At 54.3% G+C, this 56867-nt stretch carries 53 protein-coding genes, 1 other RNA gene, 2 pseudogenes and 1 other annotated feature (2 of these 57 running past the window's edge); of the genes and pseudogenes, 21 read left to right on the plus strand and 35 right to left on the minus strand.

Going from position 1 to position 56867, the window contains the following annotated elements; all coding sequences use genetic code 11:
• Positions 1-297: the 3' portion of a Cys-tRNA(Pro)/Cys-tRNA(Cys) deacylase YbaK gene (gene ybaK, locus ABLV11_RS00605; protein WP_004099690.1), read on the plus strand. Its footprint begins 183 nt before the window's first position; 297 of the gene's 480 nt are visible here — the last part of the coding sequence; its start codon lies off the left edge, out of view; its stop codon occupies positions 295-297.
• A 125-nt stretch (positions 298-422) separates the two neighbouring features.
• Here ybaK and ushA read toward each other — a convergent pair whose 3' ends face one another.
• Positions 423-2075, minus strand: coding sequence for a bifunctional UDP-sugar hydrolase/5'-nucleotidase UshA (gene ushA / locus ABLV11_RS00610; protein WP_224329914.1), 1653 nt, complete (start codon positions 2073-2075; stop codon positions 423-425).
• Positions 2076-2239: 164 nt separating this feature from the next.
• Here ushA and ABLV11_RS00615 point away from each other — a divergent pair, with 164 nt between their 5' ends.
• Positions 2240-3460 carry an MFS transporter gene (locus ABLV11_RS00615; protein ID WP_348855114.1) on the plus strand — a complete coding sequence of 407 codons (1221 nt, stop codon included), beginning with the start codon at positions 2240-2242 and terminating at the stop codon, positions 3458-3460.
• A gap of 368 nt (positions 3461-3828) precedes the next feature.
• Positions 3829-5505, plus strand: coding sequence for a YbaL family putative K(+) efflux transporter (ybaL, locus tag ABLV11_RS00620; RefSeq protein WP_004099684.1), 1677 nt, complete (start codon positions 3829-3831; stop codon positions 5503-5505).
• 43 nt (positions 5506-5548) lie between these two features.
• On the opposite strand, the gene ABLV11_RS00625 is transcribed toward ybaL, so the two are convergent.
• From ABLV11_RS00625 to ABLV11_RS00665, 9 genes are all read right to left on the minus strand, one after another.
• On the minus strand, positions 5549-6853 hold the full coding sequence (locus ABLV11_RS00625) for an inosine/guanosine kinase (RefSeq protein ID WP_004111048.1): 1305 nt from the start codon (positions 6851-6853) through the stop codon (positions 5549-5551).
• Positions 6854-6916: 63 nt separating this feature from the next.
• Complete coding sequence (hemH, locus tag ABLV11_RS00630; RefSeq protein ID WP_004099681.1) at positions 6917-7879, minus strand: ferrochelatase; 963 nt, start codon at positions 7877-7879, stop codon at positions 6917-6919.
• A 127-nt stretch (positions 7880-8006) separates the two neighbouring features.
• Positions 8007-8651 carry an adenylate kinase gene (gene adk, locus ABLV11_RS00635; protein ID WP_004099679.1) on the minus strand — a complete coding sequence of 215 codons (645 nt, stop codon included), beginning with the start codon at positions 8649-8651 and terminating at the stop codon, positions 8007-8009.
• Between the two features lie 308 nt (positions 8652-8959).
• Complete coding sequence (gene htpG / locus ABLV11_RS00640; RefSeq protein ID WP_004099677.1) at positions 8960-10834, minus strand: molecular chaperone HtpG; 1875 nt, start codon at positions 10832-10834, stop codon at positions 8960-8962.
• Positions 10835-10945: 111 nt separating this feature from the next.
• The gene (gene recR / locus ABLV11_RS00645; RefSeq protein WP_004099675.1) at positions 10946-11551 is read right to left on the minus strand and encodes a recombination mediator RecR; all 606 of its coding nucleotides are present in this window, start codon (positions 11549-11551) and stop codon (positions 10946-10948) included.
• The gene (locus ABLV11_RS00650) at positions 11551-11883 is read right to left on the minus strand and encodes a YbaB/EbfC family nucleoid-associated protein (protein ID WP_004099673.1); all 333 of its coding nucleotides are present in this window, start codon (positions 11881-11883) and stop codon (positions 11551-11553) included. Before ABLV11_RS00650 ends, recR begins: the two co-directional genes overlap by 1 nt.
• 57 nt (positions 11884-11940) lie before the next feature.
• On the minus strand, positions 11941-13857 hold the full coding sequence (gene dnaX, locus ABLV11_RS00655; RefSeq protein ID WP_195438923.1) for a DNA polymerase III subunit gamma/tau: 1917 nt from the start codon (positions 13855-13857) through the stop codon (positions 11941-11943).
• Positions 12544-12608: a sequence feature (DnaX frameshifting element), on the minus strand. (Overlaps the previous gene by 65 nt.)
• A 92-nt stretch (positions 13858-13949) precedes the next feature.
• Positions 13950-14501 (minus strand): adenine phosphoribosyltransferase, encoded by a 552-nt coding sequence (gene apt, locus ABLV11_RS00660; RefSeq protein ID WP_004099669.1) that lies wholly within the window; start codon positions 14499-14501, stop codon positions 13950-13952.
• A gap of 150 nt (positions 14502-14651) precedes the next feature.
• Complete coding sequence (locus tag ABLV11_RS00665; RefSeq protein ID WP_004099668.1) at positions 14652-15029, minus strand: DUF454 family protein; 378 nt, start codon at positions 15027-15029, stop codon at positions 14652-14654.
• A 69-nt stretch (positions 15030-15098) separates the two neighbouring features.
• On the opposite strand from ABLV11_RS00665, the gene priC reads away from it, so the two are divergent.
• The 3 genes and pseudogenes from priC (at position 15099) to ABLV11_RS00680 (ending at position 16804) form a co-directional block, all read left to right on the plus strand.
• Entirely contained in the window at positions 15099-15626 is a 528-nt protein-coding gene (gene priC, locus ABLV11_RS00670; protein WP_023329380.1) for a primosomal replication protein N'', read from the plus strand.
• A 14-nt stretch (positions 15627-15640) separates the two neighbouring features.
• Complete coding sequence (rsmS, locus tag ABLV11_RS00675) at positions 15641-15814, plus strand: pleiotropic regulatory protein RsmS (RefSeq protein ID WP_073970796.1); 174 nt, start codon at positions 15641-15643, stop codon at positions 15812-15814.
• Positions 15815-15879: 65 nt separating this feature from the next.
• Positions 15880-16804 (plus strand): annotated as a pseudogene (locus ABLV11_RS00680) (Rpn family recombination-promoting nuclease/putative transposase).
• A gap of 35 nt (positions 16805-16839) precedes the next feature.
• Here ABLV11_RS00680 and mscK read toward each other — a convergent pair.
• Positions 16840-20181 (minus strand): mechanosensitive channel MscK, encoded by a 3342-nt coding sequence (mscK, locus tag ABLV11_RS00685; protein ID WP_126488648.1) that lies wholly within the window; start codon positions 20179-20181, stop codon positions 16840-16842.
• A gap of 130 nt (positions 20182-20311) precedes the next feature.
• Positions 20312-20962, minus strand: a complete 651-nt coding sequence (gene acrR, locus ABLV11_RS00690) for a multidrug efflux transporter transcriptional repressor AcrR (protein WP_004099655.1) — start codon at positions 20960-20962, stop codon at positions 20312-20314.
• Positions 20963-21104: 142 nt separating this feature from the next.
• Here acrR and acrA point away from each other — a divergent pair, with 142 nt between their 5' ends.
• From acrA to maa, 5 genes are all read left to right on the plus strand, one after another.
• Positions 21105-22298, plus strand: a complete 1194-nt coding sequence (acrA, locus tag ABLV11_RS00695) for a multidrug efflux RND transporter periplasmic adaptor subunit AcrA (RefSeq protein WP_004111040.1) — start codon at positions 21105-21107, stop codon at positions 22296-22298.
• Positions 22299-22320: 22 nt separating this feature from the next.
• Positions 22321-25467: a multidrug efflux RND transporter permease subunit AcrB gene (acrB, locus tag ABLV11_RS00700; RefSeq protein ID WP_004099650.1), complete on the plus strand. Its 3147-nt coding sequence runs from the start codon at positions 22321-22323 to the stop codon at positions 25465-25467.
• Positions 25468-25948: 481 nt separating this feature from the next.
• A complete protein-coding gene (tomB, locus tag ABLV11_RS00705; RefSeq protein WP_004099648.1) occupies positions 25949-26323 on the plus strand; it encodes an Hha toxicity modulator TomB in 375 nt (124 codons plus the stop codon).
• 26 nt (positions 26324-26349) lie between these two features.
• On the plus strand, positions 26350-26568 hold the full coding sequence (locus ABLV11_RS00710) for an HHA domain-containing protein (protein WP_004099646.1): 219 nt from the start codon (positions 26350-26352) through the stop codon (positions 26566-26568).
• 160 nt (positions 26569-26728) lie between these two features.
• Positions 26729-27295 carry a maltose O-acetyltransferase gene (maa, locus tag ABLV11_RS00715; RefSeq protein ID WP_023320460.1) on the plus strand — a complete coding sequence of 189 codons (567 nt, stop codon included), beginning with the start codon at positions 26729-26731 and terminating at the stop codon, positions 27293-27295.
• Here maa and ABLV11_RS00720 read toward each other — a convergent pair.
• On the minus strand, positions 27264-27401 hold the full coding sequence (locus ABLV11_RS00720; protein WP_224226357.1) for a hypothetical protein: 138 nt from the start codon (positions 27399-27401) through the stop codon (positions 27264-27266). The two genes, maa and ABLV11_RS00720, sit on opposite strands and share 32 nt — an antisense overlap.
• 30 nt (positions 27402-27431) lie before the next feature.
• On the opposite strand from ABLV11_RS00720, the gene ABLV11_RS00725 reads away from it, so the two are divergent.
• On the plus strand, positions 27432-27902 hold the full coding sequence (locus ABLV11_RS00725; protein WP_004099643.1) for a YlaC family protein: 471 nt from the start codon (positions 27432-27434) through the stop codon (positions 27900-27902).
• Here ABLV11_RS00725 and ABLV11_RS00730 read toward each other — a convergent pair.
• Entirely contained in the window at positions 27877-29331 is a 1455-nt protein-coding gene (locus ABLV11_RS00730; protein WP_126488646.1) for a PLP-dependent aminotransferase family protein, read from the minus strand. The two genes, ABLV11_RS00725 and ABLV11_RS00730, sit on opposite strands and share 26 nt — an antisense overlap.
• A gap of 102 nt (positions 29332-29433) precedes the next feature.
• On the opposite strand from ABLV11_RS00730, the gene ABLV11_RS00735 reads away from it, so the two are divergent.
• Complete coding sequence (locus tag ABLV11_RS00735) at positions 29434-30132, plus strand: GNAT family protein (RefSeq protein ID WP_004099639.1); 699 nt, start codon at positions 29434-29436, stop codon at positions 30130-30132.
• Here the strand turns inward: ABLV11_RS00735 and ykgO are convergent.
• The 3 genes from ykgO to ABLV11_RS00750 form a co-directional block, all read right to left on the minus strand.
• Entirely contained in the window at positions 30129-30269 is a 141-nt protein-coding gene (gene ykgO, locus ABLV11_RS00740) for a type B 50S ribosomal protein L36 (RefSeq protein ID WP_003859006.1), read from the minus strand. The two genes, ABLV11_RS00735 and ykgO, sit on opposite strands and share 4 nt — an antisense overlap.
• On the minus strand, positions 30269-30532 hold the full coding sequence (locus ABLV11_RS00745) for a type B 50S ribosomal protein L31 (protein ID WP_004099638.1): 264 nt from the start codon (positions 30530-30532) through the stop codon (positions 30269-30271). Before ABLV11_RS00745 ends, ykgO begins: the two co-directional genes overlap by 1 nt.
• Positions 30533-30643: 111 nt before the next feature.
• Positions 30644-31717, minus strand: a complete 1074-nt coding sequence (locus ABLV11_RS00750; protein ID WP_126488644.1) for a LacI family DNA-binding transcriptional regulator — start codon at positions 31715-31717, stop codon at positions 30644-30646.
• 269 nt (positions 31718-31986) lie between these two features.
• On the opposite strand from ABLV11_RS00750, the gene ABLV11_RS00755 reads away from it, so the two are divergent.
• Complete coding sequence (locus ABLV11_RS00755; RefSeq protein ID WP_004099631.1) at positions 31987-33258, plus strand: maltoporin; 1272 nt, start codon at positions 31987-31989, stop codon at positions 33256-33258.
• Positions 33259-33380: 122 nt separating this feature from the next.
• Here the strand turns inward: ABLV11_RS00755 and ABLV11_RS00760 are convergent, their stop codons facing one another.
• The 6 genes from ABLV11_RS00760 to ABLV11_RS00785 form a co-directional block, all read right to left on the minus strand.
• Entirely contained in the window at positions 33381-33695 is a 315-nt protein-coding gene (locus ABLV11_RS00760; protein WP_016808697.1) for a glucose PTS transporter subunit EIIB, read from the minus strand.
• A 65-nt stretch (positions 33696-33760) separates the two neighbouring features.
• Positions 33761-35818, minus strand: a complete 2058-nt coding sequence (locus ABLV11_RS00765; RefSeq protein ID WP_004111036.1) for a beta-galactosidase — start codon at positions 35816-35818, stop codon at positions 33761-33763.
• Between the two features lie 31 nt (positions 35819-35849).
• A complete protein-coding gene (locus ABLV11_RS00770; protein WP_004099623.1) occupies positions 35850-37052 on the minus strand; it encodes an arabinogalactan endo-beta-1,4-galactanase in 1203 nt (400 codons plus the stop codon).
• Between the two features lie 4 nt (positions 37053-37056).
• On the minus strand, positions 37057-37908 hold the full coding sequence (locus tag ABLV11_RS00775) for a sugar ABC transporter permease (protein WP_004099616.1): 852 nt from the start codon (positions 37906-37908) through the stop codon (positions 37057-37059).
• A 10-nt stretch (positions 37909-37918) separates the two neighbouring features.
• Complete coding sequence (locus tag ABLV11_RS00780) at positions 37919-39226, minus strand: sugar ABC transporter permease (RefSeq protein WP_004099614.1); 1308 nt, start codon at positions 39224-39226, stop codon at positions 37919-37921.
• A gap of 55 nt (positions 39227-39281) precedes the next feature.
• Positions 39282-40514 carry a maltodextrin ABC transporter substrate-binding protein gene (locus ABLV11_RS00785; RefSeq protein ID WP_126488642.1) on the minus strand — a complete coding sequence of 411 codons (1233 nt, stop codon included), beginning with the start codon at positions 40512-40514 and terminating at the stop codon, positions 39282-39284.
• Positions 40515-40867: 353 nt separating this feature from the next.
• Between ABLV11_RS00785 and ABLV11_RS00790 the strand changes: the two genes are divergently transcribed.
• Both ABLV11_RS00790 and ABLV11_RS00795 read left to right on the plus strand, forming a co-directional pair.
• Positions 40868-41977: an ABC transporter ATP-binding protein gene (locus ABLV11_RS00790; RefSeq protein WP_004099610.1), complete on the plus strand. Its 1110-nt coding sequence runs from the start codon at positions 40868-40870 to the stop codon at positions 41975-41977.
• 249 nt (positions 41978-42226) lie between these two features.
• A complete protein-coding gene (locus ABLV11_RS00795) occupies positions 42227-43813 on the plus strand; it encodes an EAL domain-containing protein (protein WP_105889817.1) in 1587 nt (528 codons plus the stop codon).
• Between the two features lie 2 nt (positions 43814-43815).
• On the opposite strand, the gene ABLV11_RS00800 is transcribed toward ABLV11_RS00795, so the two are convergent.
• On the minus strand, positions 43816-44088 hold the full coding sequence (locus tag ABLV11_RS00800) for a metal/formaldehyde-sensitive transcriptional repressor (RefSeq protein ID WP_004099606.1): 273 nt from the start codon (positions 44086-44088) through the stop codon (positions 43816-43818).
• A gap of 167 nt (positions 44089-44255) precedes the next feature.
• Between ABLV11_RS00800 and ABLV11_RS00805 the strand changes: the two genes are divergently transcribed.
• On the plus strand, positions 44256-45116 hold the full coding sequence (locus tag ABLV11_RS00805; protein ID WP_224330727.1) for a nickel/cobalt efflux protein RcnA: 861 nt from the start codon (positions 44256-44258) through the stop codon (positions 45114-45116).
• Between the two features lie 46 nt (positions 45117-45162).
• Here the strand turns inward: ABLV11_RS00805 and ABLV11_RS00810 are convergent, their stop codons facing one another.
• Positions 45163-45516, minus strand: coding sequence for a DUF1428 family protein (locus tag ABLV11_RS00810; RefSeq protein ID WP_049129115.1), 354 nt, complete (start codon positions 45514-45516; stop codon positions 45163-45165).
• A gap of 92 nt (positions 45517-45608) precedes the next feature.
• A complete protein-coding gene (locus ABLV11_RS00815; protein WP_017146486.1) occupies positions 45609-46223 on the minus strand; it encodes a membrane protein in 615 nt (204 codons plus the stop codon).
• Positions 46224-46310: 87 nt separating this feature from the next.
• On the opposite strand from ABLV11_RS00815, the gene ABLV11_RS00820 reads away from it, so the two are divergent.
• Complete coding sequence (locus tag ABLV11_RS00820) at positions 46311-47738, plus strand: PLP-dependent aminotransferase family protein (protein WP_126488638.1); 1428 nt, start codon at positions 46311-46313, stop codon at positions 47736-47738.
• Positions 47739-47871: 133 nt separating this feature from the next.
• On the opposite strand, the gene ABLV11_RS00825 is transcribed toward ABLV11_RS00820, so the two are convergent.
• The 3 genes from ABLV11_RS00825 to ffs form a co-directional block, all read right to left on the minus strand.
• Positions 47872-48087 carry a hypothetical protein gene (locus ABLV11_RS00825; RefSeq protein ID WP_004099598.1) on the minus strand — a complete coding sequence of 72 codons (216 nt, stop codon included), beginning with the start codon at positions 48085-48087 and terminating at the stop codon, positions 47872-47874.
• A complete protein-coding gene (locus tag ABLV11_RS00830; protein WP_004099591.1) occupies positions 48084-48341 on the minus strand; it encodes a hypothetical protein in 258 nt (85 codons plus the stop codon). The genes ABLV11_RS00825 and ABLV11_RS00830 overlap by 4 nt, the downstream gene beginning before the upstream one ends.
• 314 nt (positions 48342-48655) lie before the next feature.
• Positions 48656-48752, minus strand: an RNA gene (gene ffs / locus ABLV11_RS00835) — signal recognition particle sRNA small type.
• Positions 48753-49007: 255 nt separating this feature from the next.
• On the opposite strand from ffs, the pseudogene ABLV11_RS00840 reads away from it, so the two are divergent.
• Positions 49008-49395: pseudogene (locus ABLV11_RS00840) on the plus strand (dTDP-glucose pyrophosphorylase).
• A gap of 65 nt (positions 49396-49460) precedes the next feature.
• Positions 49461-49772: an MGMT family protein gene (locus tag ABLV11_RS00845; protein WP_004099584.1), complete on the plus strand. Its 312-nt coding sequence runs from the start codon at positions 49461-49463 to the stop codon at positions 49770-49772.
• Between the two features lie 39 nt (positions 49773-49811).
• Here ABLV11_RS00845 and ABLV11_RS00850 read toward each other — a convergent pair whose 3' ends face one another.
• Complete coding sequence (locus tag ABLV11_RS00850) at positions 49812-50321, minus strand: YbaY family lipoprotein (RefSeq protein WP_004099583.1); 510 nt, start codon at positions 50319-50321, stop codon at positions 49812-49814.
• A gap of 529 nt (positions 50322-50850) precedes the next feature.
• Between ABLV11_RS00850 and tesB the strand changes: the two genes are divergently transcribed.
• Positions 50851-51714 (plus strand): acyl-CoA thioesterase II, encoded by an 864-nt coding sequence (tesB, locus tag ABLV11_RS00855; RefSeq protein ID WP_004111029.1) that lies wholly within the window; start codon positions 50851-50853, stop codon positions 51712-51714.
• A gap of 56 nt (positions 51715-51770) precedes the next feature.
• Here tesB and amtB read toward each other — a convergent pair whose 3' ends face one another.
• The 5 genes in view from amtB to ABLV11_RS00880 are tightly spaced (at most 33 nt apart) and all read right to left on the minus strand, a layout consistent with a single transcriptional unit that may run on beyond the window.
• On the minus strand, positions 51771-53057 hold the full coding sequence (gene amtB / locus ABLV11_RS00860) for an ammonium transporter AmtB (protein ID WP_004099575.1): 1287 nt from the start codon (positions 53055-53057) through the stop codon (positions 51771-51773).
• A 33-nt stretch (positions 53058-53090) separates the two neighbouring features.
• Complete coding sequence (glnK, locus tag ABLV11_RS00865) at positions 53091-53429, minus strand: P-II family nitrogen regulator (RefSeq protein ID WP_126488636.1); 339 nt, start codon at positions 53427-53429, stop codon at positions 53091-53093.
• A 13-nt stretch (positions 53430-53442) separates the two neighbouring features.
• On the minus strand, positions 53443-53673 hold the full coding sequence (locus ABLV11_RS00870) for a hypothetical protein (RefSeq protein ID WP_017146490.1): 231 nt from the start codon (positions 53671-53673) through the stop codon (positions 53443-53445).
• Positions 53673-55451: a SmdB family multidrug efflux ABC transporter permease/ATP-binding protein gene (locus ABLV11_RS00875; protein WP_004099570.1), complete on the minus strand. Its 1779-nt coding sequence runs from the start codon at positions 55449-55451 to the stop codon at positions 53673-53675. The genes ABLV11_RS00870 and ABLV11_RS00875 overlap by 1 nt, the downstream gene beginning before the upstream one ends.
• On the minus strand, positions 55444-56867 hold the 3' portion of the coding sequence (locus ABLV11_RS00880; protein WP_017146492.1) for a SmdA family multidrug ABC transporter permease/ATP-binding protein. It continues 349 nt past the right edge of the window; only the last 1424 of its 1773 coding nucleotides appear in the window; its start codon lies off the right edge, out of view; its stop codon occupies positions 55444-55446. Before ABLV11_RS00880 ends, ABLV11_RS00875 begins: the two co-directional genes overlap by 8 nt.

The raw sequence follows: 56867 nt of genomic DNA on the forward strand, positions 1-56867 counted from the left end.
GCAGTGACCCCGGTTGCGGGTCAGTTGGATCTGAAAAAAGTGGCGAAGGCCTTAGGCGCAAAAAAAGTGGATATGGCAGACCCGATGGTCGCGCAGCGGGTTACCGGCTATCTGGTGGGGGGTATCAGCCCGCTCGGGCAAAAAAAACGTCTGCCGACGGTGATTGACGCACCGGCCCAGGCGTTTGCCACCATCTATATTTCCGGCGGCAAACGCGGGCTGGATATTGAGCTGGCGGCCAGCGATCTGGCGAAGATCCTTGAGGCAAAATTCGCCGATATCGCGCGGCGCGATTAATTGACGGTTTTGCGTCAGAGGATAATCCCGGAGGCGGCGCTGACGCGCCCTGTCCGGGCTACAAAATCCAAAACCGCTGAGACCTGTAGCCCCGGTAGCTACGCAACCGGGGTTTGGCTCAAACGTTACTGCCAGCTGACCTCGCCTTTCGGTTCATAAGCTGCCGCATCCAACGGTGAGTTTTTCTGGATATACTCTTTCAGCACTTCGGCATCGATAAAGCCGGTATTAACATAGCCGGGCTTCGTATCGATATGCGGATAGCCGTCGCCGCCAGTGGCGTTAAAGCTCAGGGTCGCCATACGATAGGTCTTTGCCGGATCGACCGGTTCGCCTTTGATGGTCAAATTATTGAGCTTGCCGTCTTTAGCCACAAAACCGACGTTGGCAAACTGCGGATAGGCGCCGGAATCGGGCTTCATCTGCGCCACGGCGGTCAGATACTCGGTCACTTCCTTACCGCTCATATCGACATAGACCAGCACGTTGCCGAAGGGTTGGACCTTCATCACATCTTTATAGGTGATATCACCCGCTTCAATCGAATCACGCACTCCGCCGCCGCTCATCACCGCGAAATCAGCATTGCTGCGCGCCATCTGCGCCGCCAGCAGCAAACGTCCCATATTGGTTTGCACGAAACGAACTTTGCTGCGATCGCCCTCCAGATGCGCGTTTACGCTACCGATTTTCACCTGTAGCTGCGCTTTGCCTTTATTCTGGAACGGCGTCAGCAGGGAGAGCATCTGCGGATTTTCGGGGATTTGCGGCGTATAGAGCACGCGCTCGCTCTCGCCGTTGTCCCAGGTGACCTTTTTCTTCAGGTTGACCGGGATCAGCTGATAGCGCACCAGCTTCATGTCGCCGTTGCGGAATTCAAAATCGGCGCGGCCAACATATTTACCCCACTCATGGGCCTGCACAATCCAGATACCGTTCTGCTTGTCCGGCGCGCACGGGCTACCCGGAACGTAATCCACCTGCTTCTTGTTCTCCGACGCCATGCATACCGGGTCCTGCGAGTGACCGCCGACGATCATCGCCAGCGCTCCCGCAGGCAGGCTGCGTGCCATCTCAACATCGCCCGGCGCGTTCGAACCGTGAGCGCCATTGTCATAATGGCCCATGTGGGTAGTAGCCAGAATCACGTCCGGCTTTTCATTCTGCTGCAGCTCCTGGATAACGAGTTTGGCCTCTTCCGCCGGTTTACGGAACTCGATATCGGTAAAGAACTCGGGATTACCAATTTTAGCCGTATCGTCGGTCGTCAGACCGATAACCGCAATATTCAGCCCGCCGCGTTTGAACAGCGCCCACGGCTTAAACAGACGCTCGCCGGTGCTTTTCTGATAAATATTCGCCGAAAGGAAAGGGAACTTCGCCCATTTTTCCTGCTGACGGAGTACGCTAAGCGGATTATCAAATTCATGATTACCCACCGCCATTGCATCGTAGCCAATCAGGTTCATCCCGCGGAAATCAGGTTCCGCGTCCTGTAAATCGGATTCCGGCACGCCGGTGTTGATATCGCCGCCGGATAACAGCAGCACGCTGCCGCCTTCTGCCGCCACCTCTTTGCGAATACCGTCAACCAGCGTTTTTTGTGCGGATAGCCCATATTCGCCGTAGTCGCTACGCCAGAAGTGGCCATGATGATCGTTAGTATGCAGGATGGCTATTTTGTAAGTTTTATCCTGCTCATAAGCCTGCGCTGACAGGCTCCCCAGCGATAGCGCCGTAAATAGCGCCAGCGCAACGCCTTGCTTCATAAAGTGCATATTTCTCTCCCTGACGAAGTAACAACTGCCGAAAGTATAGCGAGTTGGCCGATTAGACAAATATGTTTTCAGAATTGCGACTTCCTTCAAACCTTAGGGGCAGGTATGTTAGGCAGATAATAATTCCACCTGCATCCTCTATAAAAAAACACTTAAGTGAACCTATGGCAATGAATCAGACCGCACAACCCTTATCCGGCCCTGCTGCTGCGCCGCAAAAAGCACGCACCTCGTTTCGCATTCTCGGCGCCATCAGCCTCTCCCATTTGCTAAACGATATGATCCAATCGCTTATTCTGGCTATCTACCCGCTGCTGCAGGCCGAGTTTTCGCTGACCTTTGTGCAGATAGGTATGATTACCCTCACCTTCCAGCTGGCCTCATCGCTATTGCAGCCGGTCGTCGGCTATCTGACCGACAAACATCCGATGCCGTGGTCGCTGCCGATAGGCATGTGCTTTACCCTGAGCGGTCTGGTGCTGCTGGCGATCTCGGGGAGCTTTGGTATGGTTCTGCTGGCAGCCGCGCTGGTCGGCACCGGGTCTTCGGTCTTTCATCCGGAGTCTTCACGCGTGGCGCGTATGGCTTCCGGCGGTCGCCATGGCCTGGCGCAGTCGATATTTCAGGTCGGCGGCAACTTTGGCAGCTCGTTAGGCCCGCTGCTTGCGGCCCTGATTATCGCTCCTTACGGTAAAGGTAACGTTGGCTGGTTTGTCCTGGCAGCGCTGTTGGCGATCGTCGTGCTGGCGCAAATCAGCCGCTGGTATGCCGCTCAGCATCGGATGAATAAAGGTAAACCGAAGGCGCTGATTGTAAATCCGTTGCCAAAAAACAAAGTTATTCTGGCGGTCAGTATCCTGTTACTGCTGATTTTCTCGAAATACTTCTATATGGCGAGCATCAGCAGCTATTACACCTTTTATCTGATGCAAAAATTCGGATTGTCGGTGCAAAATGCCCAGTTTCATCTGTTTGCCTTTCTTTTTGCCGTCGCGGCAGGAACGGTGATTGGCGGGCCTGTCGGCGATAAGATTGGGCGCAAATATGTTATTTGGGGCTCTATCCTTGGCGTAGCGCCGTTCACCCTTGTTTTACCCTATGCATCCCTGGAATGGACCGGGATTTTAACGATGATAATTGGTTTTATCCTTGCCTCAGCCTTTTCCGCCATTCTGGTCTATGCCCAGGAGCTGTTACCGGGGCGGATCGGCATGGTTTCTGGTTTGTTCTTCGGTTTTGCTTTTGGCATGGGTGGCCTTGGCGCCGCGGTACTGGGGCTCTTAGCTGACCATACCAGCATCGAACTGGTCTATAAAATCTGCGCTTTCCTGCCTCTAATCGGCATCCTGACGATATTTCTACCTAACAACCATCAAAAGTCATGATTCTTCGGTAGCCAAAGTGTAACTTTGGCTACCACAATCCCTTACCCCACCAGCATTACCCCGCATAAGCTGCTGCCATTTTGCGCTCCGTGCTTTTTTGCACGTCAATTGCATTTTTCTGCAAAATTCAACGATTATTCATAAACAAAACCGCTGAAAGTGTCATAAACTATTATTCGGTTTTTTGGTTTTATACCCTAATTCATTCAAGTTGCAGGACAAGCCACTTGTGCCTTGAACAGCGCTGGCGCTGGCCCCCAAGGGCGAGGCTCATGGATGAGCTAAGTAATAAAGCCTACGCCCATGCAAATTGAAGCATGACGGGTATGTACCGAAAATGGATCAGCTCACCACTGCAAGGAGACGGAATGCACCACGCAACACCGCTAATCACCACCATTGTCGGCGGCCTTGTGCTCGCCTTTATTCTCGGCATGATTGCCAATAAGCTACGTATTTCTCCTCTGGTGGGATATCTATTAGCGGGCGTGCTGGCCGGACCTTTTACCCCAGGTTTTGTTGCTGATACCAAGCTGGCGCCGGAACTGGCCGAGCTCGGCGTGATCCTGCTGATGTTCGGCGTGGGTCTGCATTTCTCCTTAAAAGATCTGATGGCGGTTAAGGCCATCGCCATCCCGGGCGCTATCGCCCAGATAGCCGTAGCGACCCTGTTGGGTATGGCGCTCTCTGCCATGCTGGGCTGGTCGTTAATGACCGGTATCGTTTTTGGTCTGTGTCTTTCTACCGCCAGTACCGTGGTGCTGCTGCGCGCGCTGGAAGAACGGCAGCTTATTGATAGCCAGCGGGGGCAAATCGCCATCGGCTGGCTGATTGTTGAAGATCTGGTGATGGTTCTGACGCTGGTGCTGCTGCCGGCGGTTGCCGGCATGACCGAGAAAGGCGACGTGGGCCTGGCTTCTCTGGCCCTCGATATGAGTATTACCATCGGCAAAGTCGTCGCCTTCATCGCCATTATGATGCTCGTCGGCCGCCGCCTGGTGCCGTGGATTATGTCGCGCAGCGCGGCAACCGGTTCACGCGAGCTGTTTACGCTGTCGGTACTGGCGTTAGCGCTCGGCATCGCTTTCGGCGCCGTTGAGCTATTTGACGTCTCCTTCGCCCTCGGCGCCTTTTTCGCCGGTATGGTGCTCAATGAATCCGAGCTCAGCCATCGCGCGGCCCACGATACGCTGCCGCTGCGCGACGCCTTCGCCGTGCTGTTCTTTGTCTCCGTCGGAATGCTGTTCGACCCGATGATTCTGCTTGAGCAGCCGCTGGCGGTACTGGCGACGCTGGCTATCATCATTTTCGGTAAATCGGCTGCCGCCTTCTTCCTGGTGCGGATGTTCGGCCACTCGCCGCGCACTGCCCTGACCATTGCCGCCAGTCTGGCGCAAATCGGTGAATTCGCCTTTATTCTTGCTGGTCTGGGAATGGCGCTGGATCTGCTGCCGCAGGCCGGGCAGAACCTGGTGCTTGCCGGCGCCATTATCTCCATCATGCTCAACCCGGTCCTGTTTACCCTGCTGGAAAAATACCTCGATAAAACGGAGACGCTGGACGAACAGACGCTGGAAGAAGTGCTGGAAGATGAGAAACAGATCCCCGTTGATATCTGTAACCATGCGCTGCTGGTCGGTTTCGGTCGCGTCGGGAGCCTGCTTGGTGAAAAACTGATGGCTCAGGGGATACCGCTGGTAGTTATCGAAACGTCGCGCACCCGCGTTGACGAACTGCGCGCGCGGGGTATTCGCGCAGTTTTAGGTAACGCCGCCAATGAAGAGATTATGAATCTGGCGCATCTGGACTGCGCGCGCTGGCTACTGCTCACCATCCCTAACGGTTACGAGGCCGGAGAGATCGTGGCCTCAGCGCGCGAGAAGTGCCCGAATATCGAGATCATCGCGCGCGCGCATTACGACGATGAGGTGGAATATATTGTTGAACGCGGCGCCAACCAGGTAGTGATGGGCGAACGAGAAATCGCCCGCGCCATGCTTAAGCTCCTTGAAACGCCGCCAGCCGGCGAGCTTATTACCGGTTAATGCTTCCGGCCCCGACTCCCCGGGGCCGACTTTATTTACCGGCTTAACGATCCCAGTAGGCCTCTTCCAGACTATCTTCACGCTCCGGCAGGCCGCGGGTCAGACGCGGTGAATGCTGGTTCAGCACCTGATAGCTCACGCGGTTAGCGTATTTACACACCTGCGCCAGCGAGGAATAGGTCAGCCATTTGCATTTGTGCTTGCTGGAGTTCGGCACGTTATTGCGATGATAATTATTAGCGGTGATGTCGTGCAGCAGTGCCGCCAGCGCGCCGTCGCCGGCGCCGTTGGTGTTCATGATCTTCTCCGGCCCGCCCATATAGGGTGCGATATGCGAATAAATACGCAGCGGATTCTCGCAGTCCTGGTGGCGCATCGCGCGGCTGAATTCATACTGGTTAAACTCGGCAATCGCGCCAGGCAGCAGCGGATGCTGCGTTTTGCGCTTAGCCTCATCCTCGGTAAAACTGGCCATATACAGCCCGGCGGGCCCGGCGGTGCACAGTACCAGGTCAACCCACTCCAGCGCCTTGTCGGAAGCCAGCAGCGGATCGGATAGTCCGGTCAGCGCTTCCGCCTCTTCTTCGTTCATCGCCAGAATAGAAACGTGTTCTTTGAGGAACGCCTGCCACCACGCCGGATTATCAGCGATAACGTATTTAGTCCCCAGGGTCAGGACCACCGGTACATCGTGCTTTTTCGCATATTTGATGGCCTGCATCGTCGCGTCCGGCATCGTCTCACCCGGCTTGCAGCGGACGAGGTAGGAGGTCAGCACCAGCGCGGAAGCGCCGGCGATCACGCTTTCCGGAATGCTTTCCGGGCGGAGCTTATTCATATGGCCGGGGCTGATCGCAAAGGTGCGCTCGCCGGAGTCGCTAATAAGGGTAAAGCAGCGACCAATCGCGCCATCCACGCCTTGCAGGTAGTTCAGATCGGTACGGCTGGAGGTGTTGCACAGGTAGCGATAGGCGTAGCCGCCGATTTCAATATTGCTGCACATGACGCCAAGCAGAACCGAGCGGTCATCCGCCAGCACCGAGTAGTTGTGCATGGTGTTTCCGATGGTACCACCGGCAAACTGGTGGGTAATCAGATCGTTGCGGACCAGTTCCTGGTACAACGCTTCGGCGACATCATCCTCAATCACCAGCGAATGCCCAGCGCTCAGGCCGTAGCGTACGATAAACGCCTCATCCACTTTCGCTTCGATATCGACCAGGGTTTGATCGATGCCGACGACCCAGGCGACGTTAGACTCATTGTCCGGCTGAATTTGTTGCAGCAGCGGATCGCGAGCGTTGACGGGAAAATAGTGTTTGGATTTGCGTTTACCGGGAAATTTCATAGTGGCGATTTATTGACAGTGAACAAGCGGGGAATAGTAGCATACTCCCCGCCGCACGCGCGATCAGCGATATTTCGCCGTCAGGTTGACCATCATTTCAATATGCGCGGTGTCCGCATTAAGCGCCGGTATGTACTCATATTGCTGGCCGCCGGCTTCAAGGAAGATTTCCCGGTTTTGCACCGCGATCTCTTCCAGCGTCTCCAGGCAATCGGCAGCAAAGCCGGGGCAGATAACCTGAATATGCTTCACCCCTTTCTCACCGAGCATTTTCAGCGTTTCGTCAGTATAGGGCGTCAGCCACGGCTCACGACCAAAGCGCGACTGAAAAGTCATCATGACCCGGTCAGGCGACAGGCCAAGGGCTGAAACCAGCTCACGAGTGGTATCGCGACAGCGCTGAGGATAGGTATCCCCTTGCTGAGCGTAACGCTGTGGAATCCCATGATAGGAGAGCAGCAGTAAATCCGGCTCGCCGTGCACCGCAAACGAAGCGCGTACGCTGGCGGCCAGCGCGTGAATGTAGTCCACATCATCGGCATAGTCGCGAATAAAAGAGATGCCGGGAATCGCGCGCTTTCTGGCGAGGATACGCCCCAGCTCATCCCAGACCGCCGCCACGGTAGAGCAGGAGTATTGTGGATAGAGCGGTAGCACCACGATGTGGTCCACCCCCTGCGCCAGCAGTTCATCCACCGCGCTCTCCAGCGACGGCGAGCCGTAGCTCATCCCCAGCGCCACCGGCGTATCCGGAAGCCGCGCGGCCAGCGCCTGCCGCTGCTGCTGGCTATAGACCATCAGCGGCGAGCCGTCTTCCATCCAGATGGACTGATAGAGCTTAGCGACCCTGGGGGCGCGCAGGGGCAGTATCACGCCGCGCAGCAACGGCCACCACAGTAGACGGGAGGTATCCACCACGCGCCGATCGCTAAGAAACTGTCGTAGATAGCGCTTAACCGCGTCGGGCGTGGGCGCATCGGGAGTGCCTAAATTGGCTAATAAGATACCTGTTTTCGTCTGATGCATTACCGCCTCTTAACCATTTGAATCGCTGACAATTGTAGCTGAAATGGCGCTAAACGGAACCAATCATAGAAAAAGGTAAAATGAGAGGAGTTCTCACCCCGCCGCTGCGGGATGAGAACTAACGGAATTAACCGAGAATTTTTTCCAGTTCGGCGCGAACGTCCGCCACCGCTTTGGTGCCATCAACTTTCGCGTATTGGGTATTTCCCGCTTCAGCTTCTTTCTGATAGTAGCCGATCAGCGGAGCCGTCATCTGATGATATTCAACCAGACGCTTACGCACGGTCTCTTCCTGGTCGTCTTTACGGGTGGTCAGCTCTTCGCCGGTCACGTCGTCTTTGCCTTCGACTTTCGGCGGATTAAATTTGATGTGATAAACGCGGCCGGAAGCAGCGTGAACGCGACGACCGATGATGCGGTCAACGATCAGTTCATCAGGAACATCGAATTCCAGTACGTAATCTACGGCAATGCCCGCTTCTTTCATGGCGTCAGCCTGAGGAATGGTGCGCGGGAAGCCGTCCAGCAGGAATCCGTTGCGGCAATCTTCCTGAGTGATACGCTCTTTCACCAGGGCGATAACCAGTTCGTCGGTGACCAGCTTACCGGCGTCCATAATATCCTTCGCCTTTTTGCCCAACTCGGAGCCTGACTTCACCGCGGCACGCAGCATGTCGCCGGTGGAGATTTGCGGAATACCGTATTTCTCCATGATGAACTGAGCCTGAGTTCCTTTACCCGCGCCCGGAGCGCCAAGCAGAATAATACGCATTACGAAAATCCCCTCAAAAGTTGATTCAATATTTCAAAAAACGCTAAACCATACCACCAGAACGCGGATGGCTCAAGGAAGGCGGGGCGGCTGAAACGGTTAATGGTGAGATATTTTACGTAGAGTGCGTTTTGTTGCCCTCATTCCGCTCCTCTCCCGCAGGGCAAGGAAGAAAACACGCGCCGGAGCCAGCAGGGGAACAGGGAGAAGCAGGCTAAACGATGACAGCCTCCGCGCCAGCATGTCAATGCCGGGCAAGTCCCCTCTCCCTGACAGGGAGAGGGTGAGGATGAGGCTGAGGGGAAAGATTACGACGCCAGCAGCTGGTTCATGCGGCGAATAAACTGGTTCGGATCTTCCAGCGTACCGCGCTCGGCCAGCAGCGCCTGATCGAGAAGCAGCTCAACCCACTCGCCGAATTGCGCATCATCCTGAGTGTCCGCCGCGCGTTTTACCAGCGGATGCAGCGGGTTCAGTTCGAAGATGTACTTCACTTCCGGCGCGGCCTGGCCCGCAGCGGCAAACAGTTTCGCCATTTGGGTGCTCATTTCATCCGCGTCGGTGGTAACGATGGCCGGCGTATCGGTCAGACGATGGGTCAGGCGAACCTCTTTCACCCGGTCGCCGAGCAGCGTTTTGGCTCGCTCAACGAACGGCTCCAGCGCCTTCTCAGCTTCTTTTGTGGTTTCATCCACTTCGTCCGTCAGCTTATCCAGCGACTCATCGGCTTTCGCCACCGACTGGAACGGCTTACCGTCGAACTCGGTCAGATAGCTCATCATCCACTCGTCGATGCGATCGGAAAGCAGCAGCACTTCAATGCCTTTCTTACGCAGCAGTTCCAGATGCGGGCTGCTCTTCGCGGCGGCGTAGCTGTCGGCGGTAATGTAGTAAATCTTCTCCTGCCCTTCTTTCATGCGGGAGACGTACTCTTCCAGCGACACGGTCTGCGCGGCGGAATCGGTATGGGTACTGGCGAAACGCAGCAGTTTAGCAATGGTCTGCTGGTTAGCGTGGTCTTCCGCCGGGCCTTCTTTCAGCACCAGGCCAAACTGCTGCCAGAAGGTCTGATATTTTTCCGCGTCGTCTTTCGCCAGTTTTTCCAGCATCTGCAGGGCGCGCTTGCTCAGCGCAGTGCGCAGATTGCGGGTCACGCTGCTGTCCTGAAGGATTTCACGCGACACGTTCAGCGGCAGATCGTTGGAGTCGACCAGGCCGCGGACGAAGCGCAGGTAGTTCGGCATAAACTGCTCAGCGTCATCCATGATGAAAACGCGCTGTACGTACAGCTTCAGGCCGTGTTTATGGTCGCGATTCCACATATCCCATGGCGCCTGCGACGGGATATACAGCAGGCTGGTGTACTCCTGCTTGCCTTCAACGCGGTTGTGGCTCCAGGTCAGCGGATCGCTGTAGTCATGGGCAATATGCTTATAAAACTCGTTGTACTCGTCGTCTTTGATTTCCGACTTATTGCGCGTCCACAGCGCCTGGGCTTTGTTAATTTTCTCCCAGGTAATGACGGTTTCACCGTCCACTTCTTCGCGTTTTTCAATTTCCACCGGCAGCGCGATGTGATCGGAGTATTTGCTGATGATCGAACGCACGCGCCAGTCGTTGAGGAAATCATCCTCGCCTTCGCGCAGGTGCAGCGTGATCTCGGTACCGCGATCGGCTTTGTTAATGTCGGCAACGGTATATTCGCCTTCGCCAGCGGACTCCCAGAATACGCCATTTTCTGCGCTATCTCCCGCCGCGCGGGTACGTACGGTGACTTTATCGGCGACAATAAACGCTGAATAGAAGCCCACGCCGAACTGGCCAATCAGTTGGCTGTCTTTCGCCTGGTCAGAGCCCATGGACTCAAGGAATGCTTTGGTGCCGGACTTGGCGATGGTGCCGAGATGGTCAATCACTTCATCGCGGTTCATACCAATGCCGTTATCGGCAATGGTCAGGGTGCGGTTGTCTTTATCAAATGAAACACGCACGCGCAGTTCGCCGTCGCCTTCATACAGATCCGGCTGGGACAGGGCGCGGAAGCGCAGCTTGTCGGCCGCATCGGAGGCGTTGGAAATCAGCTCACGCAGGAAAATTTCTTTGTTGGAATAAAGAGAATGGATCATCAGGTGCAGAAGCTGCTTAACCTCTGACTGAAAACCACGAGTTTCTTGTCCTTTCATCTAAATCAACCTCAACAATGCCATTGTTAATGGTAAAAAAACCGTTGAGGGTGAGATGGGGACAAAGGAAGACGTTTTCAAGCGGAGGCCCCGAAAAGCGCCTCCGTTTGATTAAAAACGAATCTTATGCCGTCCGGCAAGAGAGTGTGACAGCGTTGTGCCGTCAACCATTTCCAGCTCGCCGCCGACCGGTACGCCATGAGCGATACGGCTCGCCTCTACGCCATACTGCGCGCAAAGCTCGGCGATATAGTTCGCGGTCGCCTCCCCTTCAACCGTTGGGTTGGTTGCGAGGATCACTTCCTGCATCGATTCGTCACGCAGACGCTGCTCCAGGCGATCGAGTCCAATGTCATCCGGCCCGATGCCGTCAAGCGGCGACAGATGGCCCATCAGCACAAAATAACGACCGGAAAACTGCCCGGTCTGCTCGATAGCGTAGATATCCGCTGGGCTCTCTACCACGCAGATCTGGCCGTTTTCCTTCCGCCGAGGGTTGCTGCAAATATTGCATACCTCCTGCTCGGTGAAGGTGCGGCAATCGGCGCAGTGGCCGATTTCCGACATCGCGCGCGTCAGCGCCTGCGCCAGGCGCATCCCGCCGCTGCGATCGCGCTGCAGCAGGGTAAACGCCATGCGCTGCGCCGACTTCGGGCCGACGCCCGGCAGGCAGCGCAGTGCTTCCATAAGCTGCGTTAACAGCGGACTGGTTTGCATCAGAACGGCATCTTAAAGCCTGGCGGCAGCTGCATACCTGCGGACACAGACGCCATTTTTTCTTTCTGCGTCTCTTCGATGCGGCGGGCGGCGTCGTTAAACGCGGCGGCCACCAGATCTTCCAGCATCTCTTTGTCGTCTTCCAGCAGGCTCGGGTCGATCTCAACGCGGCGGCAGTTATGCGCGCCGTTGATGGTGACTTTGACCAGGCCTGCGCCGGATTCACCGGTCACTTCCAGTCGAGCGACTTCTTCCTGCATCTGCTGCATTTTTTCTTGCATCTGCTGGGCCTGCTTCATCAGGTTACCCAGACCGCCTTTTCCACCAAACATAGGCTTCTCTCTCAGTAGGTCATCGTTAAGGATGCTGACCGCAAGTCAGACTTGCAATCAAATGGGGCGAATACTCTCTTCATCCAGGTCCGCATCGAAAAATCGACGCAGCGTCTGAATGTTATTATCCGCAATAATCGCTTCACGCGCCTGCGCGAGCTTTTCTTCATAAATTGCCTGCCGCCACTCAAGCGGCGTGCGCATCGCGGGATTATCATCTTCCACGATGGTCAATTCAACCGGCGTACCGTACAAAATACCGAGCGCTTCCGCCAGCTTTTGCTGCGCGCCCGCCGAATTCAGATGCCGCTGGCTCGGGCGAAGATGCAGGCAGACGCGGTTGCCCTCCTGCTCTTTCCAGGCATTGAGGGCGACCTGCTCCACCAGCTTTGGCACCGCAAGCCGGCTGACTTCCGCCGCCCAGCTATCGCGCTCGACCGCTTCAATAGCCAGTTTTGCCGCCAGTTCCGGCGTTTTTTCATGCTCCAGCGCTTTTTTGAGCGCCTTCGGCGTCGCCACTTCTTCTTTCACGGTTTCAACAACCGTCGTCGATTTCCAGCGATAAGCTTCTTTTTTCGCCGGCGCTTTTTCCAGCGCAGCAGCAGCCGGACGCGCCTGTACGCGTTCAGTAATCGAACTCAGTCGTTCCAGCGCAGCGTTATTCACCGGCCGCGCGCGGGAAGCGGCTGCCGGTTCACTCTTTTTTGGGGTGGGCGCTCCCTGGCTGCGCTGCAGTTGGCTACGTGCCGCCAGCACCTGGCTGGTGGTCTGCGGCAAATTCTGCGGCGGCGGCGGCGGCGGCGGCGGAGCGGATGCCGGGGCGGACTGCTGTGCAGGGGCGGCCTGAATAGCCTGCGCCGGCGGCGCCTCCGGTTCCGGCAGCGGCATACGCGGATGGAACGCCAGCGCACGCAGAAGCGTCATCTCAACGCCCATCCGGCGATCCGGCGCGTATGGAAGCTCTTTACGGCCAATTAATAACGTTTGATAGTACAGCTGAACATCGGTAGGCGGCACCGTCCGCGCCAGCTCGCGCATGCGTAGCTCTATCGCGGCCATATCCGCCCCCAGCGCCGACGGCGACAGCTGAACCATTGCAATGCGATGCAACAGGCTCTGCATTTCCACCAGCAAAGCCTCCCACTCCACGCCGCGAGCGGCAGCTTCATTGACGCCGGCCATGACGCGTTCGCCATCGGCGGCCACCAGCGCTTCAATCAGCGAGAGCGCCTGATCGTCGTCAAGCGTACCGAGCATGGTGCTAACGGATTCAGCCGTCAGACGGCCGTCGCCGCTGGCGATAGCCTGATCGGTCAGGCTTAATGCATCGCGCAGGCTGCCATCCGCCGCGCGCGACAGCAGCTGCAGCGCGCGCGGTTCGAAAGCGATCTGCTCGACGCCGAGGATATGCTCAAGCTGATGGCGAATCTGTTCGACATCCAGCGCCTTAAGATGGAACTGCAGGCAGCGGGAAAGAATGGTCACCGGCAGCTTCTGCGGATCGGTGGTCGCCAGCAGAAATTTTACGTGCGCCGGCGGCTCCTCCAGCGTTTTTAACAACGCGTTGAAGCTGTGGCGCGAAAGCATATGGACTTCATCGATCAGATAGACCTTGAAGCGACCACGGGCCGGCGCGTACTGAACGTTATCCAGCAGATCGCGGGTATCTTCGACTTTGGTACGCGAAGCGGCATCGATCTCTATCAGATCGACAAAGCGCCCCTGTTCTATTTCACGGCAGTTATCGCAGACGCCGCATGGCGTGGCGGTAATACCGGTTTCACAGTTTAATCCTTTTGCCAACAGACGTGCGATAGAGGTTTTACCCACGCCGCGGGTGCCGGAAAAGAGATAGGCATGATGAATGCGCCCTAACGACAAGCCGTTCGCCAGTGCGGTCAGCACATGTTCCTGGCCGACGACGTCAGCAAAGGTTTGTGGGCGCCATTTACGGGCTAAGACCTGATAACTCATGGGCTGGCTCTGAAACGCTGGAAGGTGAAATCACGAGGGGGTCATGCTATCACAGCCCCGCTCAATCAGCGAGGCTATGTGGAGGGATTTGCTTAGTGACCCGGGAAAGGGACCAGGCTATAGCAGTTAATTCCCAGTTTTTCCAGACGCTGCTCGCCGCCCAGATCGAACAGATTGATAATAAAAGCCGCATCGTGCACTTCACCGCCCAGGCGACGGATAAGCTTCACGGTGGCGTCGATGGTGCCGCCGGTTGCCAGCAGATCGTCAACCACCAGGACTTTATCGCCTTCTTTGATCGCATCGACATGGATTTCCAGCTGATCGGTGCCGTACTCAAGCTCGTAGCTTTCTGCGATGGTCTCACGCGGCAGCTTACGCGGCTTGCGTACCGGAACAAAGCCTACGCCCAGCGCCAGCGCAACCGGTGCGCCAAACAAGAAGCCACGCGCTTCGGTGCCCACCACTTTGGTAATACCCGCGTCTTTATAACGCTCGGCCAGCAGTTCAATGCTGAGCGCATAGGCCTTCGGGTCTTCCAGCAAGCTGGTGACATCACGGAAAAGGATGCCAGGTTTCGGATAGTCCTGGATGCTTTGGATGCTGTTCTTCAGATATTCAAGCTGCTGTGCTGTTGCGGTCATAAGTGTATGCCTGATTAAAACGGTATTACTCACGGGCATGCCAAATGGGCCAAAGAAACATTTGTTTAACCTTTGACCAAGCTTACCCGCGCTCGAAAACGCCAGAATTTACTGGCTGTCAGCGACAATTGCAACCATCATTATTGCGCATCAGTGCTTTTGTTGCTTTGCATCAACCACCGGAATGCGCCACATAAATATCAGCAGACAGGCCAGAATGATCAGCAGCAAGATGCGCACCCAGGTAAGATTAACCAGCCACAGGGAAATAGCAAAGGTCAGCAAAATCATCGCTATCGCGCGCGGCTTCGCTCCCGGCGGCATGGCGCGGTATTTCTGCCAGTGACGCAGGTAACCGCCAAACCATGAGCGGTACAAAAGCCAGTGGTGAAAACGCGGCGACGAGCGCGCAAAGCACCAGGCGGCAAGCAGGATAAAAGGCGTCGTCGGCAGTAGCGGTAAAAATACGCCCAGCGTTCCCAGCGCTACCGCCAGCCAGCCAATGATGATCAAAATAATACGTGGCATAATGCGAATCGTTATCAAGAAGATAACGCTAATGTAGCACAGTTGCTTATCAGGGGATGGAGGAGTTATTTGAAAACCACCCGGCTTTTACATTCGTTGGAAAATCAGCTTGCGGAGCTGGCCGTCCGGGTAGCGCCAATGGCGAATCACGCGACCCTCAGCCCGCGTTTCGATCGCCAGCTGTTTCGGACCCGCAGCACGCAGATGCAGGCTTATCTCAATGAGGCCAGCGATCGTTTAACGGAGTTAAAGCTGGCGGTCGAACGCCAGCAGCTCCCCCAGGTTGCCTGGCTGGCGGAACATCTTGTGGCCCAAATCGCCGCCATTAGCCGGGAAACGGCCACCTGGTCGTTACGCGCCTGGGATAGCGCTTCGCCGACGCTTAGCCGCTGGCAGCGCCGGCGTATCCAGCATCAGGAATATGAGCGGCGTCTGCTGGCCATGCGCAACGATCGCCAAAGACAGCTGGCGCAAGTCACATCTCTTGATGAACAGCAGCGGCTGGCAAAAGAAGTTGACGCCTACGCCGCACGCCTTGCCCGCTGTCGCGACGCGCTGGAAAAAATTGAAAACAGGCTGGCCCGATTAACACGTTAAGTGGAGGAAGAAAGATGTCGCTGGAAAATGCGCCTGACGAGGTCAAGCTGGCCGTCGATTTAATCATGCTGCTTGAGGAAAATAATGTCCCTGCGCAAACCGTGCTAGCTGCGCTGGAGATTATCCGTCGCGATTATGAAAACAAAGTAAAAAGTGCGGAAGAGGCCTCGCAAAAAGCGCCGGAGTAGCCTGTTGCCGGATCGTTGGGGGTGGCAGAGTCATCGCCTGCCCTTACCAAAACGGATAAATGCTCATGGAAAGATTCTCACGTACGCCGCACGATGCCATCTTTCGTCAAATGTTGAATCAGAAAGAGGTCGCCCGCGATTTTTTACAGCCTTACCTCCCGGCGCAGTTTTTAAGTATCTACGATCTTAGTACGCTGCAGCTGGCTTCAGGCAGTTTTATCGAAGAAGACCCTGCGCTCCAGCTACTCGGATATACTTTACTCTCTGCAAACGCGGCACGGCGCCGGATATATCTATGCGCTGATTGAACATCAAAGCTCTCCGGACAAGCTCATGGCTTTTCGCCTGATGCGCTATACGCTCGCAGCCATGCAGCGTCACCTTGATGCTGGCCACGATACGTTGCCCCTTGTGGTCCCCATTCTGTTTTATCACGGCGCCGTCAGTCCCTGGCCGCATACGCTCAACTGGCATCATCTCTTTGACCATCCTGAGCTTGCCAGCGCGCTGTACGGCGGTGATTTTCCACTGGTGGACCTGACCGTTATGCCAGGTAATCAATTCATCCTCCACCAGCGAATGGCGATGCTGGAACTGTTGCAGAAGCATATCCGCCAGCGCGATCTGGCCGAATTGCAACCGATACTGGTTGCGCTGCTGGCGCAAGGATATCTCATGGAAACCCAGATCAATACCCTAATCAGCTATATGCTGCAGGCGGGTATAACGGAAAAGCCCGGACCCCTTATTCGCGAACTGGCGAAGCAGTCGCCCAGGCACAGGGAGCTACTGATGACGATTGCCGAATGGCTGGAAGAGAAAGGTCGTAAAAAAGGGAGAAGAGAAGGCAGACTGGAGAGTCGACAGAAAGGCCGTAAAGAAATCTCGCACAGCATTGCGCTGAAAATGCTCGCCAGCGGGCTGGATCCTAAGATGGTGATGGAGCTGACGGGTCTGAGCCAGGAAGAACTCTCCTCGCTCAGCCATTAAAATCTGCGGGGCGGGTATTTACCGCCCCGCCATGCTTAGCTCATCGCCGGAGTGGTATCGTCGCCTTTATCCCGCTTCACCTCGGTGACTTCATCGCCCTTCTCATTGCGAAGATGAACCTCCAGCTGGTTAAAGGCGATATCAATATTGTTCTCACGACACAAACGATCGATCGCCCGGTTAAGCTCATCCACCGCATAGCTGCGATCGCGAAGTTCGCGCACGTATAGTCGTAGTTCATGATCGAGCGTACTGGCGCCGAAAGTGGTAAAGAAAACCGATGGCGCGGGCTCTTGCATCACTTTCGGATGCTCGTGCGCGGCCTTAAGCAGCACTTCTTTAACCTTATCCAGGTCAGAACCGTACGCTACGCCAAGGCGGATGACAACGCGGGTGACGGTATCGGAGAGCGACCAGTTAATCAGACGCTCAGTCACGAAGGCCTTATTGGGGATAATCACCTCTTTACGGTCAAAATCGGTGATGGTCGTGGCGCGAATGCGGATTTTGCTGACGGTGCCGGAGAAGGTGCCAATGGTCACCGTATCGCCAATGCGCACCGGGCGCTCAAAGAGAATAATCAGACCGGAAACAAAGTTACCGAATATTTCCTGTAAGCCGAAACCTAAACCAACCGACAGCGCCGCTGCCAGCCACTGTAGTTTATCCCACGAGACGCCCAGAGCGCCAAATACCGTCATCGCGCCAATAACAATAATGGCGTAATTAAGGATTGTCGTAATGGCATAAGACGCACCCTGGCGCATATTTAGTCGGGACAGCACCAGCACTTCCAGCAGTCCCGGCAGGTTGCGAATTAACGCCCAGGCAACCATCGAAGCGACAATCGCGAACAGCAGGCTCCCCATGGTAACGCTTTTCACGGCGCTAACCCCGGCTTCGGTACCGTTGTAATGCCACAGCGTAATACTATCGAGATAGGCGAAGACGGTGATGAGATCCGACCAAATCGCCCAGAACAGGACCGCAAACAGCGCGATCATCACCAGCATCGTAATACGCAGCGTTTGCTGGTTAACCTGCTCCAGAGCAATTGTCGGTTCTTCCTGCGGCTCAGCCCCTTCAGCCCCCTCTTTAACCAGATGCTGACGACGCGCCAGCGCGCGGCGCCAGGCAATACGCCGCGCGGCCACGCTCAGGCCGCGCAGCACGGTCTGATACAACAGGTTCCACAGCATCACCAGATAAACGGTTTCAATCCAGCGGCCAGCCAGACGCAGCGTCGTATAGAAATAGCCGGTTGCCGTCAGCACCATCAGGGCGATGGGAACGATCGATAGCACGGTAACGGTGATAAGGCGCAGGCTATGAGATTCTTTATCACGCCAGCTTTCGCGGCACATCGGCAAGACAAGCACCGCGATCAGCAACAGGTTGAGGAAAATAACGAACTGCCCGAGAACGTCATCCATCAGGTGCAGCGGCGACAGTTCCGACATCACCGACCAGAAGTTGAGCGGCAGCAGCGCAAGGCTCACGCGAACAATCTGCCGCCGCCAGTGGCTGGTTAGCTGTGACGGCATATTAAAGTGGCTCACCGCCACGCCGTCTTTTTCCAGCACTTTCCAGCACAGGCCAAACACCAGCCAGAATAGCGCCAGCTTCTTGCTATAGGCCCACAGAAGGTCGCTAATATTCAGCTGCATCGTCAGCAGAATCAGACCGACGGCGAGTATGACCAGCACCACAGGCAGCGCCCGAATCAGATCGATAAGAATCGCTTTCGGCGTGTGGAGCTGCGTATCGTTGCGCAGTTGCCCCACCTGCGACGCCAGCTTAGCCTGATACGCTTTCAGCCAGTTCAGCCGCCAGCGAATCAGACCGGCAATCAGCAGCAGCGGCAGGCCGGCCAGAAAAGCGATAAATACCGCAGGCCAGGCCTTTTCCCAGTTTACGGTGATTTTCATCGCCTTAAACTGTCCTTTCAGCGCCTCCGGGAAGGCTTTAAACCACTCCCAGTCCATCGGGCGGTTGCTATTTACCCAGAAAATCTGCTGCGTCAGGATGGCTTTCAGGTTGGTTGACACGCTCATTAGCTGCTGCTGATTGATTTGCAGGTTAATCGCCATCATCAGCTGGTTGCCGAGCTGTTTATTAAACTGATCGAGCAGTTCCCGGCGCATATCAACAATCTCAAGAAGCGCATCATGCACTTCGGGATTCACCTCGCTGCTATGCCCCTCCTCCAGCTTCGCGACATACGCATCGCTCTGGAATAGCGCATCGCGCTGCTGGTTGACCTCGAACTGCTCAAGGCGCAGGTCGGCGATGCGGTTGGTCATGTCGCTCAGCTCCTCCGCAGAGGGCAGCGTTTGCTGTTGCTGATAAAGGATTCGCGACAGCAGCAGGCTGCCTTTCAGCACGGAAATCTGCTCTTTAATATCGCGCTCGGATTGCAAAGCACGATCGAGCCAGGTCTTCACTTTGATGTTGCGCTGAACCAGCTGATTACCCGTTTCCGTTGCCGAAATGAGCCTTTCGCTCAGTTGGTGATTAATGTCCAGCTCCTGCTTGACCAGCGGGTTTGCCTGAATACGGGCCGTTTCGTCCGGAGAAACCGCTTCCTGAGCCGTCTTTTCCGTCAGCGTCAGGCGCTTGCTATTCACCGCTTCCTGCAACAACTGAAGCTGATGCTCCAGTCGATTACTGTAAGCGGTGATGTAGTCACGCTGCTTTTGCAGGGTATCCTGCAGCACCGTGTTGCCTTCCAGGCTTTTACGCTGTTGATCTATCTGTGCATTCAGCAAGGCCTGCTGCGCCAGCAGCAAATTCTGCTGGGTAGGACGTAGCGCCTCTTCGCCCGTAGTCGTGCCATTCAGACGATTACGGATCTGCTGCAGCTGCTGAGAGGCGGAATACATCGCATTCTGCACGCGTTCCGGCTGCGTCTGTAGCGAAACAAGCTGACTATTATAAGTCGCCAGATCGTTTTGCGCGTTTTGCAAATCGTCCAGAGTCTGAGAGACGCGCGATTCCAGCTGGCGCAGCGACAAGGTGCTCAGCGTTTTACGCGTCGCCTCGTCGTTGGGGACATCGCTTAGCGCGTTCAGGCTATCGATAGCCTGATTCATTTTCGCAGGCGCCTGAGCGACCTGCTGGCGCAGCTGCGTCGTTTCCGACTTTATGCGCTCAATTTTATCGAGCGTTTCCAGCGTCTGAGTCAGGTCCTGCTGAACCAGCTTGTCCTGGGGAGTCAAATCTTTTTGCTTGTTCAGGGTCGTGAGCTGGCTCTGGACCTCGGAGCGTTCAGGTAAATCAGCCGCCAGCGCCGAATTAACGCTAATACAGCCGATAAAAAGCATCAGGGTAAGAACTACAGCAGAGAGGGCATTTCGCCAACGGATAGTATGCAGCATAGTGTTAACATGAGTGATTGCAAAAGCCGGAGAATACCGGGGATCGTCGCAGCGCGAAGAATAGCACTTCTGTTATCACTAAAATAGCGGCGGACAGCAGGAATCATTCCTCTGGTGTCCGCTAGCCGGGTTAAGCGTCCAGTCCTTCAGAACTGCGCAGAGAGGGGCAAAATTGATACATTTCCAGCAGGACTTCGACATAATCCCGCGCTTCTTTTTGCAGATCAAAGGCGTTCGGCGCCAAAAGCCAGTTCTCCATCAGGCCGGAAAGATAGCTGCGCATTAGGATCGCCGCCCGGCGGGTTAATAAATTGGCGGGTAGCATCTTCGCGACAATGCACTCCTTTAATGTTTGTTCGATACGGTCGTAGCTCTCAAGGCAAAGAATGCGCTGCGCTTCTTGCAGCGTGACCATCTCACCGACGAATTCACATTTATGAAAGATGATTTCCATCATCAGCCGTCTGCGTTTTTCTGTCACAGTGGCTTCAAGGATATACACTAAGATCTCTCGCACAACTGACAGTGGATCGTTGGGGAATTTTGCCCGATACTCAACTTCGAGATCGTTAATATTGGCTTCTGACAGTACCCATATTTCATTAAATAAGTCCGATTTATTTTTGAAATGCCAATAGATAGCCCCCCTCGTCACACCGGCAGCTTTTGCAATTGCGGCCAGCGAGGTGGATGATACGCCTTGCTGCGAAAACAAACGCAGAGCAACATCCAGAATATGTTGCCGGGTCTCAAGCGCCTGTTGTTTGGTTTTTCGTGCCATAGGTCGATGAGTTTACAGAGGTTACGTTTACATACATTTGTGAATGTATGTACCATAGCATGACCATAATAGAAACACAGCAGTGGGTTTGTGGTCGATTGAGCCACTGAACAATTTGAAATTGGACACTCGAGGTTTACATATGAACAAAAACAGAGGGTTAACGCCTCTGGCGGTCGTTCTGATGCTCTCAGGCAGCTTAGCGCTAACAGGATGTGACGACAAACCGGCTCAGCAAGGAGCCCAGCAAATGCCGGAAGTCGGTATTGTGACGCTCAAATCCGCTCCTCTACAAATTACTACTGAACTGCCGGGCCGTACCAGCGCCTATCGCGTTGCGGAAGTTCGTCCTCAGGTCAGTGGCATTATTCTGAAACGTAACTTCACCGAAGGCAGCGATATCCAGGCTGGCGTGTCTCTTTATCAAATCGATCCGGCAACCTATCAAGCCACCTATGAAAGCGCGAAAGGCGATTTAGCCAAAGCGCAGGCTGCCGCCAATATGGATCAGCTGACGGTTAAACGTTACCAGAAACTGTTAGGCACTAAGTACATTAGCCAACAGGATTACGATACTGCCGTAGCCACGGCTCAGCAGAGCAACGCTGCCGTCGTCGCCGCTAAAGCCGCAGTTGAAACCGCGCGCATCAATCTGGCCTACACTAAGGTGACCTCCCCGATCAGCGGCCGCATTGGTAAATCCGCGGTCACGGAAGGCGCGCTGGTGCAGAACGGCCAGACTACTGCCCTGGCGACCGTGCAACAGCTTGATCCTATCTACGTGGATGTAACTCAATCGAGCAACGATTTTCTGCGTCTGAAACAAGAGCTGGCTAACGGCAAACTGCAGCAGGAAAACGGTAAAGCGAAGGTTGAACTGGTCACTAACGACGGTTTGAAATACCCGCAGAACGGTACGCTGGAGTTCTCCGACGTTACCGTTGATCAGACCACCGGTTCTATCACGCTGCGCGCGATTTTCCCGAACCCGGATCACACTCTGCTGCCCGGCATGTTCGTTCGCGCGCGCCTGGAAGAAGGCGTAAATCCTGATGCGATTCTGGTTCCGCAGCAGGGCGTAACCCGTACCCCGCGCGGCGATGCCAGCGCGATGGTTGTCGGCGAAGGCGATAAAGTCGAAGTTCGCCAGATTACCGCTACTCAGGCGATTGGCGATAAATGGCTGGTCACCGAAGGGCTGAAAACTGGCGATCGCGTCATTATTAGCGGTCTGCAGAAAGTCAAACCAGGCGTACAGGTAAAAGCGCAGGAAGTCGTTTCTGATGAAAAACAGCAAGCCGCAGGCAACGCTCAGTCAGAACAAACCAAGTCTTAACTTAAACAGGAGCCGTTAAGACATGCCTAATTTCTTTATCGATCGCCCCATATTTGCCTGGGTGATCGCCATCATCATTATGCTGGCTGGGGGGCTCTCGATCCTCAAGTTGCCAATAGCGCAATATCCGACGATTGCGCCGCCGGCAATTTCCATCACGGCCATGTACCCCGGTGCCGACGCAGAAACCGTGCAGAACACCGTGACTCAGGTTATCGAACAGAACATGAACGGTATCGATCACCTGATGTACATGTCTTCAAATGGCGACTCCACCGGTACAGCAACCATCACTCTGACCTTTGAATCCGGTACCGATCCGGATATTGCTCAGGTACAGGTTCAAAACAAACTGGCGCTGGCGACACCGCTGCTACCGCAGGAAGTACAGCAGCAGGGTATTAGCGTTGAAAAGGCATCCAGCAGCTTCCTGATGGTTGTCGGCGTTATTAATACTAACGGCACTATGAATCAGGATGACATTTCTGACTATGTTGCCGCCAACATGAAAGATGCGATTAGCCGTACCAGCGGCGTTGGTGACGTGCAGTTGTTTGGTTCCCAGTACGCTATGCGTATCTGGATGGACCCAAACAAACTTAATAACTTCCAGTTGACGCCGGTTGACGTTATCAGCGCCCTGAAAGCGCAGAACGCCCAGGTTGCAGCAGGACAGTTAGGCGGGACGCCCCCGGTGAAAGGCCAGCAGCTGAATGCCTCCATCGTGGCGCAGACTCGTCTGACCAATACTGAAGAGTTTGGCAACATTCTGCTGAAGGTTAACCAGGATGGCTCCCAGGTTCGTCTGCGCGATGTCGCGCGCATTGAGCTGGGTGGTGAAAACTATGACGTTATCGCGAAGTTTAACGGTCAGCCAGCTTCTGGTCTGGGTATTAAACTGGCGACCGGCGCGAACGCGCTGGATACCGCAAACGCCATTCGCGCCGAACTGAAGAAAATGGAGCCTTTCTTCCCTTCTGGCCTGAAGATTGTTTATCCGTATGACACCACTCCATTCGTGCAGATCTCCATTCACGAAGTGGTAAAAACGCTGGTTGAAGCCATCATCCTGGTGTTCCTGGTAATGTATCTGTTCCTGCAGAACTTCCGCGCCACCTTGATTCCGACGATTGCCGTGCCGGTCGTACTGCTGGGGACGTTCGCCATCCTCGCGCTGTTCGGTTTCTCGATAAACACGCTCACCATGTTTGGTATGGTGCTCGCCATAGGCTTGCTTGTGGATGACGCCATCGTGGTGGTGGAAAACGTCGAACGTGTAATGGCAGAGGAAGGGCTACCGCCGAAGGAAGCCACGCGTAAATCGATGGGCCAGATTCAGGGCGCACTGGTAGGTATCGCGATGGTGCTTTCTGCGGTGTTTATCCCGATGGCCTTCTTTGGTGGTTCCACCGGTGCGATTTACCGCCAGTTCTCGATCACCATCGTCTCCGCGATGGCGCTGTCGGTGCTGGTCGCTCTGATTCTCACCCCGGCGCTTTGCGCCACGATGCTGAAGCCAATTCAAAAAGGCAGCCATGGCGCAACCACTGGCTTCTTCGGTTGGTTTAACCGCATGTTTGATAAGAGCACGCATCACTATACCGACAGCGTAGGCAACATCCTGCGTAGTACCGGTCGCTATCTGGTGCTGTACCTGATCATCGTTGTGGGAATGGCCTGGCTGTTCGTTCGTCTGCCAAGTTCGTTCCTGCCAGACGAAGACCAGGGCGTATTCCTGAGCATGGCCCAGCTGCCTGCAGGCGCAACTCAGGAGCGTACCCAGAAAGTACTGGATGAGATGACCAATTACTATCTCACCAAAGAGAAAGATAACGTTGAATCGGTATTCGCCGTAAACGGTTTTGGTTTCGCGGGTCGTGGACAAAACACCGGTATCGCGTTCGTCTCTCTGAAGGACTGGAGCCAGCGTCCAGGCGAAGAGAACAAAGTTGAGGCGATTACCGGCCGCGCGATGGGCTATTTCTCGCAGATCAAAGATGCAATGGTCTTCGCCTTTAACCTGCCGGCAATTGTTGAACTCGGTACCGCAACGGGCTTTGACTTCCAGCTGATCGACCAGGCTGGCCTGGGCCATGAAAAACTGACCCAGGCACGTAACCAGCTTTTTGGAATGGTTGCGCAGCACCCTGACGTATTGAGCGGCGTTCGTCCAAACGGCCTGGAAGATACTCCGCAGTTCAAAGTGGATATCGATCAGGAAAAAGCGCAGGCGCTTGGCGTGTCTATCAGCGACATCAACACGACGCTTGGCGCGGCATGGGGTGGTAGCTACGTCAACGACTTCATTGACCGTGGCCGCGTGAAGAAAGTGTATATCATGTCCGAAGCGAAATACCGCATGCTGCCAGAAGACATTGGCAACTGGTACGTACGCGGTAGCGATGGACAGATGGTACCGTTCTCCGCCTTCTCAACCTCGCGCTGGGAATATGGCTCGCCGCGTCTGGAGCGCTACAACGGTCTGCCATCGATGGAAATCCTCGGCCAGGCGACACCAGGTAAGAGTACCGGTGAAGCGATGAACCTGATGGAAGAGCTGGCGGGTAAACTGCCTGCCGGTATCGGCTATGACTGGACGGGTATGTCATATCAGGAACGTTTGTCAGGTAACCAGGCGCCAGCGCTGTACGCTATCTCGCTGATCGTCGTCTTCCTGTGTCTGGCGGCGCTGTACGAGAGCTGGTCAATTCCATTCTCGGTCATGCTGGTCGTTCCGCTCGGTGTTGTGGGGGCGCTGCTGGCTGCCACCTTCCGAGGATTGACTAACGACGTTTACTTCCAGGTTGGTCTGTTGACCACTATCGGCCTGTCGGCGAAGAACGCGATACTGATCGTTGAATTCGCCAAAGACCTGATGGATAAAGAAGGCAAAGGCCTGATTGAGGCAACGCTTGAAGCCGTTCGTATGCGTCTGCGTCCGATTCTGATGACCTCCCTGGCGTTTATCCTCGGCGTAATGCCGCTGGTTATCAGCTCCGGCGCAGGCTCCGGCGCGCAGAATGCCGTAGGTACTGGCGTAATGGGCGGGATGATTACCGCGACGGTTCTGGCGATTTTCTTCGTGCCGGTATTCTTCGTGGTCGTGCGTCGCCGCTTCAGTAGGAAAAATGAGGATATTGAGCACAGCCATCCGGTTGAGCATCATTAATCTCTCCATTAAGGGCCGCATTCGCGGCCCTTTCACTTTGTCTCACTTTAAAACGCACGGATTGTGATTGTTTATTTTATAACCTGAGATATAATATTTAATGATGATTACCGCTGCTTATCTATGATCTTTTTTCACTGACTTTACTCCCTCAACTTCACACTAAGAATATTCTCAATCACTGACATTATGTATGGTTGTATCACCGTGTCAGCTAAACGCACGGGCTAACCCGATGATATATAAGGTCAGTCTTCGATTTTTCCGTTGTAGTTAAAGGCACGATATAATAAAGACCGAGGCATTTAAGATAAATTGACCGCGTTAATTGTAATTTTTCGTAATAGCACGATGAAATCTTTTTAAGAGTGGATTATAGTTAAAGAGCAAGATTACAATGTATGTGTCAGGTCTGTTAGTCGTGTTCATCCCACAACGGTGTCGATAGTCGTCGTTAAACCACTAAAAAGGGGGATGCGTTATGGACGAATACTCGCCAAAAAGACATGATATTGCGCAGCTTAAATTTCTCTGCGAAACCCTGTATCATGACTGTCTTGCAAACCTGGAAGAGAGCAACCATGGCTGGGTTAATGACCCAACCTCTGCTGTCAATCTTCAGCTTAATGAATTGATCGAGCACATTGCCGCGTTCGCACTTAATTATAAAATTAAGTATGCTGAGGATAATAAGCTGGTGACTCAGCTTGACGAATATCTGGATGACACTTTCGTGTTGTTCAGCAACTACGGCATTAACACTGCAGATCTGCAGAAATGGCGTAAATCAGGCAACAGGTTATTCCGCTGCTTTGTGAACGCCAGTCGGGAAAACCCGGCCAGTCTTTCTTGTTAATATTATTACAATCAAAAGGTGAATTTATGTCTGATAAAACATTAACCAAAATAGACTATTTGATGCGCTTACGACGTTGTCAGACAATTGATACGCTGGAGCGCGTAATTGAAAAAAATAAATATGAACTTTCTGATAATGAACTGGCGGTATTTTACTCAGCAGCCGATCATCGTCTTGCTGAACTGACGATGAATAAACTGTATGACAAGATCCCGCCATCGGTCTGGAAATTCATCCGCTAATTATTTCAAATGAAAGCCCGAACTCTTGTGCCGAAAACGCCCTTCCCTCATGCTGCTAATAAATGCGACACCGGTCACAGAAGCTGTTTCCGTACCTGTATGAAACCGGTTTCTTTTTTATACTGTGGCGGCCTACAATGAGGAAATAAGGGAAGCCTCCATGAGTGAAGAAAAACAAAAAATGATTGCCGGTGAGCTGTATGTGTCAGGTGACGCTGAGCTAAAGGCCGACCGTCTACTGGCCAGACAACTGTTGCATCGTTACAATCATTCAGCGCCTGAAGAGCGTGAATTAAGAAAAGCATTACTGACGGAACTGCTAGGCCACGCAGGCGACGCTTATATCGAACCCACTTTTCGCTGCGATTACGGCTACAATATCTTCCTCGGGAAAAATTTCTACGCCAACTTTGATTGCGTGATGCTGGATGTGTGTCCGATACATATTGGCGAAAACTGCATGCTGGCGCCGGGTGTGCATATTTATACCGCAACGCATCCCCTTGACCCTGTTGAACGAAATAGCGGTAAAGAGTACGGAAAACCCGTCACTATTGGCCACAATGTGTGGATTGGCGGCCGGGCCGTAATTAATCCTGGCGTGACTATCGGCGACAATGCCATCGTGGCTTCCGGTTCCGTAGTGGTGAAAAATGTGCCAGCCAACGCCGTCGTCGGCGGAAACCCGGCTCAAATCATAAAAATGCTGGAGAGCGAAAAACGGTAACTGTTATGCTTTTCCGCAACCAATCTGTTACTTTTCCCACGGATTTACGCAACATAAAATAGCCTTCAGGCTGAGCCCAACGCGCATCTGTTCGTCGCGTCTGCATAGGGGCTCATGGCAGAATTTGGGGAATAAAATGACAGAAATACAGCGGCTGCTGAAAAGCACCATTGATGAGCTTAATGTACAAGAGAAGCGCGATAACCGTCCGCGCTTTAGCATAAGCTTTATTCGCAACCATCCATGGCTTTTTGTCGCGATGTATGCGGCTTTCCTGGCAACGCTCATCGTGATGCTGCGTTCTGAAACGCTGGTAGATTCAGTCTGGCTATTAATCGTACTATTTGTTCTGCTGAACGGCTTCTTTTTCTTTGACGTTTACCCGCGCTATCGCTATGAAGATATTGATGTTCTGGACTTCCGCGTTTGTTATAACGGGGAGTGGTACAACACTCGATTTGTTCCCGGTCAGCTCATCGAACGAATCCTTCAGTCGCCGCGCGTTGATGGCGAGCAGAAAGCTCAGCTGCAAAAAATGATCGCCACCAAAGGCGAACTCTCATTTTACGATGTCTTTTCCCTTACCCGCATCGGTGCTGCGCAATAAGGCGATCCAGCGTCCGTATCGCAGAAGGAAAGCGTGATGCGGACGTATTACCGTAGCCCAGAACAAAGCCGCTTCTCGCCTTTTTTTCATTCAGATAAAAACGGCTTAATGCGCCGGGCGCGAGCTGAAACCGCCGGGCCTGCTGCACAACAGCTTCATCATCAACGTCTTCGACGACGACAGTCAGGTGTAACCCCCCCTCGCCGCCTGATATTTCATAAGGGTGAGTAAGCTCTGCCGCCAGCGTTTCCCGCAGCTGCTGCTGGCGTTTGCGATACAAGCGGCGCATAGCGGCAAGATGACGCGCGTAGTGCCCCTCTTCGATAAACAGCGCCAGCGCCCGCTGTTCAGCACGATGACCGCCCCGTAACAGTGAACCAATCGCGCCTCTTGCGGCATCCGCCAGCCCCTCCGGCATCACCATAAAGCCAATACGCAGCGCGGGAAAAAGCGTTTTGCTGAATGTCCCCAGATAAACTACCGGCGCCTGCCTGACCATTCCCAGCATGGCGGGAATCGGTTCACCGCTATAACGAAATTCACTATCGTAATCATCCTCGATAAGCCAGGCGTCATGACGGCGGGCGTATTCCAGTAAAGCCAGTCGCCGCCCGGCGCTCATCACCGTACCGCAGGGGTATTGATGGGACGGTGAAGTAAAGATTAATCGCGGTGCTGCGCTATCATCATCGGTATCGAACCGCATACCCTCTCGATCGACGGGTATACCCTTGATGTGAAGCCCGGCTTTAAGAAACATGCTTTTTGCCCCTAAATAGCCGGGTTCTTCCACCCATGCCGTCTCCCTGGCAACGCTCAGCAGATGCGTACATAAATCAACGCCTTCCAGCGCTCCTTCCGTAATCACAATTTGCCCGGCTTTGCAGCGGATGCCCCGGGAGAGCGCCAGATGACGGGCAATCGCTTTGCGCAATACAAGTTCCCCCTGCGCATCGCCGTAGCCCAGCAATGCGCTTCCCTCCTCGCGCAATACCCGGTCAAGGAGTCGACGCCAGATAGCAAGAGGAAAGTAGTTAACCGCAGGCATTCCCGGCGTAAAGAGCAGCGTGGGCGAATCACGACGCGTGGCGGCGGGTAATCCCTGAAGGTACTCAGGGAGCACAATCACGCGCGCCGCAACCTCCTCTTCTCCCTGCGACTTCAAAAGCGCGGCGTATGTCCCCTGGCGGCTACGCAGCAGATACCCCTCCATCGCCAGCTGCTCCAGCGCGCCGTTGACGGTATTGCGCGATAGCTTCAGACGCTGCGCTATAGCCCGTGAACCTGGCAGGCGGCTACCGCCCGCCAGCGTACCTTGCAAAATGGCCGCTCGCAGACGGAGATAGAGCGTGCGCTGCAGGGTTTCACGCCCTCTGTCGCACAGCGCCTGCTCCAACAGAGTAAAAAAAGCATCATCAGGAATATTCATTTTGGCTCCTCGTGGTACTACGAAAATATACTCTGATGGCCCTTTTTTATGGAACCAATAAGCGCTTAATCTCACAGCATTCGTCCATAGAAGGAAATCCTGATGAGCCATCTTAATCAATACGATCAGCCCGTTGGCACCGCCCTGCCCGACTGGCAGCCCTGTCCACATCCTGAAAGGGTGAACCTGCAGGGCCGCTTTTGTCGGCTAGAGCCTTTGCGCTCCACGCATGCCGGCGCGCTGTTTGACGCCCACCGCTTAGCCCCGGATACCCGAAGCTGGACATGGCTGCTGCGCGAACCGGACAGCAGCGTAGAGGAGTACCGCGCATGGATTGAGAGCGTTTCCGGGCAGAACGACCCCATTCACTTTGCGGTGATCGATAAGCAAACAGACCAGCCCGTGGGCTCACTGGCGCTGATGAGAATTGACGCTAACAACGGCGTTGTTGAAGTCGGCCACGTTCACTTCTCGCCTTTACTGAGCCGGACCGCAATGGCCACCGAGGCCCACTGGCTGCTGATGGATTACGTCTTTGATACGCTCGGCTATCGGCGCTACGAGTGGAAATGTAACAGTCTCAACGAACCGTCACGCCGGGCGGCGCTGCGGTTGGGATTTCAGTATGAGGGGCAATTTCGTCAGGCGCTGGTGATAAAGGGCCACAACCGCGATACCGACTGGTTTTCCATTATTGATTCCGAGTGGCCACAGATAGACAGGGCAATGCAGCAATGGCTGGCCGCCGACAACTTCAGCGCCGACGGCCAGCAGTTACGTACGCTGGGGAGCTTTCGTTAACGTCTTTTCTTGCGTCCCTGCACGGCTTTAAAGCGGGGATTGCTTTTGCAAATCACGTATAGCCGCCCCTTGCGCTTCACGATCTGGCAATCCGGGTGGCGTTGTTTCGCGCTACGCAATGAGTTTAGCACCTGCATTATTTGTCCCTCTTCGCATCAATAAAGCCGCCAAAGCGCTGACGGAAACGCGCGGTACTACCTTCGTTGTTGAAGGCCTTCTGCTTACCGGTGTAATACGGATGCGATTTGGACGATACATCAAGCGTCACGTAGGGGTACGTCTCGCCCTCCAGTTCGATCTCACGCTCGGTTCTGATAGTAGAACCGACCTTAAAGTATTCGTTGGCGCTGGTATCGTGAAAAACCACCGTACGATAATGCGGATGAATATTGGGTTTCATAGCGACCTCAATCATTATGTTATAACATAACAATATCGTACACCGTGTAAAGACAAAGATCAACCCTGAGAATGAGAAGGATGAAAGGGCGGCGAGAGCGCCCTTTGCAGATTAAGGACTTAGCTGATGCGCCAGAGCCCGGAGCTGCTCAGCAATAGACTGCAGATTTTTGCCAGGCTCCGTTTTTGGCCCGGTAGAATGGCGTACAACCAGACGAGCCGGAAGGATAGAAGACGTATGTGATGTTTCGTTATCGCCGCTGTCAAGAATGCGCCGAACGGCCTCCTTCCCTTGCAGATCAAGATCCAGCGAAACCGTGGTTAGCGCCGGGTAGAAGAACGAACTCTCATAAGTGTCATCATAACCAATAACCGACTTTTCTCCCGGAATCGGTACCTGGTGCTGGTGAAATGCGCTCAGTACGCCCAATGCCATCTGATCGTTACCTACCAAAACGGCGGTAAAGTTTGGCGTCTCCCGCAGCATTTGCAGCGCGCCAGCGTAGCCGCTTTGCGCGTCCCAGTTGCCGCGAATCACCGTTACCGGCTCCAGCCCGTAACCCTCCAGGGTTTCTATCCAGCTTTTCAGACGCAGTTTGGCCGATACCGAACTTTCAGGGCCGGCCAGCAACGCGATTTCCCGATGGCCCATCTCATAGAGATACTTGACGCTGGCCCGTGTACCGTCCGCCGGATTAAACGAAACGTTAAACACCGAGCTGTAGGGGTCGACATCTAAAAAAAGACAGACGATGTCATCGTTATCAGCGGCTATTTTTTGGGCCTGTTCAGCCTCCAGCGGCACGTTGATGATGACCTTATCCACCAGTTGAGACTTCAGTTCATTAATAGAGTCCTGGATACTTTGGTTGACGCTCTCATCAATCATGGAGATGAGCACCTGATAACCTTCCACGTTCGCATAGCGTTTTACCGCCGCAGCCACCTGGGATGGGGCATGCAATGCAAGGGAAATTGTGACCAGGCCCACGGTACGACTTTGCTTACCTACCAGCTGTTGCGCCAGGCGGTTCGGGACATAGCGCAGCTCCTCAATGGATTTCTCCACCTTGCTGCGCGTGGCTTTGGATACATTAGCAGATTTGTTCAGTACCCTGGACACGGTCTGATAGGAGACGCCCGCATGGCGTGCAACGTCTTCTAAGGTCGCGCTTTTAGACTTCATGGTCCGGTTCCTTGTGTTGTTATCCCTGAATTGTAACAGGGGCAATGTGAAAAAACGCTCATTGCCGTATTCCTCCTCCAACCATAGCCATAAAAAGTATTACGCTCACAATACTACAAATTGTGAATGGACTCACTTTACGTAACAAAACCCGCCTTTTTATTTGCAGTTAATCACACTATGGCGATCATTCAATTGCCTGATTTCAGGTTTAGGCATTTTATGACATCGGTTATGTGAACGTAATACAAAAAAATAAGAGGATAGACATGAACACTACGCTGCGCACACTTTCCGTTGCGTTGGCCGCTGCGCTGATTTCACCATCCGTGTTTGCTGCTTCCGCAACCCTCCCGGGTATCGACTTTCATGGCTATATGCGCGCCGGGGTTGGGGTCTCCGGCGACGGTAGCCAGGCCGAATGGCAAAAAAATAAAATTGGCCGTCTGGGTAACGAATCTGATACCTACGGCGAGCTGGAGCTGGGATCGGAGGTCTACAAGAAGAATGACGTTAGCTTCTATCTCGATAGTATGGTCAGCATGGTATCTGACGGCTCAAACGATAATGAAACCACGCTTGATGACGATGCGCAGTTCGGCCTGCGGCAGCTAAACCTGCAAATTAAAGGTCTGATCCCCGGCGATCCAAATGCAGTCATCTGGGGCGGCAAACGCTACTATCAGCGCCACGATCTGCACATTATCGATACGAAATACTGGAATATTTCCGGATCCGGCGCCGGGATCGAAAACTATACGCTCGGTCCGGGCGCCGTTTCATTTGCCTGGATCCGCGGGGATGCCAATGACGTCGACTACCGCGTCGATGGCGACAGCAACGTCAATATTAACTATCTTGATTTGCGCTATGCGGGCTGGAAGCCGTGGGCCGGATCCTGGACCGAATTTGGTATCGACTACGCGATGCCGAATACCACTAAAAAGCAGGATACCTACGGCGGACTCTATGATGCTGAAAACGGCGTCATGCTAACCGGTGAAATCAGCCAGGATATGCTGGGCGGTTACAACAAAACGGTTCTGCAATACGCAAACAAAGGACTGGCGCAGAACATGGTGTCCCAGGGGGGCGGCTGGTATGACATGTGGAACTACGTCAATGACGCCACCGGCTACCGCGTTATCAATACCGGTTTAATTCCGATTACTGAAAAGTTCTCTATTAACCACGTCCTGACCTGGGGCTCCGCGGATAACATCACCGATTACACGGATAAAACACGCATGCTGTCGCTGGTGGCGCGCGGGCAGTATCAGTTCACCGAATATGTACGCCTGATTGGCGAAGTGGGCGGCTTCTACCAAAAAGATAGCTACAAAAATAATACCGATTACAAACAAGCCGGTGAGAAATACACCATTGCGCTGGGCCTGGCCGATGGACCTGACTTTATGTCGCGCCCGGAACTACGAATTTTCGCTTCATACCTGAATGATTCCGAAAATGGTAAGCCGTTCGAAGATCGGACCGCCAATAATACGTGGAACTTTGGTGTACAGGTCGAAGCCTGGTGGTAATAGCCGTTTAACTGTTTTATCGCCAACTGTAAAATTGTTAATTACCCTCCGGTAATGATTATTGCCATTGAATGCCTGTTATATTTTCGGGATAACTCATTATTGCGTTATCCCGTTTTATTTTATTTCCGGCTGGCAAAGTGCTCATCAAGTAATTGCCGTAAAGCATCCGACTGCTTACCGAAAATAGCATGCACCTGCTGCCCCAGGATAATAACCCCAAGCGCTCCCTGCTGCTGTAAGGCCTGAGAATCAACTAACGATAGATTATTGACCGTGACGCGTAAGCGGGTAATGCAGGCGTCAACGTTAATAATATTCCCTTCACCACCAAACGCCTGAATTAAATAATCAATCTGTTGTTGCTCCGCATGACTTAAAGGTACCGCCGCACGAGGCTGCGAGAAGTAATTCAGAAAGGATTTTAAACTCACCATACCAGACTCCTGATTAGCAGATAAAAAAACGCCTGCTCGCAGGAGCAGGCGCGGGGAGAGAAAAATTACGCGCGACGACTGAGGATACGGCAATCCCATGCATTTAAGACCAGCGGCGTATTCAGCGCCGTACCGGTGAGGCAGTCCAGATAGCCTTGCGGCAAAACCACGCTATGCTGCTGCGCGCTGTAGTTTTGCAGGAAAACGTAGGCGGTTTCACCATCCGTGCGTGCGGTCGCTACTACGCCCGGCGGGAAATCAGCCTCAACCGCGCGCGGCAGAGAGAGTTCTTTCATCAGGCTGCAGAAGAAGTCCCGCTGGAAGGCCAGATCGTTGCGCGACGCAACGTGCCATGCCTTGCCATTACCAAAGTGATTGACGGTGACCGCCGGTCTTCCTGCATAAAAATCATCGCGATAGGTAGCCAGCGGCTGCGCGCTTTCAGCATGAATCAGTTCACACAAATGGCGTACCTGGTACGGCCCCTGCAAGCCAGCTTCATTACCCGCCAGCCCCTGTACCAGATTGCGTTCGCCGTCGTTCAGGCAGTCAATTTCTTCCGCCCAAATGCCCAGCAGTTTACGCAGCGGGCCCGGGAAACCGCCGAGATGGCAGAGGTCGGACTCGTTCACTATCCCTGTCCAGTATGTTGTAACTAAATGACCGCCGTTAGCCACAAACGCTTCGGCGCGTTCGGCAAATCCCTCACGAACCATATACAGCATTGGCGCAATGACCAGTTGATAAGGACTCAGGTCAACGTCAGCATCGATAACATCAACCGCAATCCCCTGCTCCCAGAACGGACGGTAATGTTCGTTGACGGTATTTTCATACTCCATGCCGAGATTACGCGGCCCCTGAGCATCATCCAGCGCCCAGCGATTTTGCTGATCGAAGATAATCGCCACTTTCGCATCCGTCCGGCAGCCCACGACGCCAGGCAACTGGCTTAACATCTCGCCGAGCTTCGTCACTTCACGGCCCACGCGCGTATCCAGATGACCGACATGATCGATAATCGCGCCATGGAACTTCTCCACCGAACCGCGGCTTTTACGCCACTGAAAATACTGCACCGAATCCGCGCCGTGCGCCACCGCCTGCAAAGAGGAGAGAATATGCATTCCCGGCTTCTTAAGCTTACTGGTTGGCTGCCAGTTGGTCGCACTGGGAGTGGATTCCATTAATACAAACGGCTTACCGCCCTTCAGGCTGCGCATCATGTCGTGATACATCGCGGTGTAGCAGGCCAGTGTGGTTTCATCTCTATCGCGATGCCACATGGGGTAGCTGTCCCACGAGATAAAGTCCAGCGTCTGCGCCAGCTGCCAGTAGTCGTAATCGTAGAAATACTCCATGAAGTTGGTGGTCACCGGCAGTTCGGCATTCGCCGCTTTCAGCGGAGCAATCTCATGGCGGCAGAAGTCGGTCACCTGGGCGGTATTAAAGCGATGCCAGTCAAGGTTGAGACCATGAATTGAGACTTCTCCCTGCGGCGCCGGAGATTCGATCTGCGACCAGTCGCTATAGGTGTGGCTCCAGAAGGTACTCCACCAGGCGTGATTGAGATTATCCAGCGTTTCATAGCGCGCTTTCAGCCAGTCGCGGAAACGCTCCTGACACAGGCTACAGTGACACTCCCCGCCGTATTCGTTGGAGATATGCCAGCCCAGCACCGCCGGATGCTGCGCGTAACGTTCCGCCAGCAGGGTATTAATCTTCAGGGTTTTCTCACGATAGACCGGCGACGACATACAGTGGTTATGCCGTCCGCCGTGCAGGGCTGGCACCCGATCGCGACCAACGCGCAGCACCTGAGGATATTTCTGCGACATCCACGCCGGGCGCGCACCGCTTGGCGTAGCAAGAAAGACATGAATTCCGGCGGTATACAGTTTTTCCAGAATACTGTCCAACCAGCCAAACTCAAATACGCCCTCCTGAGGTTCAAGCTTCGCCCAGCTGAATATCCCTACCGACATCACATTGCATTTTGCCTGCTGCATCATGGCAATATCTTTGTCGATAATATCCGGATAATTCTCCCATTGCTCCGGGTTATAGTCGGCGCCATGCAATAGCGTATTAACCTTCGGACTCAAAGGCGCAAATTTTTTCATAATAAACATCCTGAAGTGTAAAACTGAATAATTAATTAAATACCTTCATCGACGGCAATGCTTTTCCCTGGCAATCAAACAGCGCCTGATTTTCCCGGGCATTTCCCTCTTTCCACTCATCGTGGATATATTTCATTCCGGCAGGCGTCGCCCAGGTATTTCCCGGAACGGCAATCCACGTCGGCTCCCAATAAAAAATACCTTTACCGCGATGCTGCGGAACATCGGCAACGGCCTGCATTAAGTCGTGAATATAATTATATTGTCCCTGGACGGTGGCGGGGTAACCACCATCTTTTTCTTCTTTCGCCTGGAAGCTATTTTCGGCATTGTCGCAGTTATCCAGGGTATAAGCGTAAGCGGCCTCCACCACTATCACGTCTTTGTTATAGCGTTGGCTGATATCGTCCATATTGGCTTTCAGCGCGCTAATCGGGCCATTCCAGTAGGTATACATCGACAAACCAATGATGTCGTAAGGGACGTTACGCTTGCTGATTTCATCAAACCACCAGCGGAAGGTGTCGTTTTTCGTGCCTTCGGCCAGATGAAGCATAATTTTAACCTGCTCACCGCCGGTGAGATTTTCCTTCAGTCCATCGATGGCGGCATTCAGCAGCCCAGCAAGACGATCGAACTCGCCGCCGCCCTGCCCCCAGCTTTTACCTTCCGGCCACAGCATACCGCCGTTGATTTCGTTGCCGATCTGCACCATATCCGGCAGCACGCCCTCCTGCTTAAAGCGGGCAATCGTGTCGCGGGTATAATCGTGGATCGTGGTTTTCAGCTGCGGATAGTCCAGCTTCTCCCAGGCTTTCGGCTTGAACTGCTTACCCGGATCGGTCCAGAAATCGCTGTAGTGGAAATCAAGCAGCAGCTTCATCCCCTGCGCTTTTGCCCGCTTCGCCAGCGCCAGCGTCGTCGCCAGATCGTTATCGCCGCCGCCGTAGCGCTGGCCTTTAGCATCTTTGGGATCCACCCACAGGCGCAGACGAACGTAGTTCACGCCATCGGCCTTGAGGATCGCGATCGGATCCTGCTGCTGATTGTTGTGATTAAAGAACTTCGCGCCGTGTTTTTCCGCATCCAGCAGCGTAGAGATATCCGCGCCTTTAATAAAATCAGCGGGCATATTGCTAAACGCCTGCGTTTGCAGCGCATCTGCCGCCAGCGTACCGGCGGAAAAACAGCATGCCAGAGAAACAGCAAGCCACGCGGGTGTTAATCTTTTCATGGGGTTATCCTTTTGTACTGCCTGAGGTGAGGCCGGAAACAAAGTACTTTTGTAGCGCCAGATAGAGAATCGCCACCGGGACGGCAATCAATACCGCTCCCGCCGCGTAGGTGGTGTAGCTGGCGCCCATCTTCTGTGCGACCAGGTTATACAGGCCAATCGGCAGCGTGTACTTATCCGGGGTACGCAATATGGTGCTGGAGAGAATGAAATCCCCCAGCGGACCGGTAAATGAAAACAGCGCCACCACCGCCAGAATAGGCTTCGACAACGGCATGATGATCTCGAAAAAGATACGGAAGCTGCTGGCGCCATCCATCCGCGCGGATTCATCCAGATCTTTGGGGATCGCGTCCAGATACCCCTTCATGAGCCAGGTATTCATCGGGATCATGCCGCCCACGTAGATCAGTACCAGCGCCAGATGACTGTTGATTAGCCCCAGCAGCTGAGAAAGGACAAAGATCGCAATCAGCGCCGAGAACTGCGGAATCATCTGCAACAGCAGGAACAGCATCAGTCCGTTCTGCCGCCCTTTGAAACGAAAGCGGGAGAACGCATAGGCGGTGAAGCTCACGCTGATTAGGGTCAGAAGCATGGTCATGAAGCTGATTTTCATCGAGTTCCAGTACCAGGTGAGATAATTCACATTGCCGTTGAACAAATCCGCGTAATGCTGGAACGACAGGTTTTCAGGAATAATCGACGTACTCAGCAGACTGTTCCCGGCGTTCAGCGACGCCCCTACCGTCCAGACCAGCGGGTAAATAATGATCGTCGAGACAAAGATGACCACCAGCCAGGTGAGTGACAGGCGAATCCACTTTTCGCGTTTAATACTCGGTGATTTAGCCATGTTGCTTCCCTTACGCCATATCGTCATTTTTAAAGGATTTTGTGGCGCGGAACTGCCACAACGCCAGGCCGACGACGAAAATCGATAGCAGGATCGTAATAGTGGCCGCGATAGCGTATTGCGAAGACGACATGGTGAGTTTGTAGATCCACGACACCAGAATATCCGTACCGCCGGCATTCGACCCCGCCACCGCAGGCCCGCCGTTGTTGAACAGATAGATGATATTGAAGTTATTAAAATTGAAGGTGTACTGAGTAATAATAATTGGCGCAATCGAGTACAGCACCAGCGGCAGAGTAATGGTCCGCAGCCGGGTAAACGCGCTGGCGCCATCCATCGTGGCCGCTTCATAGAGATCGTCCGGAATCGCCTGCAGTACGCCGGTGGTCATGGCGAAAACAAACGGGAAGCCCAGCCAGGTTTGCATCATGATCAGCGCCGTCTTAGTCCAGAACGGGTCCGTCAACCAGGCCTTCGGACTGATGCCGAAGAAGGACAAAATGGCGTTGTTAATGACCCCGAATGAATCATTGAACATCCCGGCAAAAACCAGAATCGTCACAAACCCCGGCACCGCCCACGGCAGAATAAAAATCGTGCGGATCATTGGCTTGAAACGCAAATCCTTCTGGTTAACCAGAATCGCCAGCAGCACACCAACGGTGCATTGCAGGGTTGTCGCCAGCAGCGTCCACACCACCGTCCACTGCAGGACATCAAAAAAGGTCGAGCGCCAGATGGATAATGTAAAGATGTTGATGAAGTTTTTGAACCCCACCCAATCGACCAGCTTCGCGGGCGGCGTGTGATAAAGGTTGTAGTTAGTAAAGGCGATCGCAAAGCCAAACAGAATCGGGAAGATGACCACAAACACCAGCAGAATAAAGCCCGGCGTAATCATCAAATAGGGAAAACCGTCGCTGAGCAGCATCTGATATTGCTTGCGTACGCTGTTCAGCGCCATACCCTCATCGCGCTTTTTACCGTTAATCCAGGCATCGCGCAGCGAGAGGAAATAGACTAACAAACCAAAAGCGATAATCAGCACGCTGATTATTCCTTCCGCCAGCAGGAAGATAGAGTTATCCCGCGGGACTTCTTCGCCTAAGGTGTATAACCCCCACAGGCCTTCGCTGAGAAAGTCATAGAAAATGCTCATAAAACTGCTCAGCAGCACCAGGAAGACAATCCCCTTCAACCACTGGCGGTGATAAAACTGACCAAAACCCGGCACGATAGCCAGCAGCAGGCCGCACCACGCGTGGCGTCCTGCGCCACGCGCTTCGGCAATATTTTCGCTGGGATTGATAATCACACACGACTCCTTCTGAAAACGGGAGGGCCTCCTCCCGTTCTGTTACTTCACCTGATTACTGATTGCTGGCCTGCATGGCTTCGATCTGCATCTTGATCTGCTTCTCGGCGTTATCCAGCGCTGCCTTCGGCTCCTGTTTACCGGTCAGGCTCAGCTCCAGGGCTGCGTTCGCCGGGCCCCATACCTCCCCCATTTCCGGTATTCCTGGCATTGCCGTCGCCCGTGCTGACTGCACCGCCACCGCGCTGGCCTTCTCGTCATTCTTAATCAGCGGATCGTCAATCATTGCCTTCAGCGGCGGGATTTCGCCGGTCGCCACATAGCGTGCTTTCACATACTGAGGCTGGTTAATAAACTCAATAAACTGCTGCGCCAGCGCTTTATCTTTACTCCACGTCGAAACCACGTAGCCTTTCACGCCGAGGAAGGAGCTCATCGGTTTGCCGTCCGGCAGCGTCGGCAGAGGCGCAACGCCATAATTAATGCCTGCCGCTTCGTATGGCTGGAAAGCCCACGGGCCGTTAATCACCGCCGCCGCTTTCTTCTCGGTGAACAGGGAATCGATGGCGTTCAACCCGTTGTCACCGAGGATCCCTGCCGGGAAAACCTTATCGGTATAGAATTTTTTCAGGAAAGTGACTGCTTCCACTGCGCCGGGTTTGTTGAGACCGACATCCTGCGGGTTGAAGCCCCCTTTATCGTTTTTGCCAAAGATATAGCCGCCCATTGGACCGATAGCGCCCCAGCTGTAATAAATCTGGTCGAACTTCGCCAGCAGACCGTATTTCCCCTCTTCGCGCTGCTTCTTCGAATAGTCGAACCACGCCTGCAGGCTATCCAGCGGCTGGTCGATCAGATCTTTGTTGTAAATCAGTACCAGGGTTTCCACCGCTTTAGGTACGCCGTAAAGCACGTTATCCATATGGAAAGCGCTGATTGACTCAGGCGTAAACGCCTCCTGCTTCTCCTGATCCAGAGTCAGTGGAGATAGCAATCCCTGGACAACCGCTCCGCCTAGCTGATCATTAGGGATCACCAGGACATCCGGGCCGATGCCCGCCGGACCATCAAGACGCAGCTTTTCCAGCTGTTGGGCGTACGGCATCTCCTGCACGTTCACCTTAACGTTGAACTGCTTTTCAAAATCACCGACTGCGGCTTTGATGCCAGCGGATTTTTTGATGTCTTCCCAAACGTTGAGCTGCCCGGCCGCGTACGCCTGCAGGCTCGTTAGCTGCCCGGCAGCCAGAGTGGTAAGGATCAGTGCAGCAAGAGTGTTCTTTTTCATTATCAACCTCATGTGAAGGTATAACAATTTAATGGTTTTTATTAAGTAATGTGACTTCAGCAAATCTCTTAGCAAGTTGATTAACGGCAGTTCATAAACAAAACATCCGTCATGTTTGATTTGTTATACGCTACGCTTTGAAGGCTGATAAAACTACTGGAAGCTACTCGTTGTGTGATCATCATTGCAGAAATGAAACATCGTTGTATGGCGCTAAAACCGTGGAAGTTATAGTCGCTGCATGATTTTAGTGTCGTTGAGCATCGTTCGGCTGAATTGTTACACGTTATACAAATTCCGCATCGCAGCCCAAATCCCAACGGCAAAAATAGCTAACAATCCGGGGAGTGTTGATGTCCAATATACGACTGAGGAATGTCACCAAACGGTTCGGCAGTACGGTGACGCTGCATCAGGTAAATCTTGATATTGAAGATGGTGAATTTGCGGTGTTCGTCGGCCCGTCCGGCTGCGGTAAATCGACGCTACTGAGGATGATTGCCGGTCTTGAAGAGGTCAGCGAAGGTGAAGTGCTAATTGGCGATGAGGTGATGAATGATGTCGTTCCTGCCCATCGCGGCGTCGCTATGGTATTCCAGTCCTATGCGCTCTATCCGCATATGACGGTGGCGGAAAATATGGGCTATGGCCTGAAAGTGAACAAAGTACCAAAAGATGAAATTCGCCGTCAGGTTGAAATGGTGGCGAAAACGCTGCAGCTCTCTCATCTGCTGGATCGTAAGCCTAAGCAACTTTCCGGCGGTCAACGTCAGCGCGTTGCCATCGGCCGCGCTATTGTACGTAATCCACGGGTGTTTATGTTTGATGAACCCCTTTCTAACCTCGATGCCGAACTGCGCGTTGAGATGCGCCTGCATATCGCCAAACTCCATCACGAGCTCAAAACGACCATGGTTTATGTTACTCATGACCAGGTTGAAGCGATGACTCTCGCCGATAAAATCGTGGTGATGAACTACGGCAAAGTTGAGCAGATGGGATCGCCGATGTCGCTGTATTACAACCCGGTGAATAAATTCGTCGCGGGATTTATCGGTTCGCCGAAAATGAACTTCCTTCCCGCGACGGTTACCGCATGGCAGCCGGGCCAGCTTAGCGTGAAGATGGCGCAAGATCATAATCTGACGCTCAATATCACCACCTCACCGCTGCAGCCCGGCGCTGCCGTCACCCTCGGTATTCGTCCTGAACATCTCTCTACCGATGTGAATATCGGTACCGTGGTTGAGTTTCAATGTGAAGTGGTCGAGAGACTGGGTAATAATACCTATCTATTTGGCCAGTGCTACGGCCACGATAACGTCAAAATTCTGCTGCCAGGCGACGTTCACTTTCGCCCCTGGCAGAAAATCAGCGTTGCCTTCGACGATCGCTACTGCATGGTGTTCGACGAAAACGACCTGCGGATTAGCGCCGACATCGCCGCGCCGGATGCCCACTAAACGCAACATCTGGCTGTCATGATTGCGCTTTAGAATATGAACCTGTGCTGGCGATGCTTATTGGCTGCCAGCATACCAGCCCTCGTTTTTCTCCGCGCCGTTTACAGCTTCGGGCGTCGCGGATCATCCACTGTTAGCCCGAATTCGCTGCTCTCTCGCGGTTCGGGCCTTTTTATCCCGTTTACCTAATCGTCCTTTTTATCTTTCGCGTATACTCATCGCACCCCTTAATAAATTTAGGAAATGCTCATGACGACCCGGCATCAGGTGAGCTTGGTTACAGGGGTACTGATACTGGCCATTATTTTGCCGGTGGCGCTGAGTATTTGGTTGGCAATGCAGCAGGCCAAAGCGCAGTTTTATACCGGACTGGACAACTTTTCCGTTCGGGTACTGGCTCGCGTTCAGCAGGTAGCCGATCAGGCAAGAGAGGCGCTGAACGAAGCGGATGCCGATACCGCCGCGACCTGCAGTCCGCAGCATCTGCTTAATATGCGGCGGATTGCCTACACCCACCGCTACGTGCAGGAAGTGTTGTGGTTACATGGAGGTATTCCGCAATGCTCTTCTCTTGAAGATCATCGGGTATCAGTAACGTTTCCTGCTCCCGACCATATTACTGCCGACGGCTATCGTACCTGGCTCACCTCGGTTAGCGATCTCGGGCTACAGCATAAAATGACGGCAATGGGCAGCGAACATCATGTGGTGATGATCGATCCGGTTTCATTTATTGATGTGATTCCGTCAGGCCAGGAAGAGATTCACACACTCTTGTTTGGCACGAAGCGCGATCAAATTATCATCAGCAGTAAACCGCTCGACGCCGCCGCCTGGGAGCACATCAAGCGTCTGGATGTCGAAACATTGACGCTTGATAGCACCGTTTATCGCCTCCGCCGCATCCCTGAACTAGGGCTGGCGATCGCGGCCTGGTCATCAACATTACCGCTCCAGCAAAAATTACATCAACAGCTAATGCTGTGGTTGCCGATTGGTTTATGCACCAGCCTTCTGGCCTCATTCCTGCTTCTTCGCCTGCTGCGAAGGCTGCGCTCTCCGCGTTACGGGATGCTGGACGCGCTGAACTCCAATGCTATACAGGTCTATTATCAGCCTATTATTTCGCTACAGACTGGCAAAATCGCCGGCGCGGAAGCACTTGCCCGCTGGAGGCAGCCTGACGGTAGTTATTTATCGCCGGATATTTTTATCCCGCTTGCCGAACAGACCCGGCTGATAACCCGGTTAACCGAAGATATCGTGCGGAAAATTTTCGCCGATCTCGGAACCTGGCTGCGCCAGCGCCCGGAAGTGCATATTTCGATCAATTTATCTGTCGATGATTTGCGTTCGCCAACGCTGCCGATACTCCTGCAGGAGCAGCTCCAGCACTGGGGTATCAGCGCTCAGCAGATCATCCTTGAAATTACCGAGCGCGGCTTCGTTGACCCGCAAACCACTCTGCCCGTCATCGCCGGCTATCGTCAGGCCGGACACCGTATATCAATTGATGACTTCGGCACCGGCTACTCCAGCCTGAGCTATTTACAAAAACTGGACGTCGACACCCTGAAAATCGATAAATCGTTTGTCGATACGCTGGAGTACAAACCGCTGACGCCGCATATTATTGAAATGGCGAAAGCGCTTAATCTGGCGACCGTCGCCGAAGGCGTCGAAACCGAAAGCCAGCGCGACTGGCTGCGCGTTCACGGCGTGCAGTACGCCCAGGGTTGGCTTTATAGCAAAGCGCTGCCAAAGGAGAAATTTATCCTGTGGGCTGAAAACAACCTGAAAGCGTATTCAACGCCGCCTGCGGAAAATACCTACTGAGCCTATTTCAGATAAGATTTAATCACCTGCATGACCACTTCAAGGTCAGCTTCACGCTGGCCTTCTTCCGGCTCTTTGACGACATGATCCGTTAAATGCCCCTGGATGACCTGCATCATCATGCCGTTTACCGCACCGCGAATGGCGGCCAGCTGCTGGAGAACCTCTGCGCATTCATGCTCGCGGTTGAGCATTTTTTCCAGCGCAGCGCTCTGCCCCTGAATTTTCTTCAGTCGGGTCAATAACATCTTCTTGTGACGAACAGTATGTGACATTACGCGCTCCACTCTTTGATGACTCGATCGTTTCCATTAACGACCCCCCGTATGTAACAAGGCCAGCATACCATGCTCTACTCCCCGGGAGTATTTTTCTACCAGGGGGTAGTATTTATATACTAGGGGGGAGTAGCATAAGATCACTTTTGGCAAGGGACCACGTTATGAACGATTTCACTTCACTGCTGCAACAGGGGAATGCCTGGCTATTCATTCCCAGCGCGATCCTGCTCGGCGCGCTGCACGGTCTGGAGCCCGGACACTCGAAAACCATGATGGCGGCATTTATTGTGGCAGTGCGCGGAACGTTGAAGCAGGCTGTACTACTGGGGCTAGCGGCGACGGTATCGCATACGGCCGTGGTCTGGCTGGTGGCGATGGCAGGCCTGTGGTTTGGCCGCGGTTGGGATGCGCAAACGTCAGAACCCTGGTTTCAGCTGATCTCAGGGATCCTTATTGTGCTGATTGCCTGCTGGATGCTGCGGCGTACCTGGCTCGAATCTCGTACACACCAACGCGATCGTGACCATAACCATAACCATAACCACGACCATAACCACGACCACGACCACGACCACGACCACCATCATGCACACCATCATCCGCATCAACACCATCCTCACGCGTATCCGCTGGTGGCCACCGCAGAGTGGCAGGACGCCCATCAGCGCGCGCATGCGGAGGAGATCAACCGCCGCTTTAACGGACAGCGGGTCACCACCGGACAGATCGTTTTGTTTGGGCTGACGGGCGGGCTAATCCCCTGCCCGGCGTCAATTACCGTATTGCTTATTTGCCTCCAGTTAAAAAAGGTTTCGCTGGGAGCCACGCTGGTGCTGAGTTTTAGCGTTGGGCTGGCGCTCACCTTAGTGGCTTCAGGCGCAATTGCCGCCCTGAGCCTCAAGCACGTCGCCAACCGCTGGCCGGGACTAAACGATCTCTCACGGAAAGCACCGTGGATTTCCGGTGCGCTGATTATTGTGGTGGGTTGCTATATGCTGCTGCACGGCTGGCGTAATCTGTAGGGCTTCTATCGCCATCCCCACCGACTATGGGGATGGCAAAGATGAATTACTCATCGAGGAGCGGGGAAAACCCGCCGTATATCATTCGTTTTCCATCAAATGGCATATTTTCGCCAAACTCTTTCATCCGCGGGTCAGCCATCATTTTAGCGTTGGCGGCATCGCGCGCCTCTTTAGAGGGGTATTCAATCCAGCTGAATACCACCTCTTCATTATCTTCAGCTTTTACCGCCAGACGAAAATCGGTCAGCTTGCCATCCGGGACATCATCCGCCCAGCACTCGACCACGCGTAGGGCGCCAAACTCTTTAAATAGCGGCAGCGCCTTTGCCGCCATCGCGCGGTATGCCTCCTTATTTTCCGCCGGTACGGCAACAACAAAACCATCAACGTACTTCATGAGTATGCTCTCCGAAGTGAACAGTACCGCCGGACAATCCGGCCGTATCTGCAGTGATAAGTTTAGTCTCCAGCGCGGATAGCAGCTTAATATCAGGAGATGGCCTCGCCCGGTTTCGCCAGCGCCTTACGTGCAGCCGACTGATGAAACCACGGCAGGCAGAGCTGAATCAACGGCCCAATGGTTATCGCATAGAGTACGGTTCCCACGCCAAATTTGCCGCCCATCATCCAGCCAATCAGCAGAACGGAAAGTTCAATCGCCGTGCGAATGCCGCGCAGCGACCATCCGGTACGTGCATGCAGTCCGGTCATCAGCCCATCGCGCGGACCGGGGCCGAAACCTGCGCCAATATACATTCCCGTCGCCAGCGCATTCAGTACGATAGCCCCGGCTAACAGCAGGCTACGCGCCACCAGCGATTCTAACGGCGGCAGGATAGCCAGAGTGGCGTTTGCCGCCAGGCCCAGCACAATCACATTGCTTACCGTGCCCAGCCCCGGCATTTGTCGTAGCGGGATCCACAGCAGCAGCACCGCCGCGCCCGTCAGAATCATCACCGTTCCGAAATCAAGATTGAACTGTTTGCCGATCCCCAGATGAAAAACATCCCACGGATCGGCCCCCAGATTGGCATGAACAAACAGCGCGGTCGACACGCCGTACAGGACCAGGCCAATATAAAGTTGCAGCAAGCGACGTACCATTTTCCACCTCAGGACAATTGCGATTCCCCTCATCATCAGTAAAAATGGATTGATAATTAATGGCCAGTTTTAAAAAAGTGGATTGCTATGTCATCTCGTCGCTTTGGTTCACAATCGCTGGTGCGCCTGCTCGGTCACTGGCAGGAATCCGGTTCCCGCATGCCGCTCTGGCGTCAGCTGGCGGAAGCGCTGCGCCTGCTGATTCTCGATGGCCGCCTTGCGCTGGAAACCCGTTTACCCGGCGAACGGGAACTGGCGGCGGCGCTGAATATCAGCCGTACTACGGTTGCCAGCGCGCTTGGACAGCTACGGGAAGAAGGCTATCTCTACAGCCGTCAGGGAAGCGGTTCGCGGATCGCTTTGCCGGAGCGGGCGGTGGAGATCAAGACCAATAAACCTGACTCGCCGTCGGTCAATCTGGCCGTCGCCGCGCTCAGCGCCGGGCCTGAAATTCATCAGGCTTTCAGTCAGGCCCTGAAAATCATGCCGCAGCATTTATCCAATACCGGTTACGATCAGCAGGGTCTGCCGCTTCTGCGTGAAGCGATCGCCCACCGCTATAGCGAACGCGGCCTGCCAACCCGAAGCGATGAAGTAATGATTGTTAACGGGGCACTTAGCGGCCTGGCATTGGTTTTGCGCTTATTTACCGGGCCCGGCGATCGGGTGGTGGTGGATGCGCCGACTTATCCTATGGCGATTAGCGCGATTCAGGGAGCATCATGCCGCCCGGTCAGCGTGGCGTTACCGCAGCAGGGATGGGACTGCGACGGTTTAGCGGCGACAATTGCCCAAACGGCGCCGCGGCTGGCATGGCTGATGCCGGACTTTCATAACCCTACCGGTCGTTGTATGGATAGCCCCACGCGCCAGCGGGTAGCAGACATCGCCGCGCAAACCCGCACCACGTTGGTAGTAGATGAAACGATGGTCGACCTATGGTACGACGCCCCGCCGCCGCCGCCTTTAGCATCGTATAATCCTGATGCTCCGGTGATAACCATCGGCTCTGCGGGAAAAAGCTTCTGGGGCGGTTTGCGCATAGGTTGGATCCGCGCATCCTCGCGCACCATTGCATCTCTGGTTCAGGCGCGGGAGTCCCTCGATCTCGGCTCCCCGCTGCTGGAGCAGCTGGCCTGCTGTTGGCTGCTGGAGAATGAGAAAATGCTGTTGCCGTCGCGGCGCGCCATGCTGGCAACCCGTCGGGATATGTGCGGCGCGCTGATGGCGGAGTATTTTCCCCACTGGCGCTTCACGCCGCCGGAAGGAGGACTCTCTTTTTGGGTTGAGTTACCCGGGATGCTGGCAACGCTGTTTTCCGTTCGCGCGGAAAGCCGGGGAATTCATATTGGAACAGGAACGCGATTTGGCCTGGCGGGCGCCTTTGACCGCTATTTACGCTTACCGTTTACGCTTGCGGATGATGAACTACGTCACGCTTTTAATATATTGCAGCCGTTATGGCATAGTCTTACGGAGCAGAAAGAGAGCTTCCGCCCACGGAAAATTATTTAATAAAATATCGACGGGCTGGAGCCAGCCCGTCAAAAGCCATCATCCGTGATGCATATGAGATGTTTTTATAAAATTGCGCTTCAAGTTTGTCTTCGTGTCGTGTCAGTCCGATGACAAAAATGAAATATTTTCATTAATGCTGTCGCGGAATCGGAAAACCTTTAAGGGAAATAATAAAACCGTCTTCATCTTTTTTAATTTTTGCGCCCGTGTCACACCAGTCGGAGGCAATGCGAAAGAACTCATCACTACCGATATTCCAGTTCAGGCGTACATGCTTCACATAGCCGGAACGCAGCATGGCGCACGCTTCGCTATAGTTGCTGGCTGTAGAGAGTTGTTGTTTCATTTTTTCTTCTTCAGGAGTTTACGTAATGCCTTGATTTCTTTAGGGGTTAATGGAGATGCTTCCTCTTCGGTGTGCTGGCTATCAATATCTTCTTCCGAAACCCCCGCCTCGTCTGCTGATTCCGCTACCTGGAAGGCCAGCAGCAGTAGTTTCTCCGTAGCTGTTCCTAAATTTTCGTTATTTTCTTCCGCATACTGACGCAGCTTTTCTTTTAACTCACTATCAATTTTGACGTTCAGAACCACAGTAGTCATAGTCACGCTTCCCGTGAAATATAATCATCATATAACTAATACACGAACTTAACATGCTGATCCAGAGATATATTTTTAGCTTATATCTAACAACAGTTTCCCACCAGTAATCTGCACCTGATATATGACATTAAGATGACAATAATATTTCACTTAAATTTCAAATTTATGACGCAGTGAATTTTTAGCATAAAAAAGTGGAGTTTTAGAAACGAAATAAATTCACACTTTAATTAAGGATATTAACCATGAAGGGGATATGAAGCAGCTGATTTGTGCGAATCGCGCCAGGGATACGCTGAAATGGGTGGGGGCCCTGCCAGCTACATCCCGGCACACACGTCGTCTGCTCTGGCTGCTTCCTTCCGGACCTGACCTGGTAAACAGAGTAGCGTTGCGGGAGAACCAACAGAGCCCCCATTGAGAGCGCTAGTTACCTAACGCGCTGGCGCATTATCCCTGCTGAATCCTTGAATTGCAAGCCACCGCCGATCGGGTGCTGGTTTATTGTGCAAAGTCGCGTCTCCACAGGCTTTTCACGGTAAATGATCCCGCGCCCCTCAAGAGATTGCGAGCACACTCTCAGCGAAAATCCTTTCCGGCAGCCATAATGTGGATTATTCACCGCCCCTTTTATCATCAAGGCACTATCTCAACGGAATATAAATGAGTGAATCACCGCGTTCATCACCACCCTGACAATGCCGCCAATTCCTGAAGTGTCTGTGCCCTTCCACGGTTTACATTTTTTGCGTCCGGGACTGCTCATTGATTTTGTCACGATTAGCGCTAATCAGCTGCTGGCCGTCCCCCCGGTTGCGCTGCTCTACTCAACTTCTGGCGTCCTTCAGCACGCTGAATTACGTAAACTTCCCATCGAAGCCAGCGGTCTCGTGGTGTATCCGATATCACCCCTTAAGCTCCCGGCCACGCGCGCCAAACTGATGATTAACGCCCAAAGTTTCTTGAAGCCTTGCTAACCAATACGCCGCATGAAAATGCCCATAGTATGCTAGGTCTGGCGCTGGAATTCACCGTAGTAAACCCGGCTTAATCCACCCGCTGTACAGCCCATGATGTAACGCTTATTCTGAACTTTTACCGGCAACAGGACCTTCCATGGATTCTCACGATACTTTTCCGCAGCGCGTCTGGCAAATTGTCGCCTCAATACCAGAAGGATGCGTGGCGACCTACGGCGACGTTGCTCAGCTGGCGGGTTCACCGCGCGCGGCGCGTCAGGTTGGTGGGGTATTAAAACGTCTGCCGGAAGGTTCCACTCTCCCCTGGCATAGGGTGGTCAACCGTCACGGCGATATCTCTCTCACCGGGCCGGACCTGCAGCGTCAACGCCAGGCGCTATTAGCGGAGGGAGTCCAGGTGTCAGGCAGTGGGCATATTGATCTACAGCACTACCGCTGGATTTATTGAAGACAAAAAAATGCCCCTGAGAAGGGGCATGATGTGGAGTTACTGCACGGGCGGAACGTTGTTGTTCGCCACCGGTACCGCCGTTTGTTGGACCGGCACCAGCACCAGATCGGCACGGTTGCCGCCCTGGTTAATCACCGTCTGTACGGTATCGGTAATGAACATCAGCTGACCGTTAACGGTAATCGCCGCGCTGAGAAGAATGCGGGCATTAGGCTGGATTTGCGCCTGGTTATAGGGCAGAACAAAATTAAACGGCGCCTGCTTCCCTTCGGTCCTGACCGCTTTTTGCGCCAGCACGTGCGCAGGCGCATCGGCCAGCGACGCATCCGACAGAGTTACGGTCAATACTGCGTCCGGCGGTAACGCCACGCGCTGGCGAATATTGATAGTCCCGGATACGTTAGGCTGCTGCTGCGAGGAGCTTAGTGAAGCAATGCCATAAGGATCGGGCGCCGCCTGGTTCGCTGCATTGCTGTTGTGATTATTCGCACAGGCAGACAACGTAGCCGCTACGGCTATAGCACTTAACATATAGGCAAATTTCATTCTTTTCTCCTTTCATCCCTTTGAGCATGTTCGACCGCAATGCAATGCGGCGAAACATTTTCACCATGAATAAGTGTGGCACAGTTCTCAATTTTCGCCCGGAAAAGCGCCATATTCAGATTATTACTGCCTGCAACGTCCCGGCAGCAAAAGTGATACGGTGAGCATAATGCCGCTTTCTGGGGATCCTCTGTCGGCCGGAAACAGGGGTTATTACCACCTGCCGGAAGCAGCTAAAAGCAAATGAATCATCTCGTCTGGCGCGTAGCCTCGGCTCACAAGAGTGAAGATGGCGCCTCTTCCCCGTTTACGGGTTGGCCGCCACGAAAGCTCGCGCGGGGTTCTGAAACCAACAGGCGATGAATAGTTGCAACCATCCATAACTAACAATCCCGCAGCCTGGGAGATTTACGTCGGAAAAAACGTCCCTATTCAGTTTATTGCACCCATCGGACCACTTACGATTCCAGGTTATACTTTGCCTCAATAACGCGCTGCGCAAGGCAGTCATCATTGATTGAGGGTAATTATGAGTCAGGCATTAACCAATCTGCTGGCATTGTTAAATCTGGAAAAAATCGAAGAGGGATTGTTCCGCGGGCAGAGCGAGGATCTGGGATTACGTCAGGTCTTTGGCGGCCAGGTGGTCGGTCAGGCACTATATGCGGCAAAGGAGACCGTCCCCGCAGAACGCCTGATCCATTCGTTTCACAGCTACTTCCTGCGTCCCGGCGACAGCCAGAAACCCATCATCTATGATGTTGAAGTCCTGCGTGACGGCAATAGCTTCAGCGCCCGCCGGGTGGCGGCGATTCAGAACGGGAAGCCGATTTTCTACATGACCGCCTCATTTCAGGCGCCAGAACCCGGCTACGAACATCAGAAAACCATGCCAGCAGCCCCCGCGCCGGATGCGCTGCCCTCTGAAACGGACATCGCCCGCAAGCTGGCCCATCTGCTGCCGCCGCAGGTCAAAGAGAAATTTCTTTGCGATAAGCCGCTGGAGATTCGCCCGGTTGAATTCCACAACCCGCTGAAAGGTCACGTTGCAGAACCGACGCGTCAGGTCTGGATCCGCGCCAACGGCGCTGTACCGGAAGATCTGCGCATCCATCAGTCTCTGCTGGGCTACGCTTCTGACTTCAATTTCCTTCCCGTTGCGCTGCAGCCGCACGGCGTCGGTTTTCTGGAACCGGGAATGCAGGTGGCCACCATCGATCACTCAATGTGGTTCCATCGCCCGTTCAACATCAACGACTGGTTGCTTTACAGCGTAGAAAGCACCTCCGCCTCCAGCGCGCGCGGTTTTGTCCGCGGCGAGTTCTATACGCAGGACGGTACGCTGGTAGCGTCGACAGTACAGGAAGGCGTCATGCGTAACCGCAACGCCTAAAAAAACAAAGCCTCCCGAGAGGGAGGCTTTGTCGCTTCAGGAGATGACCCAATTTATCATGCGTTGTAGGCGTTTTCGCCGTGGCTGTTGACGTCCAGACCTTCACGCTCTTGATCTTCCGGTACGCGCAGGCCAACGGTCATATCGGCGACTTTGTAACCAATAAAGGCGACCACGCCGGACCAGACGATGGTGATACCGATACTTTCCAGCTGTACCAGAACCTGGTGGCCCATGGTCACGCCTTCCGCATAACCGACGCCGCCCAGAGAAGTCGCGGCGAAGATACCGGTCAGGATGCATCCGACGATACCGCAGACACCGTGGACGCCAAACACATCGCACGGGTCATCAACGCGCAGCCAGCGCTTCAGTACGGTGACACCCCACAGACCCGCCAGACCCGCTGCAATTCCCACGATCAGAGACCCGCCGACGCCGATGTAACCACAGGCCGGAGTGATGCCGACCAGACCGGCAATCGCCCCTGAACAGGCGCCCAGCAGCGACGGCTTGCCGCGGGTTGCCCACTCGCCGAAGGTCCACGCCAGGATAGCCGCCGCTGTGGCAACCACGGTGTTAACGAAAGCCAGACCGGCAATTTCGTTCGCCGCGCTGGCTGAACCCGCGTTAAAGCCAAACCAGCCAACGTAGAGGATAGCGGTGCCGGTGAATACCATCGGCAGATTATGCGGTTTGAACGCTTCTTTACCAAAGCCCACGCGTTTACCCATCATATAAGCGCCCACCAGCCCGGCAACCGCGGCGTTAATGTGTACAACCGTTCCGCCGGCGAAATCAAGCGCGCCGTGGGTAGCCAGCAGACCACCGCCCCATACCATATGGGCGATCGGGATATAAGAAAGCGTCATCCACACCACAACAAAAATCAGTACCGCAGAGAAACGAATACGTTCCGCCAGCGCGCCGACGATCAGGCCGACGGTGATACAGGCAAACGAGCCCTGGAAGGCAACGTGGATGTATTGATAGAAGCTGCCCATCAGCGCTTTCAGCTCAATATTCTTCAGCAGCACCCAGTCGAAGTTGCCGAAGAAGCTGCCGCCGGTACCGAAAGCCAGCGTGTAGCCATAAACCACCCACAGCACGCAGACCAGTGCAAAGGTGACGATAACCTGCGTCAGCATGGAAAGAACGTTTTTACCGCGGATTAGCCCGCCGTAGAACAGCGCGATGCCCGGAATGGTCATAAACAGCACCAGCGCGGTGCAAATCATCATAAAGGCGTTGTCGGCTTTATCCGCTACCGCCGGTGCGGCCATCGCCAGCCCCGGAAGAAGAGCCAGCGCTCCCAGACCTGTCTTCATTGTTGCTATCTTCATTGTTTCGTTCCCCATCACTGTGTGGTCTGAAAGTTACAGTGCCGCTTCGTCAGATTCGCCGGTACGGATGCGAATGACGCGCTGCAGCTCGGCGACAAAAATTTTGCCGTCGCCAATCTTTCCGGTGTAAGCCGCTTTACTGATGACATCGACGACGTCATCCAGCTGATCGTCGGCAATCGCGACGTCAATCTTCACTTTCGGCAGAAAATTGACGCTATATTCGGCGCCGCGATAGAGCTCCGCGTGGCCTTTCTGACGGCCAAACCCTTTAACCTCAGTGACCGTCAGGCCCTGAATCCCCATTGAAGATAATGCTTCACGCACGTCTTCCAGTTTGAATGGTTTGATTACCACGGTAACCAGCTTCATAAGTCCCCTCCAGTCAGAATTCGGTAATGGCCGCAGCTAACACGAATCTAATAAAGCAAGGGCTATGCCAGAAATGAAAAAGGGCCGCCAGGCGGCCCTTTTTGAGGAGGAAAAAGAAGAATCTGGCGGAAACGAAGCGGCAAAACGCCGCTTTAGCCTTAAATTGCACCATTTCAGTGCGCGTACTGTGACGTTTTTGCACCACCGGAAACCGCAAAGCAGAAGCTGCCTGTTTATGGTGCATCAGGCGATAAGCGACTCTTCCTGCGAGCTGGCGGCTAGTTCTTCGCCCGCCAGCTGCAGCTGATACATCTGCCAGTAGCGGCCTTTGGCCGCCAGCAGCTGCTGATGATTGCCGCGCTCGACGGCCTGACCCCGATGCAGCACCAGGATCGTGTCAGCCTCAACGATAGTCGATAAGCGGTGCGCAATGACCACCAGCGTCGTATGCTCGCGCACCCGTACAAGCGCCTGCTGAATCGCCTGCTCGGTGCCAGAATCAATATTAGCCGTCGCCTCATCAAGTATCAGCACCTGCGGCGTATCGACAAGCACCCTCGCCAGCGCAAGCAGCTGTTTCTGCCCAACGGAGAGATTGTTCCCCTGCTCGCCCAACTGAGTATAAATACCGTTTTCCATTTCACGGGCCAGCTCCGCCAGCTGTACCGCCTCCAGCGCCTCCCAGACCTGCTCTTCGCTGATGTCGCGACCGAGGGTAACGTTGGCATAGAAGGTGTCAGCCAGCACCACCGGATCCTGCTGCACCATCGCAATCCCCTGACGCAGCGCGCTGTGGCTTAAGGACGACAGCGGACGACCATCGATGCGAATCTCTCCCTGAGTTAACGGGTAGTAGCCCATCATCAGGCTGGCCAGGGTGCTTTTACCGCTCCCGGTATGGCCGACCAGCGCCACAAAGCTGCGCGACGGTATGTCGAGATTGATATCCTGTAACACCAGGCTATCGTCGCGGTAGGCAAAAGAGAGATGCTCGATAGTAATCGAGCCGCTGCGCAACGGTTCGCTATCGTCGCCCCACGCCTGACGCGGTTTGTCCATCAGTTCGAAAACGCGCTCGCCCGCGACGACCGCCTGCTGCAGCATTGATTGCTGGGTCGTCAGTTCGATCAGCGGCTCGTTTAGTCGTCCAAGATAGCTAATAAAAGCGTACAGAACCCCAACCTCAATCGTTCCGCTGCTGCTGAAACCAAACAGCATCAACAGACCGCAGAGAATTAACGAAGAGAACAGGCTCAGCAGCGGGCGCAGCAGGAAACCATCAAGGCGCAGAGTTTGCATACGCGCCAGATAGTGCGCGTAGCTGGCCTCGCGCATCCGTTCGCCGAACCGCGCCTGCTGACGGAACTGCTGAATAACGCCCATTCCGTTAATCACTTCATTAAAACCGTCGTTGATATCCGCCAGCCACGCGCGAACCCGCCTGACGATGGGCGTACTGTAGCGTTGATAAATCATCATCACGATCAGTACTGCCGGGAAAATAGCGATAGCCACCAGCGCCATTCGCCAGTCAAGGCTGAACATCGCCACCAGCATCGCGCCAATCAAAGCCGCGCTACGCAGGACGGTAGCCACGACGGTCACATAGAGATCGCGAATCACTTCGGTATCGTTGGTCACCCGCGAGATGAGCTGCCCGACCGGCTGGGTATCAAACTCGCTGAGCGGCTGACGCAGGGCGGCGTCCATGACGTCGCTGCGCAGCTGTTGCACCACGCCCACCGCCGCGCGGTTAAACAGCAGCGCCTGGCAGTAATGCAGACCCGCGGCGAGGAGTTGCAGGCCGATGTAGGCTGCGGCCAGGCCGCAGACCAGCTTCAACGGCAGCGAGTTCTTCGCCACCATATTGTCGATAAAGTAGCTGATCAGCAGCGGGCCACTCACCTCCGCCACCGCCGCGACCCACATGATAGCAACCGCTATCGTTAACGGTTTACGCCACGGAGAGCCGTAGGCCAGCAGGCGCTTTAATGTCGGCCAGAGTTCAGTAAAACTACGCACCGGCGACCTCCTCATCTTCCAGCGGAACATCATCCAGCGCCGCTTCCAGCTGCTGATAACGGTACATATCGCGATACCAGCCCGGCTGCGTCGCCAGCGCCTCATGACGACCGCGCTGGGCAACATGCCCATGCTGCATCACCAGAATTTCGCTGGCCTCGGTCAACGCCGACAGGCGATGAGCGCTGATAATTACCGTCCGCCCCTCACCCCACTGGCGCAGGTTGTGCAATATCTGATGCTCCGTTCGACCATCCACCGCCGACAGCGCATCATCAAGGATCAGGATCTCCGCCTCCAGCAGCAGCGCGCGGGCGATGGAAATACGCTGTTTTTGCCCCCCGGAAAGCATAACGCCGCGCTCTCCGACTTCGGTGTTATACCCCTGCGGCAGGCGCAGGATATCCTCATGCACGCTGGCGAGCCGGGCAACGCGTTCGATTTGCTCCTGCGTGGCGTCCGGTTTACCGAGAGCAATATTGCTGGCGACGGTATCGGAGAACAGGAACGGCGTCTGATTGACTACCGCCAGCCTGGCGCGCCAGCTATCCAGCTGCAGTCGGGTCAGGGGAACATCATGAAAGCGGATATCGCCATCGGTAACGTCAAAATGACGCTGAATCAGTGCCAGAATCGTACTCTTACCGGAGCCGGTTGGGCCGCAAATTCCCAGCATTTGCCCGGGCTGGAGCGTAAAGTTAACTTTTTCCAGCGAGGCCTTGTTCGCCTGCGGATAGATAAACTCGCGCACGGCGACGCTAAGCGTACCGCGCCCTTCCGGCGTCGGCTCGCTGCCGTCGTTCACTACCGGCGCCTCCTCCAGCATGGTGCGAATGCGCGCGTAGGCCGCGCTGCCGCGCTCCACGATGTTAAACATCCATGCCAGAGCCAGCATTGGCCAGATCATCAGGCCGAGGTACATCACAAAGCTGGTGAGCTGACCCAGGGTCAGGCTGCCCTGGATCACCATCCAGCTGCCGCCGCCGATGGCCAGCAAGTTAGCGGTCCCGATAGCGATATAAATCGTCGGATCGAAGCGAGCATCAATGCGCGCCACGCGCATATTTTTCGCCCCGGTATCCGCAGCGTCGGCAGCAAACTGCGCCGACTGTCGGTCTTCAAGACCAAAAGCTTTGATCATGCGAATGCTGGTCAGGCTCTCCTGGGTGCGGTCATTGAGGCTGGAGAAGGCCGCCTGAGCGACGCGAAAACGCTCGTGTAATGCATCGCCGTTACGCTTAATCGCCAGCGCCATCAGCGGCATCGGCAGCAGCGCCAGCAGAGTGAGCTGCCAGCTGATTTGCGTCGACATCACAATCAGCACCGCGCAACCCATCACCAGTGAATCCACCAGCGTCAGCACCCCCTCACCGGCGGCGAACACCACCCGATCCACGTCGTTGGTTGCGCGAGCGA

Source organism: Klebsiella sp. GW_Kp181, assembly GCF_040062315.1.
Lineage (GTDB): Bacteria > Pseudomonadota > Gammaproteobacteria > Enterobacterales > Enterobacteriaceae > Klebsiella > Klebsiella oxytoca.

Excerpts from the sequence above, each read along its gene's own strand:
- ABLV11_RS00650 (WP_004099673.1), bottom strand. The coding sequence starts at position 11,883 with ATGTTTGGTGGAAAAGGCGGTCTGGGTAACCTGATGAAGCAGGCCCAG.
- tomB (WP_004099648.1), top strand. The coding sequence starts at position 25,949 with ATGGACGAATACTCGCCAAAAAGACATGATATTGCGCAGCTTAAATTT.
- ABLV11_RS00760 (WP_016808697.1), bottom strand. The coding sequence starts at position 33,695 with ATGGTGAGTTTAAAATCCTTTCTGAATTACTTCTCGCAGCCTCGTGCG.
- hemH (WP_004099681.1), bottom strand. The coding sequence starts at position 7,879 with ATGCATCAGACGAAAACAGGTATCTTATTAGCCAATTTAGGCACTCCC.
- ABLV11_RS00720 (WP_224226357.1), bottom strand. The coding sequence starts at position 27,401 with ATGCAGACGCGACGAACAGATGCGCGTTGGGCTCAGCCTGAAGGCTAT.
- ABLV11_RS00725 (WP_004099643.1), top strand. The coding sequence starts at position 27,432 with ATGACAGAAATACAGCGGCTGCTGAAAAGCACCATTGATGAGCTTAAT.
- ABLV11_RS00615 (WP_348855114.1), top strand. The coding sequence starts at position 2,240 with ATGGCAATGAATCAGACCGCACAACCCTTATCCGGCCCTGCTGCTGCG.
- glnK (WP_126488636.1), bottom strand. The coding sequence starts at position 53,429 with ATGAAGCTGGTTACCGTGGTAATCAAACCATTCAAACTGGAAGACGTG.
- rsmS (WP_073970796.1), top strand. The coding sequence starts at position 15,641 with ATGTCGCTGGAAAATGCGCCTGACGAGGTCAAGCTGGCCGTCGATTTA.
- ABLV11_RS00765 (WP_004111036.1), bottom strand. The coding sequence starts at position 35,818 with ATGAAAAAATTTGCGCCTTTGAGTCCGAAGGTTAATACGCTATTGCAT.
- ybaL (WP_004099684.1), top strand. The coding sequence starts at position 3,829 with ATGCACCACGCAACACCGCTAATCACCACCATTGTCGGCGGCCTTGTG.
- apt (WP_004099669.1), bottom strand. The coding sequence starts at position 14,501 with ATGACCGCAACAGCACAGCAGCTTGAATATCTGAAGAACAGCATCCAA.
- htpG (WP_004099677.1), bottom strand. The coding sequence starts at position 10,834 with ATGAAAGGACAAGAAACTCGTGGTTTTCAGTCAGAGGTTAAGCAGCTT.
- ABLV11_RS00625 (WP_004111048.1), bottom strand. The coding sequence starts at position 6,853 with ATGAAATTTCCCGGTAAACGCAAATCCAAACACTATTTTCCCGTCAAC.
- ykgO (WP_003859006.1), bottom strand. The coding sequence starts at position 30,269 with ATGCAGGTGCTAAACTCATTGCGTAGCGCGAAACAACGCCACCCGGAT.
- ABLV11_RS00820 (WP_126488638.1), top strand. The coding sequence starts at position 46,311 with ATGTCATCTCGTCGCTTTGGTTCACAATCGCTGGTGCGCCTGCTCGGT.
- ABLV11_RS00785 (WP_126488642.1), bottom strand. The coding sequence starts at position 40,514 with ATGAAAAAGAACACTCTTGCTGCACTGATCCTTACCACTCTGGCTGCC.
- ABLV11_RS00815 (WP_017146486.1), bottom strand. The coding sequence starts at position 46,223 with ATGGTACGTCGCTTGCTGCAACTTTATATTGGCCTGGTCCTGTACGGC.
- ABLV11_RS00830 (WP_004099591.1), bottom strand. The coding sequence starts at position 48,341 with ATGACTACTGTGGTTCTGAACGTCAAAATTGATAGTGAGTTAAAAGAA.
- acrR (WP_004099655.1), bottom strand. The coding sequence starts at position 20,962 with ATGGCACGAAAAACCAAACAACAGGCGCTTGAGACCCGGCAACATATT.
- ABLV11_RS00770 (WP_004099623.1), bottom strand. The coding sequence starts at position 37,052 with ATGAAAAGATTAACACCCGCGTGGCTTGCTGTTTCTCTGGCATGCTGT.
- ushA (WP_224329914.1), bottom strand. The coding sequence starts at position 2,075 with ATGCACTTTATGAAGCAAGGCGTTGCGCTGGCGCTATTTACGGCGCTA.
- ABLV11_RS00810 (WP_049129115.1), bottom strand. The coding sequence starts at position 45,516 with ATGAAGTACGTTGATGGTTTTGTTGTTGCCGTACCGGCGGAAAATAAG.
- amtB (WP_004099575.1), bottom strand. The coding sequence starts at position 53,057 with ATGAAGATAGCAACAATGAAGACAGGTCTGGGAGCGCTGGCTCTTCTT.
- ABLV11_RS00775 (WP_004099616.1), bottom strand. The coding sequence starts at position 37,908 with ATGGCTAAATCACCGAGTATTAAACGCGAAAAGTGGATTCGCCTGTCA.
- ABLV11_RS00735 (WP_004099639.1), top strand. The coding sequence starts at position 29,434 with ATGAGCCATCTTAATCAATACGATCAGCCCGTTGGCACCGCCCTGCCC.
- maa (WP_023320460.1), top strand. The coding sequence starts at position 26,729 with ATGAGTGAAGAAAAACAAAAAATGATTGCCGGTGAGCTGTATGTGTCA.
- dnaX (WP_195438923.1), bottom strand. The coding sequence starts at position 13,857 with ATGAGTTATCAGGTCTTAGCCCGTAAATGGCGCCCACAAACCTTTGCT.
- ABLV11_RS00710 (WP_004099646.1), top strand. The coding sequence starts at position 26,350 with ATGTCTGATAAAACATTAACCAAAATAGACTATTTGATGCGCTTACGA.
- tesB (WP_004111029.1), top strand. The coding sequence starts at position 50,851 with ATGAGTCAGGCATTAACCAATCTGCTGGCATTGTTAAATCTGGAAAAA.
- adk (WP_004099679.1), bottom strand. The coding sequence starts at position 8,651 with ATGCGTATTATTCTGCTTGGCGCTCCGGGCGCGGGTAAAGGAACTCAG.
- ABLV11_RS00665 (WP_004099668.1), bottom strand. The coding sequence starts at position 15,029 with ATGCCACGTATTATTTTGATCATCATTGGCTGGCTGGCGGTAGCGCTG.
- ABLV11_RS00790 (WP_004099610.1), top strand. The coding sequence starts at position 40,868 with ATGTCCAATATACGACTGAGGAATGTCACCAAACGGTTCGGCAGTACG.
- ABLV11_RS00795 (WP_105889817.1), top strand. The coding sequence starts at position 42,227 with ATGACGACCCGGCATCAGGTGAGCTTGGTTACAGGGGTACTGATACTG.
- recR (WP_004099675.1), bottom strand. The coding sequence starts at position 11,551 with ATGCAAACCAGTCCGCTGTTAACGCAGCTTATGGAAGCACTGCGCTGC.
- ABLV11_RS00755 (WP_004099631.1), top strand. The coding sequence starts at position 31,987 with ATGAACACTACGCTGCGCACACTTTCCGTTGCGTTGGCCGCTGCGCTG.
- ABLV11_RS00730 (WP_126488646.1), bottom strand. The coding sequence starts at position 29,331 with ATGAATATTCCTGATGATGCTTTTTTTACTCTGTTGGAGCAGGCGCTG.
- ABLV11_RS00870 (WP_017146490.1), bottom strand. The coding sequence starts at position 53,673 with ATGCACCATAAACAGGCAGCTTCTGCTTTGCGGTTTCCGGTGGTGCAA.
- ABLV11_RS00750 (WP_126488644.1), bottom strand. The coding sequence starts at position 31,717 with ATGAAGTCTAAAAGCGCGACCTTAGAAGACGTTGCACGCCATGCGGGC.
- ABLV11_RS00850 (WP_004099583.1), bottom strand. The coding sequence starts at position 50,321 with ATGAAATTTGCCTATATGTTAAGTGCTATAGCCGTAGCGGCTACGTTG.
- mscK (WP_126488648.1), bottom strand. The coding sequence starts at position 20,181 with ATGCTGCATACTATCCGTTGGCGAAATGCCCTCTCTGCTGTAGTTCTT.
- acrA (WP_004111040.1), top strand. The coding sequence starts at position 21,105 with ATGAACAAAAACAGAGGGTTAACGCCTCTGGCGGTCGTTCTGATGCTC.
- ABLV11_RS00825 (WP_004099598.1), bottom strand. The coding sequence starts at position 48,087 with ATGAAACAACAACTCTCTACAGCCAGCAACTATAGCGAAGCGTGCGCC.
- acrB (WP_004099650.1), top strand. The coding sequence starts at position 22,321 with ATGCCTAATTTCTTTATCGATCGCCCCATATTTGCCTGGGTGATCGCC.
- ABLV11_RS00745 (WP_004099638.1), bottom strand. The coding sequence starts at position 30,532 with ATGAAACCCAATATTCATCCGCATTATCGTACGGTGGTTTTTCACGAT.
- ABLV11_RS00845 (WP_004099584.1), top strand. The coding sequence starts at position 49,461 with ATGGATTCTCACGATACTTTTCCGCAGCGCGTCTGGCAAATTGTCGCC.
- ABLV11_RS00800 (WP_004099606.1), bottom strand. The coding sequence starts at position 44,088 with ATGTCACATACTGTTCGTCACAAGAAGATGTTATTGACCCGACTGAAG.
- ABLV11_RS00805 (WP_224330727.1), top strand. The coding sequence starts at position 44,256 with ATGAACGATTTCACTTCACTGCTGCAACAGGGGAATGCCTGGCTATTC.